At 51.1% G+C, this 57671-nt stretch carries 48 protein-coding genes (2 of these 48 cut by a window edge); 29 read left to right on the top strand and 19 right to left on the bottom strand.

Annotated features, from left to right (window positions below; translation table 11 throughout):
• Window positions 1–2538, top strand: partial view of a bifunctional [glutamate--ammonia ligase]-adenylyl-L-tyrosine phosphorylase/[glutamate--ammonia-ligase] adenylyltransferase gene (glnE, locus tag JIG40_RS21945; protein WP_199466094.1) — the 3' portion only. It extends 309 nt beyond the left edge of the window; the window shows 2538 of its 2847 coding nt (coding positions 310–2847); the start codon falls outside the window, past its left edge; the stop codon is at window positions 2536–2538.
• Between the two features lie 63 nt (window positions 2539–2601).
• Window positions 2602–4032: a bifunctional D-glycero-beta-D-manno-heptose-7-phosphate kinase/D-glycero-beta-D-manno-heptose 1-phosphate adenylyltransferase HldE gene (hldE, locus tag JIG40_RS21950; RefSeq protein WP_038129831.1), complete on the top strand. Its 1431-nt coding sequence runs from the start codon at window positions 2602–2604 to the stop codon at window positions 4030–4032.
• A gap of 104 nt (window positions 4033–4136) precedes the next feature.
• Here the strand turns inward: hldE and tolC are convergent, their stop codons facing one another.
• Window positions 4137–5453: an outer membrane channel protein TolC gene (gene tolC / locus JIG40_RS21955; protein ID WP_020332188.1), complete on the bottom strand. Its 1317-nt coding sequence runs from the start codon at window positions 5451–5453 to the stop codon at window positions 4137–4139.
• 234 nt (window positions 5454–5687) lie between these two features.
• Here tolC and nudF point away from each other — a divergent pair, with 234 nt between their 5' ends.
• The 6 genes from nudF (at window position 5688) to parC (ending at window position 12552) form a co-directional block, all read left to right on the top strand.
• Window positions 5688–6317, top strand: a complete 630-nt coding sequence (nudF, locus tag JIG40_RS21960) for an ADP-ribose diphosphatase (protein WP_024374518.1) — start codon at window positions 5688–5690, stop codon at window positions 6315–6317.
• Window positions 6305–6754 carry a DUF1249 family protein gene (locus JIG40_RS21965; protein ID WP_024374517.1) on the top strand — a complete coding sequence of 150 codons (450 nt, stop codon included), beginning with the start codon at window positions 6305–6307 and terminating at the stop codon, window positions 6752–6754. Before nudF ends, JIG40_RS21965 begins: the two co-directional genes overlap by 13 nt.
• 17 nt (window positions 6755–6771) lie before the next feature.
• Entirely contained in the window at window positions 6772–7593 is an 822-nt protein-coding gene (gene cpdA / locus JIG40_RS21970; protein WP_020432345.1) for a 3',5'-cyclic-AMP phosphodiesterase, read from the top strand.
• Window positions 7594–7595: 2 nt separating this feature from the next.
• Window positions 7596–8183 (top strand): esterase YqiA, encoded by a 588-nt coding sequence (yqiA, locus tag JIG40_RS21975; protein WP_020332192.1) that lies wholly within the window; start codon window positions 7596–7598, stop codon window positions 8181–8183.
• Between the two features lie 211 nt (window positions 8184–8394).
• Window positions 8395–10275, top strand: coding sequence for a DNA topoisomerase IV subunit B (gene parE, locus JIG40_RS21980; RefSeq protein ID WP_020332193.1), 1881 nt, complete (start codon window positions 8395–8397; stop codon window positions 10273–10275).
• 3 nt (window positions 10276–10278) lie between these two features.
• On the top strand, window positions 10279–12552 hold the full coding sequence (parC, locus tag JIG40_RS21985) for a DNA topoisomerase IV subunit A (RefSeq protein ID WP_020332194.1): 2274 nt from the start codon (window positions 10279–10281) through the stop codon (window positions 12550–12552).
• A 50-nt stretch (window positions 12553–12602) separates the two neighbouring features.
• Here parC and yacG read toward each other — a convergent pair whose 3' ends face one another.
• The 8 genes from yacG to nadC all read right to left on the bottom strand — a co-directional run bounded on the left by yacG (window position 12603) and on the right by nadC (window position 19657).
• Window positions 12603–12800, bottom strand: coding sequence for a DNA gyrase inhibitor YacG (gene yacG / locus JIG40_RS21990; RefSeq protein WP_020332195.1), 198 nt, complete (start codon window positions 12798–12800; stop codon window positions 12603–12605).
• A gap of 54 nt (window positions 12801–12854) precedes the next feature.
• Window positions 12855–13595 carry a cell division protein ZapD gene (gene zapD / locus JIG40_RS21995; RefSeq protein ID WP_020332196.1) on the bottom strand — a complete coding sequence of 247 codons (741 nt, stop codon included), beginning with the start codon at window positions 13593–13595 and terminating at the stop codon, window positions 12855–12857.
• A gap of 32 nt (window positions 13596–13627) precedes the next feature.
• A complete protein-coding gene (gene coaE, locus JIG40_RS22000) occupies window positions 13628–14236 on the bottom strand; it encodes a dephospho-CoA kinase (protein ID WP_055452469.1) in 609 nt (202 codons plus the stop codon).
• Window positions 14237–14238: 2 nt separating this feature from the next.
• Window positions 14239–15108, bottom strand: coding sequence for an A24 family peptidase (locus JIG40_RS22005; RefSeq protein ID WP_047459100.1), 870 nt, complete (start codon window positions 15106–15108; stop codon window positions 14239–14241).
• Between the two features lie 51 nt (window positions 15109–15159).
• A complete protein-coding gene (locus JIG40_RS22010) occupies window positions 15160–16386 on the bottom strand; it encodes a type II secretion system F family protein (protein ID WP_199466095.1) in 1227 nt (408 codons plus the stop codon).
• 35 nt (window positions 16387–16421) lie between these two features.
• Window positions 16422–18110, bottom strand: coding sequence for a type IV-A pilus assembly ATPase PilB (pilB, locus tag JIG40_RS22015; RefSeq protein WP_199466096.1), 1689 nt, complete (start codon window positions 18108–18110; stop codon window positions 16422–16424).
• A gap of 6 nt (window positions 18111–18116) precedes the next feature.
• Window positions 18117–18539, bottom strand: coding sequence for a pilin (locus tag JIG40_RS22020; protein WP_158125403.1), 423 nt, complete (start codon window positions 18537–18539; stop codon window positions 18117–18119).
• A gap of 230 nt (window positions 18540–18769) precedes the next feature.
• Window positions 18770–19657 (bottom strand): carboxylating nicotinate-nucleotide diphosphorylase, encoded by an 888-nt coding sequence (gene nadC / locus JIG40_RS22025; protein WP_158129993.1) that lies wholly within the window; start codon window positions 19655–19657, stop codon window positions 18770–18772.
• Window positions 19658–19809: 152 nt separating this feature from the next.
• Between nadC and ampD the strand changes: the two genes are divergently transcribed.
• Complete coding sequence (gene ampD, locus JIG40_RS22030) at window positions 19810–20361, top strand: 1,6-anhydro-N-acetylmuramyl-L-alanine amidase AmpD (RefSeq protein WP_199466097.1); 552 nt, start codon at window positions 19810–19812, stop codon at window positions 20359–20361.
• A gap of 4 nt (window positions 20362–20365) precedes the next feature.
• Here the strand turns inward: ampD and fldB are convergent, their stop codons facing one another.
• Window positions 20366–20887 (bottom strand): flavodoxin FldB, encoded by a 522-nt coding sequence (gene fldB / locus JIG40_RS22035; RefSeq protein ID WP_020430452.1) that lies wholly within the window; start codon window positions 20885–20887, stop codon window positions 20366–20368.
• Between the two features lie 140 nt (window positions 20888–21027).
• On the opposite strand from fldB, the gene xerD reads away from it, so the two are divergent.
• The 7 genes from xerD (at window position 21028) to lpdA (ending at window position 31930) form a co-directional block, all read left to right on the top strand.
• Window positions 21028–21936 (top strand): site-specific tyrosine recombinase XerD, encoded by a 909-nt coding sequence (xerD, locus tag JIG40_RS22040; protein WP_020331983.1) that lies wholly within the window; start codon window positions 21028–21030, stop codon window positions 21934–21936.
• 16 nt (window positions 21937–21952) lie between these two features.
• Window positions 21953–22717: a bifunctional protein-disulfide isomerase/oxidoreductase DsbC gene (gene dsbC, locus JIG40_RS22045; RefSeq protein ID WP_024374397.1), complete on the top strand. Its 765-nt coding sequence runs from the start codon at window positions 21953–21955 to the stop codon at window positions 22715–22717.
• Window positions 22718–22766: 49 nt separating this feature from the next.
• The gene (recJ, locus tag JIG40_RS22050; RefSeq protein WP_020331985.1) at window positions 22767–24506 is read left to right on the top strand and encodes a single-stranded-DNA-specific exonuclease RecJ; all 1740 of its coding nucleotides are present in this window, start codon (window positions 22767–22769) and stop codon (window positions 24504–24506) included.
• Window positions 24507–24848: 342 nt separating this feature from the next.
• Window positions 24849–25619: a pyruvate dehydrogenase complex transcriptional repressor PdhR gene (pdhR, locus tag JIG40_RS22055; protein WP_020331986.1), complete on the top strand. Its 771-nt coding sequence runs from the start codon at window positions 24849–24851 to the stop codon at window positions 25617–25619.
• 51 nt (window positions 25620–25670) lie between these two features.
• Window positions 25671–28331 (top strand): pyruvate dehydrogenase (acetyl-transferring), homodimeric type, encoded by a 2661-nt coding sequence (gene aceE, locus JIG40_RS22060; RefSeq protein WP_020331987.1) that lies wholly within the window; start codon window positions 25671–25673, stop codon window positions 28329–28331.
• A 17-nt stretch (window positions 28332–28348) separates the two neighbouring features.
• Window positions 28349–30244 (top strand): pyruvate dehydrogenase complex dihydrolipoyllysine-residue acetyltransferase, encoded by a 1896-nt coding sequence (gene aceF / locus JIG40_RS22065; protein ID WP_199466098.1) that lies wholly within the window; start codon window positions 28349–28351, stop codon window positions 30242–30244.
• Between the two features lie 258 nt (window positions 30245–30502).
• The gene (lpdA, locus tag JIG40_RS22070) at window positions 30503–31930 is read left to right on the top strand and encodes a dihydrolipoyl dehydrogenase (protein ID WP_020331989.1); all 1428 of its coding nucleotides are present in this window, start codon (window positions 30503–30505) and stop codon (window positions 31928–31930) included.
• A gap of 121 nt (window positions 31931–32051) precedes the next feature.
• On the opposite strand, the gene JIG40_RS22075 is transcribed toward lpdA, so the two are convergent.
• The gene (locus JIG40_RS22075; RefSeq protein ID WP_024374317.1) at window positions 32052–32669 is read right to left on the bottom strand and encodes a LuxR/HapR/OpaR family quorum-sensing transcriptional regulator; all 618 of its coding nucleotides are present in this window, start codon (window positions 32667–32669) and stop codon (window positions 32052–32054) included.
• Window positions 32670–32989: 320 nt separating this feature from the next.
• On the opposite strand from JIG40_RS22075, the gene hpt reads away from it, so the two are divergent.
• Complete coding sequence (gene hpt / locus JIG40_RS22080; RefSeq protein WP_020331991.1) at window positions 32990–33517, top strand: hypoxanthine phosphoribosyltransferase; 528 nt, start codon at window positions 32990–32992, stop codon at window positions 33515–33517.
• 49 nt (window positions 33518–33566) lie between these two features.
• Here hpt and can read toward each other — a convergent pair whose 3' ends face one another.
• A complete protein-coding gene (can, locus tag JIG40_RS22085; RefSeq protein ID WP_020331992.1) occupies window positions 33567–34235 on the bottom strand; it encodes a carbonate dehydratase in 669 nt (222 codons plus the stop codon).
• A gap of 343 nt (window positions 34236–34578) precedes the next feature.
• Between can and JIG40_RS22090 the strand changes: the two genes are divergently transcribed.
• Window positions 34579–35496 carry an ABC transporter ATP-binding protein gene (locus tag JIG40_RS22090; protein ID WP_199466099.1) on the top strand — a complete coding sequence of 306 codons (918 nt, stop codon included), beginning with the start codon at window positions 34579–34581 and terminating at the stop codon, window positions 35494–35496.
• A gap of 4 nt (window positions 35497–35500) precedes the next feature.
• Window positions 35501–36271, top strand: coding sequence for an ABC transporter permease (locus JIG40_RS22095; RefSeq protein ID WP_020331995.1), 771 nt, complete (start codon window positions 35501–35503; stop codon window positions 36269–36271).
• Window positions 36272–36328: 57 nt separating this feature from the next.
• Here the strand turns inward: JIG40_RS22095 and panC are convergent, their stop codons facing one another.
• The 7 genes from panC to sfsA form a co-directional block, all read right to left on the bottom strand.
• Window positions 36329–37210, bottom strand: coding sequence for a pantoate--beta-alanine ligase (panC, locus tag JIG40_RS22100; RefSeq protein ID WP_032082019.1), 882 nt, complete (start codon window positions 37208–37210; stop codon window positions 36329–36331).
• Between the two features lie 11 nt (window positions 37211–37221).
• Complete coding sequence (gene panB, locus JIG40_RS22105) at window positions 37222–38016, bottom strand: 3-methyl-2-oxobutanoate hydroxymethyltransferase (protein ID WP_199466100.1); 795 nt, start codon at window positions 38014–38016, stop codon at window positions 37222–37224.
• Entirely contained in the window at window positions 38013–38522 is a 510-nt protein-coding gene (gene folK / locus JIG40_RS22110) for a 2-amino-4-hydroxy-6-hydroxymethyldihydropteridine diphosphokinase (protein WP_020332000.1), read from the bottom strand. The genes panB and folK overlap by 4 nt, the downstream gene beginning before the upstream one ends.
• A complete protein-coding gene (gene pcnB, locus JIG40_RS22115; protein WP_100268295.1) occupies window positions 38519–39880 on the bottom strand; it encodes a polynucleotide adenylyltransferase PcnB in 1362 nt (453 codons plus the stop codon). Before pcnB ends, folK begins: the two co-directional genes overlap by 4 nt.
• A 90-nt stretch (window positions 39881–39970) precedes the next feature.
• The gene (gluQRS, locus tag JIG40_RS22120) at window positions 39971–40861 is read right to left on the bottom strand and encodes a tRNA glutamyl-Q(34) synthetase GluQRS (protein ID WP_199466101.1); all 891 of its coding nucleotides are present in this window, start codon (window positions 40859–40861) and stop codon (window positions 39971–39973) included.
• 94 nt (window positions 40862–40955) lie between these two features.
• Window positions 40956–41405 carry an RNA polymerase-binding protein DksA gene (gene dksA / locus JIG40_RS22125; RefSeq protein ID WP_020332003.1) on the bottom strand — a complete coding sequence of 150 codons (450 nt, stop codon included), beginning with the start codon at window positions 41403–41405 and terminating at the stop codon, window positions 40956–40958.
• A 125-nt stretch (window positions 41406–41530) separates the two neighbouring features.
• Entirely contained in the window at window positions 41531–42286 is a 756-nt protein-coding gene (gene sfsA, locus JIG40_RS22130) for a DNA/RNA nuclease SfsA (protein WP_020332004.1), read from the bottom strand.
• A 72-nt stretch (window positions 42287–42358) separates the two neighbouring features.
• Between sfsA and hrpB the strand changes: the two genes are divergently transcribed.
• The 10 genes from hrpB to JIG40_RS22180 form a co-directional block, all read left to right on the top strand.
• Window positions 42359–44821: an ATP-dependent helicase HrpB gene (gene hrpB, locus JIG40_RS22135; protein WP_199466102.1), complete on the top strand. Its 2463-nt coding sequence runs from the start codon at window positions 42359–42361 to the stop codon at window positions 44819–44821.
• Window positions 44818–47166, top strand: a complete 2349-nt coding sequence (mrcB, locus tag JIG40_RS22140; protein ID WP_172570513.1) for a penicillin-binding protein 1B — start codon at window positions 44818–44820, stop codon at window positions 47164–47166. The genes hrpB and mrcB overlap by 4 nt, the downstream gene beginning before the upstream one ends.
• Window positions 47167–47228: 62 nt before the next feature.
• On the top strand, window positions 47229–49529 hold the full coding sequence (locus JIG40_RS22145; RefSeq protein WP_199466103.1) for a patatin-like phospholipase family protein: 2301 nt from the start codon (window positions 47229–47231) through the stop codon (window positions 49527–49529).
• A 244-nt stretch (window positions 49530–49773) separates the two neighbouring features.
• Window positions 49774–52371, top strand: a complete 2598-nt coding sequence (gene acnB, locus JIG40_RS22150; protein ID WP_020430475.1) for a bifunctional aconitate hydratase 2/2-methylisocitrate dehydratase — start codon at window positions 49774–49776, stop codon at window positions 52369–52371.
• A 127-nt stretch (window positions 52372–52498) separates the two neighbouring features.
• Window positions 52499–52870 carry a YacL family protein gene (locus JIG40_RS22155; protein WP_024374324.1) on the top strand — a complete coding sequence of 124 codons (372 nt, stop codon included), beginning with the start codon at window positions 52499–52501 and terminating at the stop codon, window positions 52868–52870.
• Window positions 52871–53077: 207 nt separating this feature from the next.
• Window positions 53078–53416, top strand: a complete 339-nt coding sequence (locus JIG40_RS22160) for a P-II family nitrogen regulator (RefSeq protein ID WP_004729026.1) — start codon at window positions 53078–53080, stop codon at window positions 53414–53416.
• A gap of 26 nt (window positions 53417–53442) precedes the next feature.
• Window positions 53443–54672 (top strand): ammonium transporter, encoded by a 1230-nt coding sequence (locus JIG40_RS22165; RefSeq protein WP_020332010.1) that lies wholly within the window; start codon window positions 53443–53445, stop codon window positions 54670–54672.
• 140 nt (window positions 54673–54812) lie between these two features.
• A complete protein-coding gene (locus JIG40_RS22170; RefSeq protein WP_020430476.1) occupies window positions 54813–55826 on the top strand; it encodes a Fe(3+) ABC transporter substrate-binding protein in 1014 nt (337 codons plus the stop codon).
• A gap of 100 nt (window positions 55827–55926) precedes the next feature.
• Entirely contained in the window at window positions 55927–57552 is a 1626-nt protein-coding gene (locus JIG40_RS22175) for an iron ABC transporter permease (protein ID WP_158151737.1), read from the top strand.
• Window positions 57552–57671 carry the beginning of an ABC transporter ATP-binding protein gene (locus tag JIG40_RS22180; protein ID WP_020332013.1) on the top strand. Its footprint extends 912 nt past the window's final position, so the window shows 120 of its 1032 coding nt (coding positions 1–120); the start codon lies at window positions 57552–57554; its stop codon lies beyond the right edge, outside the window. The genes JIG40_RS22175 and JIG40_RS22180 overlap by 1 nt, the downstream gene beginning before the upstream one ends.

Below are 57671 nucleotides of genomic sequence, written 5' to 3' on the forward strand. Positions count from 1 at the left end.
TACATTGCGTGGCGTGATTTTCTTGCCGACTGGAGTCTGGATGAGAGCCTGGAGCATCTCTCGCAACTCGCGGAAGCGCTGATTTTTGAAACCTATCAGTGGCAGTATCAGATTTGCTGTCAGGAGTGGGGCACTCCGTGCAACGCACAGGGCGAAGCGCAGCCGATGCTGATTATCGGTATGGGCAAACTTGGTGGCGGTGAACTCAACTTTTCATCCGATATCGATCTGATTTTTACCTATCCGGAAAACGGAGAGACACAAGGTGCTCGCCGCTCGATTGCTAACGCGCAGTTCTTTACCCGCTTAGGTCAGCGCATCATCAAGATGCTCGATCAGCAAACCTTTGACGGCTTCTGCTACCGGGTTGACATGCGCCTGCGTCCATTTGGTGAAAGCGGCCCGCTGGTAATGAGTTATGCCGCTCTGGAAGATTATTACCAAGAGCAGGGACGGGACTGGGAGCGTTACGCGATGATCAAAGCTCGCGTAATGGGGCGGGAGATGTATTCGCAGTACCAAGAGCTGCGCCAAATGCTGCGCCCATTTGTGTTCCGCCGCTATATCGATTTCAGCGCCATTCAGTCGCTGCGCCGCATGAAGTCGATGATCACCAGCGAAGTACGCCGCCGCGGTCTGAGCAACAACATTAAGCTGGGCGCCGGCGGCATCCGTGAAATTGAATTTATCGCGCAGGTGTTCCAGTTAATTCGTGGGGGGCGTGAGCCATCACTGCGCCATCGTGGGCTGCTGGAAACCTTACAGGCGATTGGTGAGCTGGATCTGCTTAGCGCGCAAGAAGTTGCGGAGTTGACCGAAGCGTACCGTTTCCTGCGCCGTCTGGAAAACTTACTACAGGCACTGGCCGACAAACAAACTCAGACTCTGCCGGATAAAGCGGATGATCAATTGCGTCTGGCTGTTGCGTTCAACTTCTCGTCCTGGCAGGCGTTGTTGGATGAAGTGCAGCTTCAGATGGGGCGCGTGCACGCCGTGTTTGCCAACCTGATTGGTGATGAAGAGGAAGATGAAGAGGACACCATTGCCGCTCATTTCCATGAGCTGTGGGATATGGCCCATAAACGCGATGTGATTGAGCATATTGTCCAGCACGATCTTTCTCAACAGCAGACGGAAGCGATGGCGAATACGATTATCCGCTTTAAGGACGATCTGGCAAAACGCACCATCGGTCCGCGTGGGCGTGAGGTGCTCAATCGCCTGATGCCGAAAGTGTATCAGGCCATTTTCTCGCATCCTGACGCTGAGTTTGGTTTGTCGCGTGTGTTATCGCTGCTGCACAGCATTGCCACTCGTACCACTTACATGGAGCTGCTTGATGAACATCCGGCGGCGCTGACACAACTGGTGCGATTGTGTACCGCCAGCCCGATGATTTCTGAGCAACTGGCCCGCTACCCAATTCTGCTTGATGAACTGATTGATCCGCAGCATCTCTACAACCCGATTGCGCTTGATGCATATAAAACCGAACTGCGCGATTTTCTTGCCCGCATTCCGGAAGATGACATGGAGCAGCAGATGGAAGGGCTGCGTCAGTTCAAACAGATTTGTATTCTGAAAATTGCCGCAGCCGACATTGCGGGCGTGCTGCCAGTGATGAAAGTGAGTGACCACTTAACCTATCTCGCTGAAGCGATTGTTGAAGCAGTGGTGCATCAGGCCTGGCTGCAAGTCAGCGCGAAATATGGCGAACCAACGCACCTCAAAGATCGTGACGGTAAAGGTTTTGCCGTCGTGGGTTACGGTAAAGTCGGTGGCTGGGAGCTGGGCTATAACTCAGATCTCGATATCGTGTTTATTCACGACTGCCCGTTGGACGCCTATACCGATGGGGCAAAAGAAATTGATGGCCGCCAGTTCTATCTGCGTCTCGCACAGCGCGTAATCCATATTTTCTCTACCCGCACCGCGTCCGGCATTTTGTATGAAGTGGACACTCGCTTGCGTCCGTCCGGCGCGTCCGGTTTGTTGGTCAGCCCGATTGATGCGTTTGAAGAGTATCAGCGTCAGGATGCCTGGACGTGGGAACATCAGGCATTGGTGCGCGCTCGCGTTATCTATGGCGATGAGCCGTTGCAACAGGCATTTCTTGCCACGCGCCACGCGATTTTGTCTCTACCGCGTGAAGAGGAAAAACTCAAAAAAGAGGTGGTCGATATGCGCTTGAAAATGCGTGAGCACCTCGGAGGCAAAAAAGCCGGACGTTTTATGCTCAAGCAGGATGTCGGCGGGATTACCGACATTGAATTTTTGGCTCAGTACCTGGTGCTGCGCTACAGTCATGATAAACCTAAGCTGACTCGTTGGTCAGATAACGTGAGAATTTTTGAATCTTTGCTCACCCAAGGTGTCATGGAAGAAGAGCAGGCGATGGCATTGACTCATGCTTACACTGGCATGCGTGATCAAATCCATCATCGTAATCTGCTCAATCAAGAGGCCGATGTCAGCGAGAGTAAATTTGTCGCTGAACGTGAACAGGTAAAACGAGTTTGGCAACAGTGGCTGGGTTGATATCTTTAGCCGCTAAAAGGGCTGTGATACACTCCGCCCAGTCATAAATATTGGAGATCCATAATGAAACCAATCCTACCTGACTACAGCAATGCTGGGGTTTTGATTATTGGCGATGTGATGCTTGATCGTTATTGGTACGGTCCAACGGGTCGCATCTCGCCAGAAGCTCCGGTGCCTGTGGTAAAAGTAGAGCATAACGAAGAGCGTCCGGGCGGTGCAGCGAACGTTGCGATGAACATTGCTTCACTCGGCGGTCAGGCGCATATCATTGGTTTAACAGGGATGGATGAACCCGCTCAGGTACTGGCGGACAAACTGACGTCGCTGAGCGTGAAGTGTGATTTTGTGGCGCTGCCGGATTATCCGACCATTACTAAGCTGCGCGTCCTAAGCCGTGGTCAGCAGCTGATTCGTCTGGATTTTGAAGATAAATTTGAAAACACCGATCCAGCGCAGATCCTGTCTCGCATGGAAAAAGCGTTGCCAGCGGTGAAAGCAGTGATCTTGTCGGATTACGCGAAAGGTGCGCTAGAGCATGTGCAGCAGTTTATTCAGGCTGCGCGCAAGGCTGGCGTTCCGGTATTCATCGACCCTAAAGGTTCCGATTTTGAACGCTATCGTGGCGCAACGCTGCTGACACCAAACATGTCTGAGTTCGAGCAGGTGGTTGGTAAAGTCAAATCGAATGAAGATTTGGTGGAAAAAGGCTTTGGTCTGATTGAACAGTTCGATCTGGACGCCCTGTTGGTGACCCGCAGTGAACACGGTATGACGCTGCTGCGTCGCGGTATGGACCCATTCCATCTGCCAACGCAGGCGAAAGAAGTGTACGACGTAACGGGCGCAGGCGATACCGTGATTTCAGTCTTGGCTGCGTCAGTGTCCGCGGGTAAGCCGTTGGATGAAGCGTGTGCTCTGGCTAACGCGGCAGCCGGTGTTGTGGTCGGTAAACTGGGCACCTCGACCGTGTCGACCATCGAACTGGCGGAAGCGATTCATGGTAGCAGAGACACCGACTTTGGTGTGATTGATGAAGTATCGCTGATTGCAGCGGTGAAAAAAGCGCAGGCTCGCGGCGAGAAAGTGGTGATGACCAACGGTTGTTTCGACATTCTGCATGCTGGCCACGTCTCTTACCTCAATCACGCGGCTGAGCTCGGCGATCGCTTAATCGTCGCGGTGAACACCGATGAGTCCGTTAAACGTCTCAAAGGTCCGGGTCGTCCGGTGAATCCAACCGATCGCCGTATGGCGGTACTGGCGGGATTGGGCGCCGTTGACTGGGTAGTACCATTTGCAGAAGACACGCCTCAGCGACTGATCTCAGAAGTCCTGCCTGACCTGCTGGTCAAAGGTGGAGATTACAAACCGGAAGAGATTGCGGGTGGTAAAGAGGTGATTGCGGCGGGTGGCGAAGTTAAAGTCCTCAACTTTGAAGACGGCTGCTCAACCACTGAAATCATCGAAGCCATTAAAGGCGGCCGCGGCTAATCTCGCTGGCTGATAACAAGCTTCCCGATAGAAAAAGGGCTCACAGTGTGAGCCCTTTTTGTCAGAACTGACCGCCACAGCAACGGTGACGAACAGGCACTTTATTACTTGATCGCTTTGAGACCCGCATTGACATCAATGATGTCCTGCTCGCTCAGTGTACCTACTGCCTGACGCAGTTGCAGTACGTTGATGATGTAGCTGTAACGCGCATCAGACAGGTTTTTCTTCACGCTGTACAGAGTACGGGTCGCATCCAGTACGTCAACGATAGTACGAGTACCCACATCAAAGCCAGCTTCCGTTGCATCCAACGCTGATTGCGCGGAAATCACAGATTGTTCATAAGCACGCACCGAACCGATCGACGCATTGATGTTGTTGTTGTACGCACGCACGTTTTTCACCACGCTGCGGTACGAAGCTTCCAGATCCTGGCTGGCCGCAACGTATGCGTATTCCGCTTGTTTGGTTTGGGAAGACACGTTACCACCACTGTATAGCGGAACAGTCAGGTTCAGACCAATGTTGAAGTCGTTGTTTTCGTGGTAAGTGTCATAACTGCTGTAGTTATCGTTGTACTCACGACCGTAGTTGTAACCACCGTCCAGAGTCAACGAAGGCAGGTGACCAGAGCTTGCCAGCGAAATGTTGTCTTTCGCCACGTCTTGAGAGATACGAGCCGACAACAGTGACAGGTTCTTTTCTTGCGCTTGTTCAATCAGTGCTTCCATCGATTCGGTGGTGCGGCTGGTTGAGAAACGGTTGGTATCCAGAATGCTCAGGTTAGTGTGTTCCTGACCTGTGATTTCACGTAGCGACTCATAGCTGTTGATCAGCGAGTTTTCTGCCAGAACTTCGTCTGCCAGAACAGTATCGTATTGCGCTTGTGCGTCATGGACGTCAGTAATCGCCGACAGGCCCACTTCAAAACGTTGTTTGGTTTGTTCCAACTGACGGCCAACCGCGGCTTTTTCAGCACGAACAAATTCCAGATTGTCCTGCGCGCTCAGTACATCAAAGTACGCTTGTGCTACGCGTAGCATCAGGCTTTGCTGAGAGTTTGCGTATTGGGCATCAGCCTGACGAGCTTGCTTCTCAGCGGTATCCAGAGAAACCCAGCTTGAGCGGTCGTACAGTTCTTGCGAGAAGTTGATGCCTGCGCTCAGTTTGTCACTGTCGCGTAGATCGACGTCACTGCGGTTAATGTTGTAACCCGCAGTCAAATTGATTTGAGGCAAAAGAGAGCTGCGGCTTGAGTTGATCGCTTCAAACGCTGCGTCACGTTGTGCCGCTGCACTCAGCAGTTGAGGATCGTTCTGTTTTGCTTGGTCGTAAATTTGTGCAAGGTCATCCGCGGAAGCTGTTGTGCTAAGGCCGCCCAGAGTTGCACTAATCAATAAAGGAAGCAGTTTTTTCATTAGTCCTATTCCTGCCTGAATATGAAAGGAGTTACGCTCACGAGAGTGTAACGCAAATTGATGGCATTTCACTCGAAACTTTGCACTTTTTTACACTTAGCTATCCAATTGTGCAATAAAAATTGTGTGACGACTTAAATATAAGTACAACTTTTGTATAAAAAGTTGAGCAATGTCCTTGGAAGTCACAAAAATTCATGAGTAAACTATAAGATTCACTGAGAGAGGTTTCTAATGCAACAGTCTGATCAGCCGCCAGGAGTGTTTACTCCAGAAGATGTAGAAATTGTCTCAACCGAGACACTGTTTCAAGGATTTTTCCGAATGGTGAAGTATCGGTTCAAGCATCGATTATTTCAAGGCGGGTGGAGTCAGACTATTGAACGGGAAATGTTTGAGCGCGGTCATGCCGCAGCGTTGCTGCCTTATGATCCGCAACGTGATCAGGTCGTAATGATAGAACAGATACGCGTTGGCGCGCTGGAACATGCCAATCCCTGGCAGTTAGAAATTGTCGCGGGCATCATTGATCGCGCGGAGAGCGCAGAAGAAGTGGTGCGCCGTGAAGCGGAAGAGGAAGCTGGGATCTCCGTCAACAGAACGGAGAAAATTACCTCTTATTATCCCTCTGCTGGGGGATGTTCTGAAAAACTTGATGTCTATGTGGGAGAAGTGGATGCATCCCTGGCTCACGGCGTTCATGGTTTAGACTATGAAGGTGAAGATATCAAAGTTCACGTAATGAGCCGCCGCGACGCGTATCAGTTAGTGAAAGAGGGGCGAATTGAGAATGGAGCCTCAATAATCGCACTACAATGGTTGGAGTTAAACTACGGGCAATTACAATCGCAATGGCAGAAATGACAGCACTAAAAAAGCCGTATCATGTTGATTTACCAGAACTGATGCGGACTTATGAAACGAACTACGCCAAGTTGAACGCTTTGTTGCCTGCGCAACCGAGCGTCGGTGACGTGCGCTGTTATCAAGCGGCACATCTGGCTTATCAGCTGCAAGTGCTGGAAGTCACAAAGTACACAACTTTGGTGGAGATTTGTCAAAGTGACGACATTTCGATATTTCCATTACCAACCATGTCTGTCAGGCTGTACCACGACGCTCGTGTAGCAGAAGTACTGACCACCGATCAGCTTAACCGGGTAAAAGCTCGCTACGACTATCCGAATGAGAAGATGGTGCAAAAGGACGAAAAGGCACAGATCAATCGTTTCTTAGGGGACTGGCTGACATTTTGCCTGAAAAGAGGCATTAGCCGAGCGCCCATTAACATCAATCAATAGCATTAGGTTTATAGATTTTGAACGTGTCGTCCAGTATAGACAATTCCGACAGCATCAAGCTGGTTCAGATTACGGATACGCACCTCTTTGCGCCCGATGACGGTAGCCTGTTGAGTGTTAATACCGCAGACAGCTTTCTCGCGGTGGTGGAGGCTATTCGTGCCCAGCAGTTGGAATTCGATGCCATTTTGGCGACCGGCGATATTTCTCAGGATCATACGGCTGAGTCTTATCACCGTTTTACTCAAGGTATTTTACCGCTCGAGAAAATTTGTTTCTGGCTACCGGGCAATCACGATTACAAACCCAATATGAGCAGTGTGCTGCCATCAAAACAGATTCATGCACCTGAGCATGTACTGCTTGGTGAGCACTGGCAAATGATCCTGCTGGATTCGCAAGTTGTGGGCGTGCCTCACGGCCGTTTGAGCGATCAGCAATTGACGCTGCTTGAGGAGAAACTGTCCGCGCACCCGGAGCGGTTTACCTTGGTGCTGCTGCACCATCATCCGCTGCTGGTCGGCAGTGCCTGGCTTGATCAACACACGCTGAAAGACAGCGAGGCATTCTGGACCATCGTTGAGCGCCATCAGAACGTGAAAGCGGTGTTGTGCGGGCATGTCCATCAGGACATGGACCGTTTACACCATGGTGTGCGTGTCATGGCAACACCATCCACGTGTGTCCAGTTCAAACCCAATTCCGATGACTTCGCGCTGGATAAATGTTCTCCGGGCTGGCGTGAGCTTGAGTTGCATGCTGATGGGCGTGTGACGACGGCGGTCAAGCGCTTGGCGAAGGGGCTGTTTCAACCGGACTTTAACTCCAACGGATACTGAATATGTCGGACAAACCATCGTTACTTTTGTACATTCACGGCTTCAACAGCTCCCCTTTGTCGCATAAAGCACAGGTGATGCAGCAGTATTGCGCGCAGCATCGCCCGGACATCGAGGTTGTCGTGCCAAAGCTGCCTTCATTTCCTCAGCAGGCGGCAGAACATCTGCTGAATGTCGTCAATCAATACAAAAACGATTATCAGATAGGTCTGGTCGGCAGCTCATTGGGTGGCTATTTGTCTACTTGGCTCAATCACCAGTTCGGCTTTCGCGCTGTGCTGATTAATCCTGCCGTGAAACCCTACGAGTTGTTGGCTGATTTTTTGGGTGAGCAGCAAAATCCTTATACCCAAGAACGTTACGTATTAACCGCCGAACACATTGATGAACTGAAGGCGTTGGATACGGAGACGCTGCGTGCGCCGCAGGACTTCTGGCTTCTGCAACAAACCGAAGATGAAGTGCTGGATTACCGTCAGGCGGTGGACAAATACCAACACGCCCGTCAAACCGTTGAAGAGGGCGGTGACCACAGTTTTGTCGATTTTGAACGTTATCCGGCGCAAATCATTCAATTCTTAAATCTCTGATCTTTTCATTGAGGGAAGAGTCATAATTTTACTTGTTACTTACTGATGTCGCTTGACATCAGCGAGCCTCTTCCAGACTATGTTTCTCTTGGACTTTCCTCGTTTAGTTGGCCGATAAAGCGGCAAAGCGCCTGTCATTTCATCAAAAATCAAGCGTTCATAAACGAGTCGTAAAGTTACGAATCATTTATCGATAAAAGCATTCCGTATTATGACTGAACAATATAATGCTGGAGCCATTGAAGTTCTTAATGGCTTAGAACCAGTGCGTCGCAGACCTGGGATGTATACGGATACCACGCGCCCTAACCACCTTGGGCAGGAAGTCATCGACAACAGTGTCGATGAAGCGCTGGCCGGATACGCCACTAAGGTTCAAGTGATCCTACATGCCGATCAATCGCTGGAAGTGATTGATGACGGTCGTGGTATGCCTGTAGACATTCACCCGGAAGAGAAAGTCTCCGGGGTTGAATTGATCTTATGTAAGCTTCACGCGGGCGGTAAGTTCTCCAATAAGAACTACCAGTTCTCCGGTGGTTTGCACGGGGTAGGGATCTCAGTCGTGAACGCGCTCTCCAAGCGCGTCGAAGTTACAGTGCGTCGTGATGGTCAGGTGTACGACATCGCGTTTGAACACGGCGAAAAAGTCTCAGATTTAACCGTTACCGGCACCTGTGGTCGTCGCAACCGCGGCACCAGCGTCCATTTCTGGCCAGACACCAAGTATTTTGATTCGCCGAATTTCTCCGTTACCCGTTTGGTCAACAACCTGCGCGCGAAAGCCGTACTGTGCCCGGGACTGGAAATTACCTTCACCGATAAGGTGAACAATAACGAATACCGTTGGTTCTACGAAGATGGCCTGAAAGACTATCTGGCTGAAGGCGTCAAAGGGTACACCTTATTGCCGGAAGAACCGTTTACCGGCGAATTTTCTGCCGAAACGGAAGCCGCTACCTGGGCCGTGATCTGGCTGCCGGAAGGCGGTGAACTGATCACCGAAAGCTACGTCAACCTGATCCCGACCGCGCAGGGCGGCACGCATGTCAATGGCTTGCGTCAGGGCCTGTTGGATGCGATGCGTGAGTTCTGTGAATTTCGTAATTTGCTGCCGCGCGGCGTCAAACTGACGGGCGAAGATGTGTTTGACCGTTGTGCTTACGTGCTGTCGGTAAAAATGCAGGATCCGCAATTTGCGGGTCAGACCAAAGAACGTCTCTCCTCGCGTCAGACCGCGGCGTTTGTTTCCGGTGTCGTGAAAGATGCGTTCAGTCTGTGGCTGAACGAAAAGCCGCAACTGGCCGAGCAACTGGCGGAAGTGTGTATTGCTAACGCCCACCGCCGTATGCGTGCGGCGAAGAAAGTTGTGCGTAAGAAAGTGGCTTCAGGCCCGGCGCTGCCGGGTAAATTGACCGACTGTTCTCAGCAGGATCTCAGCCGCACCGAGCTGTTTTTGGTGGAAGGTGACTCGGCGGGCGGCAGTGCCAAACAGGCACGCGATCGTGAGTTTCAGGCCATCATGCCGCTGCGCGGTAAGATTCTGAACACGTGGGAAGTTTCGGCAGATCAGGTACTGGCTTCGCAGGAAGTGCACGATATTTCAGTTGCGCTGGGCATTGACCCGGACAACGACAACCTTGAAGCGCTGCGTTACGGCAAAGTCTGTATCCTTGCCGATGCGGACTCGGACGGTCTGCACATTGCGACACTGTTGTGCGCCTTATTTACCCGTCATTTTCCGGCGCTGGTGCGCGCGGGACACGTGTATGTGGCGATGCCGCCGCTCTATCGTATCGACTGCGGTAAAGAAGTGTTCTACGCGCTAGATGACAGCGAGAAAGACGCGATTCTTGAACGCCTGAGTAAGAAGAAAGCCAAAGTGAACGTGCAGCGATTTAAAGGTCTGGGTGAAATGAACCCGCTTCAGCTGCGCGAAACCACCATGGATCCGAATACTCGTCGTCTGGTTCAACTGACCATTGACGATGATAAAGCGACCGAAGAGATGATGGATATGCTGCTGGGGAAAAAGCGTGCGGATGACCGCCGCAACTGGCTGCAAAGCAACGGCGATCTGGCTGAGGTGTAATGAATGTCGACTGAAATCACCTACGATGGCGTTGAACAGCTGCCACTGCGCAAGTTTACTGAAGACGCTTATCTGAATTATTCCATGTACGTCATCATGGACCGCGCGTTGCCATACATTGGCGACGGTCTGAAGCCGGTTCAGCGACGTATCATCTATGCAATGTCTGAGCTGGGTCTTTCTGCCTCAGCTAAATACAAAAAATCGGCGCGTACCGTTGGTGACGTGCTGGGTAAATATCACCCGCACGGCGATTCAGCATGTTACGAAGCGATGGTGCTGATGGCGCAGCCGTTCTCTTACCGTTATCCGCTGGTTGACGGTCAGGGCAACTGGGGTGCGCCGGACGATCCGAAATCGTTCGCTGCGATGCGTTATACCGAAGCAAAACTGTCTAAGTTCGCGGAAGTACTGCTGAGCGAACTCGGCCAGGGCACAGTAGACTGGCAACCGAACTTCGACGGCACAATGAAAGAGCCGAAGATGCTGCCAGCACGTCTGCCGCACATTCTGCTCAACGGCGTGACGGGTATCGCGGTCGGTATGGCGACCGACATTCCACCGCACAACGTGCGTGAAGTGGCGGCCGCAACGATTCACCTGATTGACAATCCCCAGGCCAGCTTGCCGGATCTGATGCAATACGTGAAAGGTCCGGATTATCCGACCGAAGCAGAGATCATCTCGCCGCAGATTGAGCTGGAGAAAGTCTACCGTACCGGCCGTGGCAGCGTGAGAATGCGCGCAGTGTGGCACAAAGAAGGTTCGGACATCGTGATCTCGGCGCTGCCGCATCAGGTATCGGGCGCCAAACTGCTGGAGCAGATTGCCAACCAGATGCGCGCGAAGAAACTGCCGATGGTGGAAGATTTGCGTGATGAATCGGATCACGAAAACCCGACTCGTATTGTGATTGTGCCGCGCTCTAACCGTGTCGATTGCGATCTGCTGATGAATCACTTGTTTGCCTCGACCGATCTGGAACGCAGCTACCGCGTCAACCTCAACATGATTGGCCTCGACAACCGCCCGCAGGTGAAAGGTCTGGTCAGCATTCTGAGCGAGTGGATTCAGTTCCGCCGTGAGACGGTGCGTTCTCGTCTGCAACACCGTCTGGATAAAGTGCTGGCTCGTCTGCACATTTTGGAAGGTTTGTTGATCGCGTATCTGAACATCGATGAAGTGATCGAAATCATTCGTACCGAAGACGATCCTAAAGCGGTGCTGATGGCACGCTTCGGGATTACTGATATTCAGGCGGATGCGATTCTGGATACCAAACTTCGTCACTTAGCCAAACTGGAAGAGATGAAGATCCGCGGTGAACAGAGCGAGCTGGAAAAAGAGCGTCAGAAGCTGGAAGAGCTGCTGGGTTCTGAGCGTCGCCTGAATACATTGCTGAAAAAAGAGATCAAAGCGGACGCCGAGACCTACGGTGATGATCGTCGTTCGCCGCTGGTTGAACGTGAAGAAGCCAAAGCGCTGACGGAACGTGATCTGATGCCAAGTGAAATGATCACGGTCGTGTTGTCTGAGAAAGGCTGGATTCGCCATGCGAAAGGTCATGAGGTTGATTGTGAAGGGTTGAACTACAAAGCGGGCGATAACTATCTGGCGCACGCGTGTGGTAAGAGCAATCAGCAAGCCGTCTTCCTCGGTAGTGATGGCCGCAGTTACTCGTTGGAGTCACACACTCTGCCGTCTGCACGGGGACAGGGTGAACCGATTACCGGTCGTCTCAACGTGGCGGAAGGCACATCGATTCGTCAGGTCGTCATGGGCGAAGAAGATCAGCTGTGGCTGGTGGGATCTGATGCTGGTTATGGCTTCGTGTGTAAAGGCACCGATCTGTTGTCGAAAAACCGCAGCGGTAAGGCGCTGGTCAATCTGCCGGACAATGCGGAAGTGATGACGCCACAGGCGGTGAACGATCTGCAAAGCGATGAGATCCTGGCGATTACCAATCAGGGCCGCATGTTGCTGTTCCCGATCAAAGATCTGCCGCAGTTAGGCAAAGGCAAAGGCAACAAGATCATCAATATCCCGGCGGCGAAAGCCAAGTCCCGGGAAGAAGTGGTGTCCCATCTGTTGGCACTACCAAAAGATGTGTCTGTAACGCTGTATGCCGGCAAACGTAAGCTGGGGCTGAAACCATCGGATCTGGATAATTTCCGTGGTGAGCGTGGTCGTCGTGGTGCTCTGTTGCCACGTGGTTTGCAACGTGTGACCCGCATCGAGCTGGAATCGGATGCGCAAGAAAGTTCTGAAGAAGAATAATGTAGTCTGAACAAGCAAAAGCCCCGCAATGCGGGGCTTTTTTATGCCAGTCAGTAATTATCTTCCGACCAACCGTCACTGTCGGACATGTCTGGTGCACCGGGAATGGATTTCTCTTCATCGGCCCATTCACCGAAGTCGATCATCTGACATTTTTTACTGCAGAACGGGCGATGAGGGCTTTGCTCTCCCCATTCCACATCCTGGCCACATTGTGGGCATTTCACCACAGTTGGTTTTTTTGACATGGTCATATCCTGTGCGTCGAGAAAGCACATTGCTTTATGGTTAATTAAAGTTGGTTAACTGCAAACGGCGAGATCAAATTCAATATCCTGCGTGCTCGCCTGACCAGAACTGAATTCGATAAATTTGATGGCGAAACGGTTCTTGTGCCCCGAAATCATCGGGTAGACGCCGTAATCCAACGGAATGGACAGGCGCAGAATGTTCGCCTCTTCCGCATCGCTCTGATAAAAACCTGACTTGGCTTCACGGGCGCGAAAGTTGCCGGTTTCCCGTGTCAGTTTCAGCCACAGTTTCAGCGCGTCGGCTAATGGTTGCAAGGTATCCATCCACTGGCGGGCATCTTGGATTTTTTGTTCCAAGGCCAGATGCAACCAATAGTGCAGTGCCGGCAAATCAAAACAGCAAGAGCCACCGGGCAGATTGAAGCGCTGGCGAATCGCACTGAGGAAACGGTCTTCTTTGAGAGACTGGCCAAATCGCTCGCCACCCATCAGGTTGCGGTGAATGTCGTCAATTTCTCTTAGCAGGCCCAACAACATCTCTTGATCCACCCCTTCGACGTTGAGCCAGTTGCGGTAAGCCAGACGTTGTTTTTCGATATCTTTGGCGAGTTCGCTTTTGAGTTGGATCTGCTCAAAAATTTCCAGCAGATCGAACAGAGAACGGAAGAATAGCTGATGCTGAATATCGTCACGAAACTGCGACGCTTGCTCCATCTGATTGAGCAGCGCTTCGACACGAAGGTAAATACGCGTTTTTTCGTTGAGCGGATGTTCAAACTTATGTGTGGTCATCAAACTAGCCTTGGGTTATTTGGGACTTATTCTCACAGATTTGTACGGCTCATGGCTAGATACTTTTGGTGCAATTCTGTGATTTGAGGCAAAAGTTTCTGGTTTTCTGCATCATTTTTAATCACATCGTCGGCGATGGCTAATCGTTGTTCACGGCTGGCCTGCGACGCGAGAATCGCCTTCACTTGCTGCTCGGAGACATTGTCGCGCGCCAGAGTGCGTTGGATCTGCGTGGTTTCATCAACATCGACTACCAAAATGCGGTCCGCCATAGACTGTAACTGGTTTTCCACTAACAGTGGCACCACTAGTAACGCATAAGGAGAGCGTACTTGTTGTAAATCTTGTGTCATTTTTTGGCGAATCAATGGATGTAACAAATGATTGAGCCAGGATTTTTCTTCGATATTGGCAAAAATACGCTCGCGCAGCGCTGCACGGTCGAGGCGACCATCGGCCTGTAAGATGTCATTGCCAAAATGCTCGGCAATCGCGTTCAGTCCCGGAGTGCCGACGTCCACCACTTCACGAGCCACTACATCGGCATCGACGATATCAATGGCGAAATGTTGCTGAAACAGATTCGCGACGGTGGTTTTTCCGCTGGCGATGCCACCTGTTAAGCCAATGATGAGTGCCATAATCAGAATCCTAATACCGAATGAAAATACCAACCCGCAATGTCATGACCAAACAGCAGGGACAGCCAGCCTGCAATCGCCAGATAAGGCCCGAAGGGAAATGCTTTATCAATGCCGCGCTTTTGCAGACGCAGTTGAATGAGGCCGAACACCAGTCCAACCAGAGATGACATCAGAATGATGATCGGTAGTTGCTGCCATCCCAGCCAGGCACCGAGAGCCGCTAATAGCTTAAAGTCGCCATAGCCCATGCCTTCTTTGCCTGTCAGTAGCTTAAACAGCCAGTACACCGACCATAACGACAGATAACCCGCTATCGCACCAATCACCGCATCTTGTAGCGAAATCGGGCTGATGCCCGCCAACGCCAGCGCAATACCAGCCCAGAGTAGGGGCAGAGTAAGCTGATCCGGCAGCAGCATCGTATCGAAATCAATGAAGGTTGCCGCAATCAGCGTATAGGTAAAGAACAGCATGGCAACGGCAAACCAGCTAAAACCAAATTGCAGCGCAATCAAGAGGCTGCATGAAGCCGTCAGCAGTTCAATCAGTGGATAACGCGCGCTGATAGGGCCCTGACAATTCGAGCATTTACCACGCAGCAACAGCCAGCTCAGTACCGGAATGTTGTCGATAACCCGGATCGGCGTATCGCAATGCGGGCAGGTGGAACGTGGCGTGCTCAGCGTTAAAATGCCCTGAGGCGGCTCAATATGATACTCGGGAAAGGATTCCGCACACTCCTGACGCCACTCGCGCTCCATGATTTTCGGCAGGCGATAAATCACCACATTGAGGAAACTGCCGATAATTAACCCCAGCACTGTCGCCAGCGTAGGAAACAGCCAGGGGTAAAAATTAAAAATGTCCATTTTATGTGCTCGCGGCGCGTCGCCATCATGTTGGTCTTAATGAGGGTCATACTAACCTAATACACTCATTAAGTTAAAGATTGGCAGGTACATCGCCACCACCAATCCACCGACTACAATGCCCAAAAATACGATAATCAGCGGTTCAAGAATTTTGCCCAGATTGTCGACGGTGTTGTCGACTTCAAACTCATAGATGGTGGCGACTTTATTGAGCATGTCGTCGAGCTTGCCTGACTCCTCGCCGATCATCACCATTTGCAACACCATTTCCGGAAAGGCTTGTGTGTTGCGCATTGCAATATACATCGGCATCCCTGCTGCCGTATGGCGGTGAACATCCTGAATGGCGGTTTCAAAATGCACGTTACCTGCAGTTTTAGCGGTGGTTTTGAGGCTGGCGAGTATCGGAATTCCCGCACTGAAGCTGGTCGCCAGAGTGCGGCTGAATTTGGCAATTGCGGCTTTGGCAAGCACACCGCCAATGATGGGAAAAAGCAGGCTGAGCTGGCTGGTTTTAAGACGGACGACGAAGGATTTTTTCCGCGCCGCTTTGATGCCAAACACCAAGCTCAATGACGCGATGAACGCCCCCGCACTGTAGGCTTGTACCCCATGCGATAACTTGAGGATCTGTTGAGTAAACCAAGGCAGTTCAGCTCCAAAACCCTTGAACATACTTTCGAACTCTGGAATGACCATCGTCAGCATCAAATAGGAGACGCCGAGTGCCACCAGAATGACCATGCTGGGATAGATCAGCGCTTTGATTACTTTCGCGCGCAGTTGCTCACTTTTTTCCCGATAGGTGGCAAGGCGTTCAAAGACTTCGGCAAGATTGCCGGACTGCTCGCCAGTCTGAATTAAGTCGACGTACAACGCGTCAAAGTGAGTGCTGGCAGTACGCATCGCTTTGGAAATCGGCGTACCGGCTTCGACGCCTTTGGTAATTTGCGCCAGAATCGATTTCATCTCGGCTTTACGATGATTATCGCCGACCAATTTAAGTGCCTGCACAATCGGCACTCCGGTGGTCAGCATGGTGGCAAGCTGGCGGGTTAGGATGGTGATGTCTTTAGTTTTGACCCGATTGGTGAGACGAGTCAGAACTGACACGCTGCCTTTTTTGATCTTCTTAACCTGAATGTGCTGTTCTTTCAGTTTGTCGCGGACTTCTATTTCACTGATAGCCAGTGTCTGTCCCGCGACTTTCTTGCCAGTGCTGTTGACGCCTTTCCAGCGATAGTTTTTTAACTCAGGGCCTTTGGTCGGTTTCATGATGGTAGAGTCTCAGAATAAGGTCTTAACCAGAATTAGAAATAGAGAACACGCTGCAACTCACTGAAACTGGTGATCCCGGCGCGAAGTTTTTCGATCCCCGATTGCAACAGCGTTTGCATGCCATGTTGCTGGGCAATGGATTCGATTTGATGGATGCTGGCTCGTTGCATAATCGCTTCAGCCAGCGCGGAGTTAAATGCCATCACTTCATAAATCCCCACCCGCCCGCTGTAACCGTTGGTGCACTCGTTGCAGCCTGATGGGTTGGCGGCATAGATAGGCTGCTGAGAACTAAAGTGAAATTGTTGCTGCAGTGTCGGAGAGGGTGATGTGGCGACTTTGCAGTGAGGGCAAAGGCGTCGGGCAAGTCGTTGAGCGATGATGAGGCTCAGCGATGAAGCGAGGTTAAACGGTTCAATGCCCATGTTCGCCAGCCGAATCACGCTTTCGGCGGCGGAGTTGGTGTGCAGTGTGGATAGCACCAAGTGGCCGGTTTGGGCGGCTTTGACGGCAATCTCTGCCGTTTCCAAATCGCGGATTTCGCCCACCATCACCACATCGGGATCCTGACGCAGAAAGGAGCGCAGAGCCTGCGCAAAGCCAAAACCAATTTTGGGCTGCACCTGAACTTGGTTAATGCCGGGCAGGTTAATTTCCACCGGGTCTTCGGCGGTAGAAATATTCACTTCGTCGGTGTTGAGAATGCGAAGGCCGGTATAGAGTGAGACTGTCTTACCGCTGCCCGTCGGGCCAGTCATCAGAATCATGCCTTGCGGCTTGGTGAGGGCCGCCAGATAAAGCTGCTTTTGCGCATCGTTATAACCCAACTTGTCGATATCGAGGCTGGACGCACTGCTGTCGAGCAGACGCAGGACGATTTTCTCCCCCCACAAGGTTGGCAAAGTGGAGACCCGCATATCAATGGCCGTGTCCGCATTGAGGCGTAATTTGATGCGGCCGTCTTGCGGTAAACGTCGCTCAGCGATATCGAGTTTCGATAAGATCTTAATTCGCGCAGCCAGTCGGCGGCTTAAATGGCTGGCTGGTTGCTGGGTTTCCACCAAAATGCCGTCGCAGCGCAGGCGAATGCGATAAAAGGATTCATAGGGCTCAAAATGGATATCAGAAGCGCCTTTACGCACCGCGTCAAGCAGGATCTGGTTGATGAAACGACTGACCGGGGAGTCATCCTGACTCAGATCTTCGATTGATGTTTTTTCTTCATCGGAAACCTGCACCAGACTGGCCAGTTCGTCCTGGCTGATCTCCTTGCCCTGTGTGCCATGTGACGCGATGGTTCGGCCATACAAGCGGCGAATAGCGGCCTGCAGTGCCTTATGATCAGCCAATACCAGTTCTATTTGTAACCCGGTCGCAAAACGAAACTCGTCTTCAACTTGTAGGTGAGTAGGATCGGATACCGCAAGAGTCAGTACCTGACCGCTGCTGTTGAGGGGCAGAGCCTGATAACGGGTGATGAGCTCGCGCAGCCCCAACTGCTGGCACAGCGGCGCGAAGTCAAAACGGGTCAGATCCGTATTCGGTAAACCAAAGATCTGGCTTAGATGCTCGGTCAGTTCATGGTGATGGAAGATCGCCAAATCGATCAACGCCTCCGGCACATTGGTTCCGGAAGCGTGAATATGATCCATCACGGCCTGTTCCTGCGTAGGGCTAAGCAAATCGGCCTGACGCAGGATGGCGAGTAGGTTGGTGTTCATCAAAACTTATGAACAGCCTTTAGGCTTCAAGTCTGTCGCTACAGTTGTACTACAGCTCCATGCACCAGCACTTGTTCTCTTTAGTTCCACTTTTTTACTGACAACATCTGGGCTTACACCTGAAGATTTGAATGTAAATATGATATCCCCAGCAGCAGATGCTGCATTAGCATAGGTTATTGTTCCCAATGCAGAGGAAGGTACGGGTACCTGGGTTGTTGTAGGAAATACGCCTTCTGTTATTACATAAGACTCAACATTAACTCGCTGTCCTGTTATAGATGCTAGTGCTGCTGAAGCCTCACTTTTTGCAACATACTTTTGATACTGAGGAACAGCGATTGCTGCCAACACCCCAATAATTGCTACCACGATCATCAGTTCGATCAGGGTAAAGCCCTGCTGTTGTTTGCGTTGATTCGCGTTCATGACACTCTCCGTTATGCGTGTGTTTGTATGATTAGCAGAGCATAAGAAGTTGTTGATATTAGGAGAATTGGGGGAATGAGAGGGCGCGAGGCATTCGGGATTTTTATGCTTGGATTTACATCCATCGGGCAAAATATTTCGACTCAGTTAAAAGCGTTGCGGTGATATGAGGTACGGCAGGCATAAAAAAGGAGGCGAGGCCTCCTTTTAATACATTGAAAATTCTATTTTTATTTGAAGCGCATCGATAAATCCATGGCGCGCACATGTTTGGTCAGTGCGCCGACAGAGATGTAATCAACACCCGTTTCGGCGTATTCACGCAGTGTTTCCATCGTGACGTTGCCAGAATTTTCCAGCGCTGCACGACCTGCGTTTATCGCTACCGCTTCGCGCATCATGTCCAGCGTAAAATTGTCGAGCATAATGATGTCGGCACCGGCTTCAATCGCCAGACGCAGTTCGTCCAGATTCTCGGTTTCGACTTCAACGGGTTTGCCCGGGTTGAGTTTCTTCGCGGTGCTGATCGCTTGTGTAATGCCGCCACAAGCGATGATGTGATTCTCTTTGATCAGGTAAGCGTCAAACACACCAATACGATGGTTAAAACCACCGCCGCAGGCAACGGCATATTTCAGCGCGCTGCGCAGACCCGGAATGGTTTTGCGAGTGTCGAGCAGACGACAACCAGTGCCTTCCAGCGCTTTTACGTATTGCGCTGTGGTCGTCGCGCAACCAGACAAGGTTTGAATAAAGTTCATCGCGTTGCGCTCGCCCGTGAGCAGAATGCGCGCCGGACCGTTCAGCGTACACAACGTTTGGTTTGGCTCAACGGTATCACCGTCTTTGACCAACCACTCAATGGTCACTTCGCCGCCCAGTTGCTTGAATACTTCGTCAGCCCAGGCTTGACCACAGAATACACCGTGTTCACGGGTAATGATGGTGGCGCGTCCTTGCACGTCGGCTGGGATCAGACTTGCGGTGATATCGGCTGCGGGATCGAGCGTGCCGCCTAAATCTTCTTTAAGCGTGTCGGTGACCGAGCGGGTGATTTCCAGTGGCAGTTGCTGTTTCAGATATTCGAGGCGTTCTTGACTGTTGTGGGACTCTTTCATCGCAAATCGTTAATATAAGTTGAACTGGGGGAGGGATAATACGCTGAGTGCGGTTGAAATTCAGCCCTTGATCTCGCATTTCATAGCAAGAAAGTTAAAATCAGCCATAGGCTAATGTCGGGGTTTACCCATCAATCAAATGGATAGTGTTTATGATCGATAATCAGGGCTGGTATCAATTTGCCCGTCGCGTACCATCGCCATTCTGCGATCAGCGCAGCGACGAACAGGATATCTCTTTGCTGGTGGTGCACAACATCAGTTTGCCGCCAGGGCAGTTTGGTGGGCCATATATCGAACAGTTTTTTACCGGCCAGCTTGATCCGAATCAGCATCCATTTTTCCGTGTGATACACACCATGGGTGTGTCGGCGCACTGTCTGATTCGCCGGGATGGGGAAGTGGTGCAGTTTGTGCCATTTTCGGCCAGAGCCTGGCATGCCGGGCAATCGTCGTTTGCCGGGCGCGAGCGCTGCAACGATTATTCGATTGGCATTGAGTTGGAAGGAACCGATTTTGTCGCCTATACCGAAGCGCAATATCAGGCATTGGCAACACTCAGCGACGCGTTGATGACGCACTATCTGGCGATTACGTTGCCGCGTATTACCGGGCATCAGTACATTGCCCCGATACGTAAAACTGACCCGGGGCTGGTGTTTGACTGGCAGAAATACCGCGCGTTATTAAAGCGGTCTGATTGATGTGTCAGATGGCGTCGTGGTACTCGACTAAAACTTGTTCAATCCAGGTGGCGATGCGCTCATCACTCAGTTCGTATTGCGAGTCTTCATCCAGAGCAAGGCCGACAAACTGGGTTCCATCTTCGGTCAGCGCTTTCGACGCTTCAAACTGGTAGCTGTCATCTTTTGGCCAGTAGCCGATCAGGTTCGCTCCCGTCTTCTTGATCTCGTCGTGGAGCATCCCCATCGCATCGAGGAACCATTCGCCATAGCCTTCTTGATCGCCTAAGCCGTATAACGCGACGTACTTGCCTTTTAGCGACACGCCACCGATGTGATCCCATATTGCGCTCCAGTCTTCTTGGATTTCGCCGAAATCCCATGTGGAGATTCCCAGTATTAACAGATCATAGTCGCTCATAAAACTGAGCGGCGTTTCTTTCACATTGTGAATGTCGAGCAGATCATCACCGAGGATGGCACGCATTTTTTCCGCCGCCATTTCGGTGTAACAGGTTGTTGAGCCGTAAAAAAGACCGATCTTCATAGTTTCATGTTCGTTTTTTATCTGGAATGGTGAATTCTAACCATAAAATAACCCAGAGTGCAGTGAATATCCTGCTGTCAGAATACTTTTATGGTATTAAGCTTAGGGAATCACGAACGATAAAGAGATGAGAAGTACAGGTGTCAGAGCATTTTTCTCCTGATCACGGGCTGGTGGAACAGTTCCTTGATGCGATGTGGATGGAACGCGGGTTGTCGGAAAACACCCTGATGTCATACCGCAATGATCTGATCAAGCTGCTCGACTGGATGCAGCACAACAATTATCGATTGGATTTCATCAGCCTGTCGGGCCTTCAGCAGTATCAAACCTGGCTGATGGATCAGGATTACAAACAGACGTCGCGGGCGAGAATGCTGTCGGCGATTCGTCGCCTGTTTCAATATCTGCACCGTGAAAAAATGCGTGCAGATGATCCGAGTGCACTGCTGGTAAGCCCCAAACTGCCTAAGCGTTTACCCAAAGATTTAAGCGAGCAGCAGGTGGATGCATTGCTCAGCGCGCCGAACCCGGACGACCCGATTGAGTTGCGCGACAAAGCGATGCTGGAACTCTTGTATGCCACTGGTTTGCGTGTCACCGAACTGGTATCGCTGACGATGGAAAACATCAGTCTGCGTCAGGGCGTGGTGCGCGTGATTGGTAAAGGCGGCAAAGAGCGTCTGGTACCAATGGGGGAGAATGCGATTGAGTGGATTGAAACTTTTCTTTCTCAGGGTCGGTCTCACCTGTTAGGTGAACAGACATCTGATGTGGTGTTTCCGAGTAAGCGTGCGCAGCAGATGACACGCCAAACTTTCTGGCACCGGATCAAACATTACGCGGTGATTGCCGGCATTGACGTCGATAAGCTATCACCACACGTTTTACGCCATGCGTTTGCGACCCACCTGTTGAACTACGGGGCGGATTTACGCGTGGTACAAATGCTGCTCGGTCATAGTGACTTATCGACAACGCAAATTTATACTCATGTCGCGACTGAGAGATTGAAACAATTACACAGCGAGCACCACCCAAGGGCTTGATGGAAAGGACTTTTTTATGAAGATTTTACGCCGATTATCACTTCTGCTGCTGCCGTTTGTTGCGGTGGCGTGTAACGCAGAGACTGTGTCAGCCGACAAACCAGCCGCACAGGTGCAGATCGACAAGAGCGTATTTGAACAACGCTTTGCCAAACTGGGCTTGGATGTCATGGACGTTGTGCCATCGGATATTGACGGGCTGGTCGAAGTGCAAACCGCGGGTGGCGTGCTGTTTGCGTCGCCGGATGGCAAGCATTTTATTGCCGGCACACTGTATGAGATGGACGCCAATGGCGGTTACACCGATGTATTGGCCAAGCGTCAGGCGCCAATCAACGCCAAGAAAATCGCGCAGTTCCAGAAAAGCATGATTGAGTACAAGGCGGACAACGAGAAATATGTGGTGACGGTGTTTACTGACATTACTTGCGGATACTGTGTGCGTCTGCACAGCCAGATGAAAGAGTACAACGACGCGGGTATCACTGTGCGTTATCTGGCGTACCCACGCCAAGGACCCACCGGTCAGGTGGCAGAACAGATGGCGGCTATCTGGTGTTCAGACGATCCAAAAACGGCGATTCACAACGCCAAGATGAATCGTCAGATGCTGGAAACGAAAGGCGACTTGGCGCAGTGCAAGCAAACCATCGCTCAGCATTATCAATTGGGCCGTGAGCTGGGTATCAGCGGTACACCAGCGATTTTCCTGCCAAACGGCGAAATGGTGGGTGGTTACCTGCCGGCAGCACAACTGTTGCAACGCCTACAACAAATGTAATCGAAGCTTAAAGGATACGGGCCTGAGCCAGTCTCAGGCCTGATAACACATGATTGAAATTCAACGACGACCTGAGCCGGATCTGGCTCAACTTCCCGAGACCATTCCTGCTCTGTTAAGACGCATCTACCTCAACCGTGGTGTTGAGAGCGTCGAACAACTGGAGAAGGCCGCGAAAGCGCTGCACTCTTATACCCAACTGCACGGCATCGATGCAGCTGTTGAACTCCTGTTTGAAGCGATTAAGCAGCAGAAGCGCATCATCGTTGTCGGCGATTTTGACGCCGACGGCGCAACCAGTTCGGCGTTGTCAGTTCTGGCACTGCGTATGCTCGGCAGCCACAACGTCGATTATCTGGTGCCCAACCGTTTTGAAGACGGTTATGGCCTGAGCCCGGAAGTTGTGGAACAGGCATTGGCGATGAATGCCGAAATGATCATGACGGTCGATAACGGCGTCTCCTCGATTGAAGGGGTACGCTTTGCCAAGCAACACGGGCTACAGGTGCTGGTGACCGATCACCACTTACCAGGCTCTCAGTTGCCGGATGTCGATGCCATGGTTAACCCCAATCTTCAGCAGTGTGCGTTTCCCTCAAAAGCTTTAGCCGGGGTGGGCGTGGCGTTCTACCTGATGATGGCGCTGTGCGTTCACATGCGCAAGTGCGGCTGGTTTGCTGAACAGGGCATGGCGGAACCCAAGCTGATGGAACTGATTGATTTGGTGGCCTTAGGCACGGTTGCCGATGTGGTGCCGCTGGATGAAAACAACCGCATTCTGGTGCACCAGGGCTTGCAGCGTATTCGCGCTGGTAAAGCTCGCCCGGGGATTCAGGCGCTGATTGAAGTGGCCAAACGCGATGCGCGTAAACTGGTCGCGTCAGATTTTGGCTTTGCGCTGGGGCCGCGGATTAACGCCGCAGGGCGTCTTGACGATATGTCGTTTGGCGTCGAGCTGCTGCTGTGTAACAACATTCACGCTGCGCGCCGTATGGCCAGTGAATTGGATGGTCTCAATCAGACGCGTAAAGAGATTGAAGAGGGCATGAAGCAGGAAGCGATGGCGTTTTGTGAACGTCTGCAGTTTGGTAAAGACACCGAACTGCCGCACGGCCTGGTGATGTTTCAGCGTGACTGGCATCAGGGCGTGATTGGCATTCTCGCTTCGCGTATTAAAGAGCAGTTCCATCGTCCGGTGATTGCGTTTGCTGATGGCGGCGATGGTCTGATTAAAGGTTCCTGCCGTTCGGTTGCTGGTCTGCACATGCGTGATGCGCTGGATAAAATTGATACGCAGAATCCGGGCATTATTCTTAAGTTTGGTGGCCACGCCATGGCGGCCGGATTGACGATTGAAGAGAAGAACTTTGAGCGTTTCAGCCGACTGTTTGATGAAGTGGTGCGTCAGGATCTCGATGAAGCGCTGCTTAAAGGTGTGATTCTGACCGACGGCGAACTGACGCCGGAGGAGTTCTCTATGCACGTGGCGGAAATGCTGCGCGCTGGTGGTCCATGGGGACAGGCGTTTCCTGAACCGGTATTTGATGGTGAGTTTAAAGTGCTGCATCAGAAACTGGTCGGGGAGAAGCATCTCAAATTGATGCTGGAGCCGCTGTATAAAGGCCACCCGACCAACATCATGATCGATGGCATCGCGTTCAACGTTGACCTGCGCCGTTGGCCGGACGCATCGGTGAAAATCGTACGCCTCGCTTATAAACTCGATATCAATGAGTTTCGTGGTAATCAATCCTTGCAGCTGATGGTTGATCACATCGAAGCCAAATAAATCAGACGCTGTGAACATAAAAAGAGCACCTTAGCGCGAGGTGCTCTTTTTTTATGCAAATTTTGTGATTTGGTTCTAAATTCTGCTTGTGATATCGACAATGTGAATAACTGTCATAGCCCGTTAATTCCCCGTCTGTATGATTTTTGTAATTGGTCTGACCAATAATATTGCCGTTTTAGTGCGCTATTGTTAGTAAAGTGTTTTGGTAAGGCCTGTTCTATGATTTGGGTCAATTTTTGACTGGACATTGGCGTTTTAATTATGTTAATTTCTGCACCAACTTGAAATTGGTATTACCAATTGCCTGCAAGAACATAAAGAGTAGAAGAATAATAAATTATGGCTTATCAAAGGATTCGTCAGCCGAAGCTATCCGATGTCATCGAGCAAGAGTTAGAACGGTTGATCGTGGAAGGAACATTAGCCCCAGGGCAACAACTGCCACCGGAGCGAGAGCTGGCCAAACAGTTCGATGTTTCCCGTCCGTCCGTCCGTGAAGCCATCCAGCGATTAGAAGCCAAACGCCTGCTGACTCGTCGTCAGGGCGGCGGCACCTTCGTAAGCGAGCACATGTGGAAGAGTTTCTCTGATCCTCTGCTAAATTTATTGTCTAGCCACTCGGAAACCCAGCTTGATCTATTGGAAGCGCGTCATGCGCTGGAAGGTATTTCGGCTTATTTTGCAGCACTGCGTGGTACCGAAGAAGATTTTGCCCGTATTCAAGCCTGCGTGGCGCGAATTGGTGAGCTTCAGGATGCGAAGGACGTAGAAACAGAATCCGCAACTGTCATGGAGTTTCTGATTGCTATTACGGAAGCTGCCCATAACGTGGTTCTGCTGCACATCGTTCGAAGTCTCGCTCCCCTGCTTGAGCAAAATATTCTGCAGAATTTTAAATTATTACGCCGCCGCCCTGAAGCGGTGGAGAAAGTAAGCAAGCACCGAGCTAATATCGTGGATGCGATCGTATCCGGTCAGCCTGAGAAGGCGCGCGAAATGTCTCATTCTCACTTAGCTTATATCGAAGAAACATTGTTGGATTTGACCCGGGAAGAGTCTCGTCGTGAGCGTTCTCTGCGTCGTATCCAACAGGGTAATGAGCCGCAATAAGCGGTCCATTGCGATTCTAAATAAATCCAACCAACAGAAGGATAGATCGCCATGTCTGACATGAAGCATGACGTAGATGCACTGGAAACTCAGGAGTGGTTAGCCGCGCTTGAGTCAGTTGTACGTGAAGAAGGCGTAGAGCGTGCCCAGTACCTGCTAGAAGAAGTACTGGAAAAAGCACGTCTAGACGGCGTTGATATGCCAACTGGTATTACAACGAACTACATCAACACGATTCCTGCGGCCCAAGAACCAGCATACCCAGGCGACACGACTATCGAACGTCGTATCCGCTCAATCATTCGCTGGAACGCGATCATGATCGTTCTTCGTGCATCGAAGAAAGATCTGGATCTAGGCGGCCACATGGCATCATTCCAGTCTTCAGCTGCGTTCTATGAAACATGTTTCAACCACTTCTTCCGTGCTCCAAACGAGAAGGACGGTGGTGACCTGGTTTACTACCAAGGTCATATTTCTCCAGGGATTTACGCGCGTGCTTTCGTTGAAGGCCGCCTGACAGAAGAACAACTGGACAACTTCCGTCAAGAAGTGGATGGCAAAGGCATTCCTTCGTACCCACACCCTAAACTGATGCCTGAATTCTGGCAATTCCCGACCGTATCTATGGGTCTGGGTCCAATCGCATCTATCTACCAAGCTCGCTTCCTGAAATACCTAGAAGGCCGTGGCATGAAAGATACGTCTGACCAGCGCGTATACGCGTTCCTGGGTGACGGTGAGATGGATGAGCCAGAATCACGTGGTGCTATTTCTTTCGCTGCGCGTGAGAAACTGGACAACCTGTGCTTCCTGATCAACTGTAACCTACAGCGTCTGGACGGCCCGGTAATGGGTAACGGCAAGATCATTCAAGAGCTGGAAGGCCTGTTCAAAGGCGCTGGCTGGAACGTGGTTAAAGTTATCTGGGGTAACAACTGGGATTCTCTGCTGGCGAAAGATACCTCTGGTAAACTTCTGCAACTGATGAACGAAACCATTGACGGCGACTACCAGACTTTCAAAGCGAAAGATGGCGCGTACGTTCGTGAGCATTTCTTCGGTAAATACCCAGAGACTGCAGCCCTGGTTGCTGACATGACTGATGACGAAGTGTTCGCACTGAAACGTGGTGGTCACGAGTCTTCTAAACTGTACGCAGCGTTCAAGAACGCACAAGAAACTAAAGGCCGTCCAACGGTAATCCTGGCTAAGACTGTTAAAGGTTACGGCATGGGTGACGCGGCTCAAGGTAAGAACATTGCGCACCAAGTTAAGAAGATGGACATGACGCACGTGATCGCGATGCGTAACCGTCTGGGTCTGCAAGACATCATTTCTGATGAAGAAGTGAACAACCTGCCTTACCTGAAGCTGGAAGAAGGTTCGAAAGAACACGAATACCTGCACGCTCGTCGTAAAGCGCTGCACGGTTACACGCCACAGCGTCTGCCTAACTTCACTCAGGAATTGGTTATTCCAGAACTGGAAGAGTTCAAACCGCTTCTGGAAGAACAGAAACGTGAAATCTCTTCAACGATGGCTTACGTGCGTGCACTGAACATTCTGTTGAAAGACAAAAACATTGGTAAGAACATCGTTCCTATCATTGCTGACGAAGCGCGTACTTTCGGTATGGAAGGTCTGTTCCGTCAAATCGGTATCTACAACCCACACGGCCAGACTTACACGCCTGAAGACCGTGGTGTTGTGTCTTACTACAAAGAAGACACAGCAGGTCAGGTACTGCAAGAAGGTATCAACGAACTGGGTGCAATGTCATCTTGGGTTGCGGCTGCGACATCTTACAGCACCAACAACCTGCCAATGATCCCGTTCTACATCTACTACTCTATGTTCGGTTTCCAACGTGTTGGCGACATGGCATGGATGGCAGGTGACCAACAAGCTCGTGGTTTCCTTCTGGGCGCAACGGCTGGCCGTACTACACTGAACGGTGAAGGTCTGCAGCACGAAGATGGTCACTCACACATTCAGGCCGGCACTATCCCGAACTGTATCTCTTACGATCCGACTTTCGCATACGAAGTAGCGGTGATCATGCAAGACGGTATCCGTCGCATGTACGGTGAGCAAGAGAACGTGTTCTACTACCTGACGCTGATGAACGAAAACTACGCGCATCCGGCAATGCCAGAAGGTTCTGAAGAAGGTATCCGTAAAGGTATCTACAAACTGGAAACTCTGTCTGGTTCTAAAGGTAAAGTTCAGCTGATGAGCTCTGGTACTATCATGAACGAAGTACGTAAAGCGGCAGTGATCCTGAGCGAAGAATACGGCATCGCCTCTGATGTTTACTCTGTAACCTCGTTCAACGAACTGGCTCGTGATGGCCAGGATGCAGAGCGTTACAACATGCTTCACCCAGAAGCAGAAGCGAAAGTACCTTACATCGCTTCAGTAATGGGTACTGAACCAGCAATCGCTGCAACCGACTACATGAAGAACTACGCTGACCAAGTTCGCGCGTTCATTCCTGCTGAGTCATACAAAGTACTGGGTACTGACGGTTTCGGTCGTTCAGACAGCCGTGAGAACCTACGTCGTCACTTCGAAGTGAACGCAGGCTACGTTGTTGTTGCAGCTCTAAACGAACTAGCGAAACGTGGTGAAGTTGAGAAATCTGTGGTGGCGGAAGCTATCAAGAAATTCAACATCGACACTGAAAAAACAAACCCGCTATACGCTTAATTGAAGGTAGGAAAAGCATGGCTATCGAAATTTACGTACCAGATATCGGTGCAGACGAGGTTGAAGTTACTGAGATTCTTGTAAGCGTAGGCGACAAGGTTGAAGAAGAACAATCTCTGATTACTGTTGAAGGCGACAAAGCTTCTATGGAAGTTCCAGCGTCTCAGGCAGGTATTGTTAAAGAAATCAAAGTAGTGGCTGGCGACAAAGTAACGACTGGCTCACTGATTATGGTTTTTGAAGCGGAAGGTGCAGCAGCGGCTGCACCAGCTCCTGCGGCCGAAGCAGCACCAGTTGCGGCAGCGCCAGCAGCAGCGACTGAACTGAAAGAAGTCAACGTACCGGACATCGGTGGCGACGAAGTTGAAGTGACTGAAATCATGGTTGCTGTGGGTGACACAGTGTCTGAAGAGCAGTCTCTGATCACTGTTGAAGGCGACAAAGCTTCAATGGAAGTTCCAGCGCCATTCGCGGGTACCGTGAAAGAGATCAAGATCGCGTCGGGTGACAAAGTGACCACTGGCTCACTGATCATGGTCTTCGAAGTGGCCGGTTCTGGCGCTCCAGCTCAGGCAGCTCCAGCTCAGGCAGCGGCTCCAGCAGCAGCGCCAGCGGTGGCAGCCGACAAAGAAGTCAACGTTCCAGATATCGGCGGCGACGAAGTTGAAGTGACTGAAATCATGGTCGCGGTTGGCGACATGGTGAGCGAAGAGCAATCTCTGATCACTGTGGAAGGCGACAAAGCGTCGATGGAAGTTCCTGCACCATTCGCGGGTAAAGTGAAAGCGATTAAAGTAGCGGCTGGCGACAAAGTGTCAACTGGCTCACTGATCATGGTGTTTGAAGTGGCTGGCGCAGCGCCGGCAGCAGTCTCAGCACCAGCTCAGGCAGCAGCTCCAGCAGCAGCGGCACCGAAAGTTGAAGCTCCAGCGGCGGCAGCGCCTGCAGCGGCAACGGGTGACTTCCAAGAAAACAACGAGTACGCACACGCGTCTCCAGTGGTTCGTCGCCTAGCGCGTGAATTCGGCGTTAACCTGTCTAAAGTGAAAGGTTCAGGCCGTAAGAGCCGCATTCTGAAAGAAGACGTTCAGAACTACGTGAAAGAAGCTCTGAAACGTCTGGAATCAGGTGCCGCATCAGCAGCATCTGGCAAAGGCGACGGCGCGGCACTGGGTCTGCTACCTTGGCCAAAAGTGGACTTCAGCAAGTTCGGTGAAACTGAAATTCAGCCACTGTCTCGCATTAAGAAGATCTCTGGCGCGAACCTGCACCGTAACTGGGTCATGATTCCACACGTTACACAGTGGGATAACGCAGACATCACTGAGCTGGAAAACTTCCGTAAAGAACAGAACGCGATTGAAGCGAAGAAAGATTCAGGCATGAAGATCACGCCACTGGTGTTCATCATGAAAGCTGCGGCGAAAGCTCTGGAAGCGTTCCCTGCGTTCAACTCTTCTCTGTCTGAAGACGGTGAGAGCCTGATCCTGAAGAAATACGTGAACATCGGTATCGCGGTAGATACACCAAACGGTCTGGTTGTTCCTGTATTCAAAGACGTGAACAAGAAAGGTATCTACGAGCTGTCTGAAGAGCTGGCTGTAGTATCGAAGAAAGCACGTGCAGGTAAGCTGACTGCGGCAGATATGCAAGGCGGCTGTTTCACCATCTCAAGTCTGGGTGGTATCGGCGGTACGGCATTCACGCCAATCGTGAACGCACCAGAAGTTGGTATTCTGGGTGTATCTAAGTCTGAGATTAAGCCAGTGTGGAACGGCAAAGAGTTTGCTCCACGTCTGCAACTTCCTCTGTCTCTGTCATACGACCACCGTGTGATCGATGGCGCAGAAGGTGCACGCTTTATCACTTACTTGAACGGTTGCCTGAGCGACATTCGTCGTCTGGTTCTGTAATCGGTTCAAACAAAATAAGGCGGCTATTTAGCCGCCTTGATTCAAGCATTGTCTTGCAATTTGATGATGAAAAAATTTTTCCGCATTGAATTGTTGTCTAGCTCACAGGCTACATGGATTTACTTTTCACACCATTAACATCTCTGTAAACTGTTGCGGTCTGAAAAATAATCGTTTTAAGTAATTCGTTTTAAACATAAAACAAATAGATAGAACACCCACTCAGCCTGTTAGGGATATTGACTACAAGAGGTCGAAATGAGCAAAGAAATTAAAGCCCAAGTTGTAGTGCTTGGTGCCGGTCCTGCTGGTTACTCCGCTGCATTCCGCTGTGCAGACTTAGGTCTGGAAACAGTACTTATCGAACGTTACAACACCCTAGGTGGCGTGTGTCTGAACGTGGGTTGTATCCCATCGAAAGCACTACTGCACGTAGCTAAAGTTATCGAAGAAGCAAAAGCGCTGGCTGAGCACGGTATCGTGTTTGGTGAGCCACAAACAGACATCGACAAGATCCGTCTGTGGAAAGAAAAAGTAATTAACCAACTGACTGGCGGTCTTGGCGGTATGGCTAAGATGCGTAAAGTGAACGTGGTTAACGGTTTTGGTAAGTTCACTGGCCCGAACACGATTGAAGTGGAAGGCGAAGACGGCAAAACTGTTGTGAACTTCGACAACGCGATCGTTGCTGCGGGTTCTCGTCCAATCAAACTGCCATTCATTCCTCATGAAGACCCACGTATTTGGGATTCAACAGACGCTCTGGAACTGAAAGAAGTTCCTGGAAAACTGCTGATCATGGGCGGTGGTATCATCGGTCTGGAAATGGGTACTGTGTACCACGCACTGGGTTCTCAAATCGACGTGGTTGAGATGTTCGACCAAGTTATCCCAGCTGCGGATAAAGACATCGTTAAAGTCTTCACCAAGCGTATTGCGAAGAAGTTCAACCTGATGCTGGAAACCAAAGTGACTGCGGTTGAAGCAAAAGAAGACGGCATCTACGTATCGATGGAAGGTAAGAAAGCGCCAGCGGAAGCTGAGCGTTACGATGCGGTACTTGTGGCAATCGGTCGTGTACCAAACGGTAAACTACTGGATGCAGAAAAAGCAGGTCTGGAAGTGGATGAGCGTGGCTTCATCAACGTCGACAAGCAACTGCGCACTAACGTACCTCACATCTTCGCTATCGGTGACATCGTTGGCCAACCAATGCTGGCTCACAAAGGTGTTCACGAAGGCCACGTGGCTGCAGAAGTTATCGCTGGTAAGAAACACTACTTCGATCCTAAAGTTATTCCTTCAATCGCTTACACTGAGCCAGAAGTGGCATGGGTTGGTAAGACTGAGAAAGAAGCGAAAGCAGAAGGCATCAACTACGAAGTGGCAACTTTCCCATGGGCAGCTTCAGGCCGTGCAATCGCGTCTGACTGTGCTGACGGTATGACTAAGCTGATTTTCGATAAAGAGACTCACCGCGTTATCGGTGGTGCTATCGTGGGTACAAACGGTGGCGAACTACTGGGCGAAATCGGTCTGGCGATCGAGATGGGTTGTGATGCAGAAGACATCGCTCTGACTATCCACGCTCACCCGACTCTACACGAGTCTGTGGGTCTGGCTGCAGAAGTGTTTGAAGGTACGATCACTGACCTGCCAAACGCAAAAGCGAAAAAGAAAAAATAATTTTCTGAGCGCCAAATGATAAAAACCGCTGATTGTTCAGCGGTTTTTTTATGTCTGTTACTCGGCCTCTGAGGCAAAAAAATAGCGCCTTGCGGCGCTATGATTCGTCAATCTTTGCTTATTAGTGATCGCGTTTATAGATGCACAGCATGTCCAGGTAGCTTTTCACCAGTTTACGCATGTAGCCTTCATCGCGAACGCGGTTGGCTTGCACAAACAGTGAGTAGCAGACACCGTGGAACAGCGTCGCCAAATCTTCAGGGTCGTGCTGTTCACACACTTCACCGCGCTCGATGGCTTTCGAGAACATGTTCTTCACCAGCAACTGGTTGGTACGGTTACTGGATACAAACAGTGGCCATACTTCGTCACGCGTCGAGGCGCTCCATTCAAACCACACTTTCAACCAGTGGCAATCTTCATTGGCCAGCTTAACCATTTCATCGGTGATGTTGGTGAGGTTCTCTTTCGCGTGAATATCGAGATCGATGTTGTCGGTGAGAAAGTTGGAAAACTGGCGAACCACGTAAGTCAGTACGTCGTCGACCAAATCTTCACGAGTAGGGAAGTAGTTGAACACGGTGGCGACAGAAACTTGAGCAATTTCTGCAATATCCGCATGACCACCACGGCCAATGCCTCGTTTTGCAAACACTTCCAGCGCGATTTCCATCAACTGGAGTTTACGTTTTTGAGGAGATAGCCGCGTTCTAGGGCGTTTCTCTATAGATGCGTCCATAGTATTAATCCTTGCCATTTGAGTTGTTATCTGCGTTTTTTAGTAAACGCTAATGATTATTTTATTAATTGCTTTGAAAGCCCTATGAGTGTAATGGTGCATATGATGAAGGTCAATGTTTTGTGCTTATAAAATGTTCACATTTCTGAAATGTTTTGAATTTCAAAGTGTTTTATTGAATCAATTTCTCACTAAAACGTAACATCAGTGAAAGGTTAACACCCACCCTCAGCAGTGGTACTATACGCGCCGAAAGATTTAGCGGCGCTGTCGGTGTGGTTTTGCAGTGCCAAGTGTCGCTCCAACAAAACGAGATTGGTATGAAACATACAGTTGAAGTAATGATTTCTGAGCAAGAAGTTCAGGAACGTGTCCGCGCACTCGGCCAGCAGATCACTGAGCACTACAATGGCAGTGAAGATTTGGTTCTGGTGGGTCTGCTCCGTGGCTCTTTTGTGTTTATGGCAGACTTGGCTCGTGCAATCAGCCTGACGCATCAGGTCGATTTCATGACGGCATCGAGCTACGGCAACACCATGGAAAGTTCGCGTGACGTGCGCATCCTGAAAGATCTGGATGACGACATCAAAGGCAAAGATGTGCTGTTGGTGGAAGACATCATCGACACGGGTAACACCCTGAGCAAAGTGAAAGAGATTCTGTCACTGCGTGAACCGAAATCGATTCAGATCTGTACCTTGCTGGACAAACCTTCTCGTCGTGAAGTGAACGTAGATGTGAAATGGATCGGTTTTGAGATTCCGGACGAATTCGTGGTGGGTGTGGGTATCGACTACGCACAGAAATACCGCCATCTGCCATTCATCGGTAAAGTGGTTCCACTTTAAACTGGATGACGCAGAGATAAAAAACGCCCACATGATGTGGGCGTTTTTGTTATCGACATAACAGGCTGTGCTGTGGATTCAGAATTTTTTCCATCGCTTTCTTGTAACTACCGTCGACCATTTCGCGAGAGTTACAACGCACGCCCAGATACTCCAGACGACCGTCACCGATACCGTAAACCACACCGTGAATCTCAACGTCCTGGCCACGCTCCCAAGCGTTTTGCAGGATAGTGGAGTTACCCAGATTGTACACTTGTTCTGCCACGTTGATTTCCGCAAGTTTGTCCGAGCGGTCCTCTTCTGGCATTTGCTCCAGATAGCCGCGGTGTTTGAAGTACAAATCACGGATGTGCAGAATCCAGTTATTGATCAGACCCAGTTGCGGGTTATCGATAGACGCCGTCACACCACCACAGCCGTAGTGGCCACACACGATAATGTGTTTCACTTTGAGAACGTCGACCGCGTACTGCACCACAGACAGGCAGTTCAGGTCTGTATGAATCACTTGGTTGGCAACGTTTCGGTGTACGAACAGTTCACCGGAATACAGGCCGGTTAGGCGCTCTGCAGGGACTCGGCTGTCAGAACAACCAATCCACAGAAAGTCAGGATTTTGTCCTTCGGCTAACTTGCTAAAGTACTCAGGTCGTTCTGCTTTAATAGACTCTGACCACTTCGAGTTGTTTTCGAATAGTTGTTTAATCTCTGGCATTTTACTTCCCTTAGTTTATAGCCAAGTACCCTCAAGGTGCCCGGTTCTGTCCGATGACAGAATACGGCGTCTTGAAACCACTTGGGTATGCTTGCCAACTATACACAATGTCATAAATTCATTCTCTGACAAATTGCTTAACAGACTACTCATCTGAGCAGTTAATGGAAGTAAAATTTTTGCAAGATTTTGTTTGTAAAAGTGATAACTGAAACATGGACTGGTTATCACCATGTTGAAAATGGGGGGATTTTTCTCCGATCTATTTGCGTTCAAGGGTTGAAAAGTGACCGCTTAAGCAGCACATCTAGTCTGTTCGAACAGAAAGAGTTTTCACACTGCTATGTATGCATTAGAAATTGATCAGCTGCGCAAAACCTACGCCGGTGGTTTTGAAGCACTGAAAGGCGTCAGCCTGACGGTCAATAAGGGCGACTTTTACGCTCTGCTTGGCCCCAACGGTGCCGGTAAATCGACCACGATTGGTATCATTTCCTCACTGGTCAATAAGACCTCCGGTACAGTCAAAGTGTTTGGTCACAACATTGACACTCACTTAGAGCAAGCGAAACAACATTTAGGCTTAGTGCCACAAGAGTTCAACTTTAACCCGTTTGAGACAGTCGAGCAGATCGTGATGCAGCAGGCGGGATATTACGGCGTTTCGCGCACGCTGGCCAAAGAGCGGGCCGAGAAGTATCTCACCCAACTGGATCTGTGGGAAAAACGCAAAGAGCGCGCGCGTAACCTCTCCGGTGGGATGAAACGCCGCCTGATGATTGCCCGCGCTTTGATGCACGAACCACAACTGCTGATCCTCGATGAGCCGACAGCCGGGGTGGATATCGAGCTGCGCCGCTCAATGTGGGAATTTCTCAAGCAGATCAATTCGCAAGGGATCACTATCATCCTTACCACGCATTATCTGGAAGAAGCGGAGATGCTGTGCCGTCACATCGGTATCATCAATCGCGGAGAGCTGATTGAAAACACCACGATGAAAGGTTTGCTCGGTAAGTTGCATGTCGAAACCTTTATTCTTGATATCGATAATGAAGAGAAGCTGCAGCCGCTCACCGATGTGGTCTCGCAACGTGTGGTCGACGGTTCGCTGGAAATTGAGCTGGAAAAAACGCAGGGCATGAACCACGTCTTTACCCAGCTTTCAGAGCAGGGCGTGAACGTGATGTCGATGCGCAACAAAGCCAACCGTTTGGAAGAGCTGTTTGTCAGAATTGTTCGCCAGCAGAGTCAGGGGTAAGAGCATGTATCATATTTATTGGACCGCTTTTCGCAGTCTGCTGCGCAAAGAGATCAAACGCTTCACGCGCATCTGGGTACAGACCTTAGTACCGCCAGCGATTACCATGAGCTTGTATTTCATCATCTTTGGTAATTTGATTGGTTCCCGTATCGGTCAGATGAACGGCTTCAGCTACATGGAGTACATCGTGCCGGGGCTTATCATGATGTCGGTCATCACCAACTCATACTCGAACGTGGCTTCATCGTTTTTCAGTGCCAAATTCCAGAAGAACATTGAAGAGCTGCTTGTGGCGCCAGTGCCGAACTACGTGATCATTGCCGGTTATGTGATGGGCGGTGTGACACGTGGCCTGTTGGTGGGCGCGATGGTGACGTTTGTGTCGCTGTTCTTTGTGGATCTGAGTGTTGATCACTGGGGCATCATCACGGCGACGGTGTTTCTGACCTCGGTTGTGTTCTCATTGGGTGGTTTGATCAACGCGGTGTACGCGCGTACGTTTGATGATATCTCGATTATTCCGACTTTCGTGTTAACGCCGCTGACTTATCTGGGCGGGGTATTTTATTCCATCAGTCTGCTGCCGGAGTTCTGGCAGGGCGTATCGAAAATCAACCCCATCGTCTACATGGTGAACGCGTTCCGTTACGGCTTCCTGGGTGTCTCGGATGTGGGTATCGTGACGTCATTCAGCGTGCTGGGTGTGTTTGTGGTGGTGCTGTACGCCGTGGCCCATTATCTGGTCAGTAAAGGCAAAGGCTTACGCAGCTGAGCGACAGGTAATAAAAAGGTCAACCGAGGTTGACCTTTTTTACATCCATCAGAAAACTTACTCTTCTTCAGAATCGTCTTTGCCGTCGCTGGAGAGATCCAACACCTGATTATCAATCAGGCGGACTTTTCCTAAGAAAGCAGACATCAGAATCACCGCTTGCTTGCTGTCGGTTGAAATAGGCAGCAGGGTACGCGCGTCGCGAATGAAGATCTCATCCGGTTCTAAATCGGCAGCACGCAACTGATCCACCGCATCTTCGATGATCGAGGTGTAGTCATCACGACCACCGCGAATCGCACTGTTGATCCAGCGCATGGTGCGAGCCAGAACTGGCGCACGTTGGCGCTCATCCAGCGTCAGCAGATTGTTGCGTGAGCTCATCGCCAGACCATCCATTTCACGTACAGTCGGTACGCCGATGATCTCGATGTCCATGCACAGATCTTCAACCATCTGACGAATCACCGCCAATTGCTGATAATCTTTTTCACCGAAGCAGGCAACGTTCGGCTGCACAATGTTGAACAGCTTGGTCACGATTGTGGCAACACCACGGAAGTGGCCCGGACGCGAGGCGCCTTCCAGCATGTGAGACAGGCCCGGAACTTCAACAAACGTCTGTTTGTCGAGACCATACGGGTACATGATTTCCGGTGTTGGTGTGAACACCAGATCCACGCCTTCACCGTTCAGTTTGCTCAGGTCTTCATCCAGTGTACGCGGATAGTTGTTGAGGTCATCGGCGCGGTCAAACTGCATCGGGTTCACGAAGATGCTCACCACGACCACATCGGCCTGTTCACGGGCTTTACGCACCAGTGTCAGGTGACCTTCGTGTAAATTGCCCATGGTCGGTACAAAAGCGACACGGCGGCCATCACGCTTGACCTGTTTGATCTGCTCGCGAAGAGCTGAAACGTCAGCAAAAGTCTGCATGAAATACTCCTTTAGGCAATAGTGTGCGCGTCATCAGGGAACGTACCGTTTGCCACATCTTCCATGTATTTAGCTACGGCTGTACGCATATCACCTGTTTCCGCAAGAAAGTTTTTCGAGAATTTTGGCATGTAGTTCGCCGAAATTCCAAACATGTCGTGCATGACCAGAATCTGGCCATCGGTGCCATTACCTGCGCCGATGCCGATAACCGGTACATCCAGCAACTGAGTAATCCGGTTGGCCAGTGATGCAGGTACGCATTCCAGCAGAACGATCTGAGCGCCTGCGTCTTGCAGTGCCAGCGCGTCTTTTACCATACGATCCGCTTTGTCCTGCTCGCGGCCCTGAACTTTGTAACCACCAAAAATATTAACGGACTGAGGCGTTAACCCCAGGTGTGCACACACAGGGATCGCACGTTCAGTCAGCATTTTTACGGTATCTACCAGCCAGTCACCGCCTTCAATCTTAACCATGTTCGCACCCGCGCGCATGATTTTAGCCGCGTTATCACACGCTTGTTCAGGCGTGGCGTAGCTCATGAACGGCATATCTGCCATCAGCAGCGAATTCGGGCTGCCTGCACGCACACAGCGAGTGTGATAAGCAATCTCGTCGACCGTCACTGGCAGTGTATCGGTCTGGCCTTGCAGAACCATACCCAGTGAGTCGCCCACTAACAGCACCGGCATCTCCTGACTTTCAAAAAGCTGGGCAAAGCTGGCATCGTAAGCGGTCACAGTCGGAAATTTACGACCTTCCTGTTTCCATTTCATCAGGTCGTTAATGGTGATTTTTTTCATTCGTTGTCCTTACTAGGAGTTGGCGTCTGCCAAATACTGAGCCCATTAAGCGGAACGCTTTTCAGCAGTGTCTGCAACTCAGTCCCATCAGGGAGTTGTAAATTTGGTGCGATTTCCGCAAGCGGGTAGAGTACGAATTCACGTACTTTCATTCCGTAGTGGGGAATGATCAGTCGCTCGGAATCCATCACCTCATTGCCGTACAGCACGATATCTAAGTCGAGAGTTCTTGGGCCCCAACGTTCGGCTTTACGGACACGCCCATGTTCCTGTTCAATCGCTTGTGTGCAATCGAGCAGTTCCAGTGGCGTTAAATCGGTTTCAATGGCCACGACCGCATTGATGTAATCCGGTTGATCCTGTGGCCCCATGGGTGTGCTGCTATACAGCGACGAAGCCGCGATAAAACGCGACTTCGGTACAGATTTCAGTGCTTCGATGGCGTGTTTCGCCTGAGTCACCGGGTCGCTGAGGTTACTGCCTACGGCGATAAATGCTGTGATCATGACGAGGTTTTGCTCTTTTTCTTACGCGACGATGGCTTGCGACGACGCGGCGTGGTGGTTTTGGCGCCACCATCTAGATCTAACACCATCGCTTGACGCATATTGCGTCCTGCATTCTGGAAAGTTTCCCACCAGTCTGCCAGCAGCTTGGTTTCACCGTCTTCCACTTCGCCACGCATCTCCAGAAAATCGAAGCCGGCGCGGAACTTGTTCAGCTCCATCAGGCGGAATGCTCGTTTTCCGGTGCGACGCGGCAGACGCAGTTGCAATTGCCAGATTTCGCGAATGGTCGCCGTATGACGGCGCGGAATAGCAATGCTTTTCACCACTTCGTCGAGAATGCGGTTGCTGGCTTCCATCACGGCATCGTATTCGTTGAAGTGCTGGTGTTGCGTCAGCTCATCGGCCAGTTCCATCATCGGATACCACAGCATCGCGGCGAACATAAATGCCGGATTGATGCGTTTTCCTTCTTCCATACGCTGATCGGTTGAGTCCAGCGCCAGATCCAGCATCTGCTCCGTTTTTGATGAATAATCGTCGGTGAAGTGACGGGCAATGGTCGGGAACAACTGTTGGAACAGGTTGTACTCACGCATCAGGTGGTACGTTTCCAGGCCGTAGCCGGATTGCAGCATTTTGAGCGATTCTTCGTACAGACGCGCAGCCGGAATGTCGCGTAGCAGCGGTGCTAAGTGTTCGATAGGCGCAGCGGTCTCTTCTTCGATGTCGAAGTCGAGTTTCACAGCAAAACGAATCGCACGCAGCATGCGCACCGGATCTTCGCGGTAGCGTGTCTCCGGATCGCCAATCAGACGGATCAGCTTATCATCCATGTCTTCCATGCCGCCGGCATAATCGTGAATGCTGTAGTCGGCGATGTTGTAGTACATGGCGTTGATGGTGAAATCACGACGTTCGGCATCTTCATCAATGGTGCCGTAGACGTTATCACGCAGTAGCATGCCGGCTTCAGATTGTGACGCAATCTGTTTGTTGTTTTCTTGGTGGTGACCACGGAAGGTCGCCACTTCAATAATATCGCGGCCGAACATGATGTGAGCCAGACGGAACCGGCGCCCGATCAGGCGGCAGTTACGAAACAGCTGGCGAATCTGCTCAGGTGTGGCATTGGTGGCCACATCGAAATCTTTGGGTTTTCCACCCAGCAGTAAATCACGTACACCGCCGCCGACCAGATACGCCTCGAAGCCCGCCCCATTAAGGCGGTACAACACTTTTAGCGCATTCTCGCTGATATGCTGACGAGACACGTTGTGCTCTTGGCGCGTGATGATATTCAAATCTAGATCTGTATATACGCGATGTTTGCTTGGTTCTAAATCGTTGTTATTCATGTGCATCTGACATTGATTGGTGTTGCCTATTCAAGCGTGTTTCTGCACGTATCGTGGCTTAAATGGGCCGAATTTGCGGCTAATAATAGCTTACACAACGCCATTTGAGAATCGTGGTGTGATCTCGGTCTCTACTGGCAGCTGTGCAATCTGCCAGTTCTGGCATCCCCACGCAATGATTTCCTCAATGCGCGCATCCATAAAATCTTCTGGAATATCAAAGCCTAAAAACGTCATGGCGTGAATTAACGTTGGCTTCGGATCGTCCGGATTAATGGCGGTGGCGTGATTCTGTTTTGAGAGTTTATTCCCGTTGCCATCCATCGCCAAAGGCAAATGTAAGTAGCTGACCGGGTTTTGTTTTAAAGTGTGATACAAACTGATTTGTCTTCCGGTTGGCTCAATTAAATCCGCACCTCGTACTACTTCGGTCACGCCTTGGTCGATGTCATCAAGTACCACCGCCAGATTGTAGGCAAACAGGCCATCGCGGCGTTTGATGATGAAGTCTTCTTCCGCCAGTGCTGAAGGTATAGTGATTTCCCCGTGTTTCAAATCAATGAAGGAATACACCGGGTTATCCATGCGCAGACGAATGGCGCAGTCTGGGCTGAAAGGCAACTGTTTATCACGGCATGTGCCGGGATAAAAACCGCCAGCGGCTTTGATTTGTTTACGGGTACATTGGCAATAGTAGGCTTGCCCCGAGCTCAACCAGGCGTTAATCTGCCGTTGATATAAGCCGTGACGCTGGCTTTGATAGACCACCTCACCGTCCCAGTGCAGGCCATAGGCATCGAGTGCCTGTAAAATCCAGTCAGCGGCGCCGGGCATTTCCCGTGGCGGGTCCAAATCTTCGACACGAACCAACCATTGCCCTTTTTGAGACTTAGCCTGAAAGTAGCTGCCGAGTGCGGCAATCAATGAACCGAAGTGAAGGGGACCGGAAGGGGATGGGGCGAAACGACCAATGTAACTCATAGTAATGCGATTTGTGACCAATGACTCTCAAGTGTAACTCGCAGACAAAACAAAAAGGGAGCTTTTTGCTCCCTTTTTCTCATCTGAAGGGTATTTAGCCCATCATCTGTTTTTCTTTGATTTCTGCAAGTGTTTTACAGTCGATACACAGGTCGGCTGTAGGACGAGCTTCCAGACGACGGATGCCGATTTCAACGCCACAAGATTCACAGAATCCAAAATCATCTTCCTTGATTTTGTCTAGTGTCTTTTCAATCTTCTTGATCAAACGGCGCTCGCGGTCGCGGTTACGCAGTTCCAGGCTGAACTCTTCTTCCTGAGAAGCGCGGTCAACAGGATCAGGGAAGTTGGCTGCTTCGTCCTGCATGTGGTGCACGGTACGGTCAACTTCTTCTCTGAGCTGGTTACGCCAGGCTTCTAAAATCTTTGTAAAATGAGCGATCTGATCAGGTGACATGTACTCTTCACCTGGTTTTTCCTGATACGGCTCAACACCTGCAATGGCTAGGATGCCTAGCGTTTTCTTTTTGGATTCTTCTGGCATACAGCATCTCCTACTAACACCTAGTCAACTGCGAGAGCAGTCAATTTAAGGCGGGTATCTATAGCAAAAAGAAGTTGGAGAGGCAAACACTCAATTATAAAGTTATCGTCAATGTGAAGGCTTCATCAATTTTTTGCAGGTTGATGAGCAAATTCTATTGAGGACACTAATCGAATGCTGCAGTCAGAAAGTTCTGCTTTGTAGCACAGTACTTCCACTCCGGCTTCTTGAGCCATCTTTAACAATTGTGAATAGTTCGCGTCTATATGGTGAGCAGGGGCGACTTTTTCAATCCCTGAATGCAAAACAGCAAATAAAAGTACTGCTCTGCTTCCATTTTTTGCCATTTCTGCCAGCTCACGTAAATGCTTCTGTCCCCGAGTTGTGACCGCATCGGGAAAGTAGCCCTGACCAACTATCTGATTTTCCTCGCCCGTGGCTAAGTTCCGTTCATCCAAAAGAGTGACGCTTTTCACTTCTATATAACAGTTTGGACCGGATTCTGAGTTGAGCAAGATATCAATGCGGCTATTTTCATTGCCGTATTTCACTTCAGTGCGCAGTTGGTCATAACCTTGCAACTCGACAATGGTGCCATCTTGGATGGCTTCGACGGCCAACTGGTTCGCCCGCGCGGTATTAATGCAGATACGATGGCCGCGCGCCGTCTCGGTCAGTTCCCAGCTGTGGGCGTATTTGCGCTTCGGGTTGTCTGAGGTGGAATACCACACGGTGCTGCCCGGTTCGGCGCAGCCCGTCATCGCGCCGGTGTTGGCACAGTGCATGGTGATGGTCTCGCCGCTTGGCAGAGTGACATCGGCCAAAAAACGTTTGTAGCGCTGAATCAGCGTCGCGGATTGAAGGGGAGGGGAAAACTGCATAAATGACTCGTTTCGCTTTGATTACTGTTTTTATGTACAATACCGGCGCCATTTAAACACAAGGATATTGTCTTGTCACAATTGCCCATCGAAGCTGTGATTCCCGAGCTGCTTGCCGGTGTTCAGCGTTTCCCTCAGGTGATCCTCAAAGCCGCTCCCGGTGCCGGTAAGTCGACTCACTTTCCGCTGGCTCTGCTCAACGCCAATCTGGTGACGGGTAAAATCGTCATGCTGGAACCGCGTCGTCTGGCGGCGCGTAATATTGCCCGATATCTGGCGCAGCAACTTGGTGAAAGCGTTGGTGAAACGGTCGGTTATCGCGTGCGCGGCGAAACGCGCGTCAGCGCGAGCACTCGGCTGGAGATTGTGACCGAAGGGATCATGACCCGCATGATTCAAAGCGATCCGGAGCTCGACGGTATCGATGTGCTGATTTTTGATGAATTCCATGAGCGCAGCATTCACGCTGATACCGCGCTGGCGTTCAGCCTGGAAGTGCAGTCGGCGCTGCGGGATGACCTCAAAATCATCGTCATGTCGGCGACCTTAGACCATGAGGCGTTGCAGGTTTTACTGCCGATGGCGACTTACGTGGAATCTCACGGCCGCAGCTATCCGGTGGCCACACGTTATCAGGCGCTGAAGCCGGGTGAGCCGCTGGTGGCGAGCATGGAAAAGCAGATTCGTCAGCTACTCGCACAGGAAAATGGTTCACTGCTGGCTTTTTTACCGGGCGCGGCCAGCATTACTCAGTTGACTCAGGCTTTAGGCGATGTAGCGGACGATATCGATGTGTGTCCTCTGTTTGGGCAACTGAGTTTTGCTGAGCAGCAGAAAGCCATTGCGCCAACGCCAAACGGGCGACGCAAAGTCGTGCTGGCGACCAACATTGCTGAAACTTCGTTAACCATTGAAGGCATTCGCATCGTGCTCGACAGTGGGTTAGAGCGCCGTGCGCGGTTTGATTTAAAAACCGGCATTACGCGCTTGGAACAGGTGCGGATTGCCCAATCATCGGCCGAGCAGCGCGCTGGCCGTGCCGGCCGTCTTGAGCCGGGCGTGTGTGTGCGTCTGTACAGCGAAGCGCAGCTCAAGCAGCAACCGATGGTACCGGTCGCTGAAATAATGCAGAGTGATTTGGCACCGCTGGCGCTGGAGCTGGCGCAGTGGGGCGCGCAAGAAGCAACGGATTTACCGTGGCTGGATTTGCCTCCCGCCGCCGCGATGGCTCAGGCACGTAGTTTGTTGTGTACGCTGGGGCTGATGGATGAGCGTCAGCAACTGACCGTGCAAGGTAAAGCGGCACACGAGCTGGGAGTGGAACCACGCATCGCAGCGATGCTGCTGGCAGCGCAGGCGCAAAGCCCTGCACACATGCAGAGTGCGCTGGCGCTGGCTGCTCTTCTGGAAGAGCCTGAACGTCAGGTGCTGGATGTGCAGCACAGTTTGCATCGCTGGCAGCAGGGCAAACACAATAAAGCGCGCACGATGAATCAACGTGCCACGGCGCTGGCACATAAACTGGATGACAGTTTCGACCTGCGCCGTGTCGACACGACTCTGCTTTCGGTCGTTGCGTGTCTGGCATTTCCCGATCGTATTGCTCAGCAACGCGGGCAGCATGGTCAGTTTTTACTGGCCAATGGCCATGGTGCGTTTGTTGCGGATGATCAGCCGCTGGCAGTCAGTGATTATCTGATTGCGCTCGACCTGATGCGGGGTCATCAGCAATCGAGCCAGGTTTTTTCCGCTCTTGAGCTGGATATCGGGCAGCTGGAACAGCAGTGTCCTCAGTTATTTAACGAGCTGGAACGCGTCGACTGGGATGACAAAGCGGGCCGTCTGGTGGCGGAAATGCAGCTTCGTTGCGGGCAACTGGTGATTCGGCGTCAAGCCCTGCCTGCGCCAAATAAACAAAAAATGACGCAAGCTTTGCTCAATTATGTCGAGCGTAAAGGGCTTTCGGTATTAAATTGGACCGAAGCCAGTCTGGACTGGCTGACGCGCGTGCGTTGTGCAGCCGAGTGGCTGCCGGAGGAAAACTGGCCTGACATGGATGACGACGCGCTGCGAAGCCATCTGTCTGAGTGGCTGGAGCCTTATTTAGCCGGCATCAGCTCCGTGAAAGAATTAAATAAAGTACCGTTGATGGACGCCCTTAATACGCGTTTAGGCTGGCCTTTGAGTCAGCAACTGGATGAGTGGCTGCCAACCCATCACGCGTTGCCAACCGGTACTTGCAAGAAAATCCGTTACCAGCTTGGCATGGAACCTGTGCTGTCGGTGCGGATGCAGGAAGTGTTCGGTGAAAAGAGCACACCGTTGATTGCTAAAGGCACCAAGGCAATAGTCATGGAGCTGCTTTCACCGGCCCAGCGTCCGCTGCAGGTCACCCGCGACTTGGCGGGCTTCTGGAGCGGTGCGTATAAAGAAGTACAGAAAGAGATGAAAGGACGTTACCCGAAACATGTGTGGCCGGATGATCCCGCCAATCACAGTGCGACGACCAAAACCAAGCGACAACTGAATTCATGACCAAGAAAAGCGAATCCTCAAAGAAAACCACGCCGGCAAAGAAATCGGTGCCGCGTAAATCTTCCTCCTCCAAACCGAACGGTTCCCGTTCGTGGCTGAAACGTCTGTGGAGTCTGGGCTGGAAAGTCGGTTTGGCGCTGGCTGCCGTGCTGATTTTTACCGGCATTTATCTCGACAGCATGATCAAGCAGCGTTTTGAAGGACAGCTGTTTGAACTGCCGACGGTGGTGTACGCGCGTATTCTGACACTGGAGCCCGGCAGCGACATCAGCATTAAACAGATGCGCAATGAGCTGGACGTGCTCAACTACCGTAAAGTGAGCCAGCCGCGCTATGCGGGTGAGTATTCGGCGTCGTCGACCCGCATTGAACTGATCCGTCGCCCGTTTGAATTTGCCGATGGTCCGGAGCCGGATCGCCATGTCATGCTGATTTTTGATGACAATGGACTGAATCGCATTCAGTCGCTGGAGAAACGTGGCGATCTCGGTTATCTGCGTATTGAGCCGAAAATGCTGGGTATGCTGGAGAAAGATACTCAGGAGCAGCGCCTGTTCCTGCGCCGCGAGCAGTTCCCGGAAGTGATGATTGATGCGCTGTTGACCACTGAAGATCGTAACTTCTACCAGCATGATGGCGTGTCGCCGATGGCGATTGCCCGTGCAATGGTCGCGAACCTCAAAGCAGGCCGTACCGTGCAGGGGGGCAGTACGCTGACTCAGCAGTTGGCGAAAAACATTTTCCTTTCCAGCGATCGGACCTTGTGGCGTAAATTACGTGAAGCCTACATGGCGCTGATCATTGATTACCGTTACAGCAAAGATCGCATTCTGGAAGCGTACCTGAACGAAGTGTATCTGGGCCAGAATGGCAAAGAAGCGGTGCACGGTTTTGGCCTAGCGTCGCGCCTCTATTTTGGTCAGCCGTTGCAGGAGCTGCGCATCGACCAGTTGGCGCTGCTGGTGGGCATGGTGAAAGGGCCGTCTTATTACAATCCGATGCGCTATCCGGAGCGTGCTAAAGAGCGTCGCGACTTAGTGCTCAAGCTGATGATGGATCAGGATATTCTGACAGCCAAGCAGTATGAGCAGGCGGTGACCCGTCCGCTGGATGTGCAGAAACAGGCCCGCATTGCCAGCCGTCAGCCAGCTTATTTCCAGCAGTTATCGATTGAACTGAAACAAAAACTCGGCGATGCGTTTAAGTCCGATACCGGGCTGCGAGTATTTACGTCACTCGATCCGGTGTCGCAGGCCAAGCTGGAAGAAGCGGTGGAAAATCAGGTGCCGATTCTGGCACGTACCGCGGGTAAAGATCTTGAAGCAGCGGCCATAGCCGTTGATCGCCACAGTGGTGAGATTCGCGCCATGGTGGGCGGTAAACGCACGGGCTATGACGGATTTAACCGCGCGCTTAATGCCAGCCGTCCGATTGGTTCACTGGTGAAACCCGCTGTGTATCTGACGGCGCTGGCGCAGCCGGAGAAATACAATCTGGCGACGACCTTGATGGACAAGCCAATCACACTGCAAGGCAGTGAAGGCAATGTGTGGACGCCGCGCAACTTTGACCGTCAGTTCCGCGGTGAAGTGCCGCTCTACCTGGCGCTGGCCAAATCGCTCAACGTACCGACGGTGCAACTGGGCATGCAGTTGGGGATTGAAAACGTCACCAAAACGCTGGAAAAACTGGGTGTGAGCCGCGACGAAATTCGTCCGGTGCCGTCGATGTTCCTTGGTTCGTTTTCGCTGACTCCGTATCAGGTCGCGCAGATGTTCCAGACGGTCACCAACTCGGGCAAAAAAGCGCCGCTTTCCGCGCTGCGTTCGGTACTCGATCTGGATGGTAATGTGCTGTACGAATCGATTCCTAAAGTATCCCAGGCGGTTGATCAGCAAGCGGCCTGGTTGACGACGTATGCGATGAAGCGTGGTGTGCTGGAAGGCACGGGACGTTACCTGAACAGCCAGTTTGGCTGGGCAGCGCTGGCGGGGAAAACCGGCACCAGCAGTGACAGTCGCGACAGCTGGTTTGTTGGTGTCGATGGGCGGGAAGTCACCACTATCTGGCTGGGACGAGATGACAATCAGCCAACTAAACTGACCGGCTCGAGTGGTGCGCTGCGCGTGTACGCCGATTACCTGCGTTATCGCATTCCTGAGAAACTGGTGTTACCGTGGCCGCAAGGGATCAGCACGGTCGGTTTTTCTCAGTCCCGCTCAGGCGGACTTGAACTAGACTGTAACAACGATTTCAAACTGCCCGTCTGGGATGCCTCCGGCAGTTGGAAAAAACAGTGTGAGAATCGTCCCACCGAGTGGTTGAAAAAACTCTTTCAGTGGTGATTAAGCCCGTTTATAGTGGCTTGATTTTCAACTAAATGGATAACAAGGAATTGAGGACGACCGTGACCCGTTGGCTGCTCAGTATAGTGTGTTTACCGGCTTTGATTTGGCCTGCGTTGAGTCTGGCGCAAGCGCCGTCACAAACGGCTGAACTCGGACATTCACGCCCGAAAATTGCGTTGGTACTGGCTGGCGGTGGTGCGAAAGGCGCCGCTCACATGGGCGTCCTTAAGGCCTTAGAAGACATGCATGTGCCGGTGGATATTGTCATCGGTACCAGCATGGGCGCGTACGTCGCAGGTCTCTATTCGACCGGGATGAGTGCGGAAGAGATCGAAAGTTTTATTTACAGCGTCGACTGGAATACCGGTTATCGTGACCGCGTGAACCGCAGCCAGCGCCGAGTGCGTGATAAAGAGTATGAAGACCGCTACCAACTGACCACCGATTTAGGCGTGCGTCTTGATGGGGTGCACGCGCCGCGTGGTGTGGTGCAGGGGCAGAACATGCTGCGCATTCTGCGCGAAACTTCCGGTAACCTGATGCCGTTCAGCTCCTTTGATGATCTGGTCGTGCCGTATCGCGCAGTCGCTACCGACATCATCAAACTGGAACCTGTAGTGATTGATAAAGGCTATCTGGTCGATGCCATGATGGCGAGTATGTCGGTGCCGGGTGCTTTACCTCCGTATGAAATTGATGGTCGCTGGCTGGTGGATGGCGGCGTGACCAACAATATGCCTGTTGACGTGGCTCGTCAGATGGGAGCCGATGTCGTCATCGCGGTTGATATCAGTACCGATTATAAAAGTCAGGAAGCCTTTACGAACTTTCTGACGGTCGCGGATCAACTGTCCAATTATCTGGTCCGTCGCAGTACCGAACTTCAGGCTGAAACGCTGACTGACGATGATGTACTGCTGCGTCCTCAGGTCGGCCTGATGGAAACCACCGAATTCGATAAGATGCCAGATGCCTTTGCCAAAGGGTACGAGGCAGCGATGGATAATCAAGTGAAGCTGGAAAAGCTAGCGGTAAGCAGCGCTGAGTATCAGCAGTATGTCGATCGCAAACAAGATCTGCGCCGCCAGCTCAAGCATGGCGATGACATCACCATCGACAACGTCATCATCCAGAATAACTCCCATTACAGCGATGTGCTGTTGCAAAACCGACTCAATCTCGATGCGGGCGAAAAACTGAGCACGGAAGAGATCGAATCGAGCATTCAGGATTTGTATGCCCTCGATCGTTTCAGACTCGTTCGTTATCAGTATGAAGAGAAAGAGGGTGAGAACAACTTAGTCGTTGATGTGGATGAGAAATCATGGGGACCGAATTATCTTAACTTCCGCTTCTTCCTTGAAGATGATTTTAATACCGATAGCCAGTACTCCATTGGCGCATCATTCAATTTTACCGACATCAACTCCCACGGTGCGGAGCTGGCAACCAACTTCAATATTGGTACCGATAAATTGGCCGAAGTGGAGCTCTATTCGCCGGTAATGTCGGGACAGAAAACCTTCTATACCGCTTCATTGCGTTTTACTGATGATAACCGCAACGTGCCAGTTACCGGATTTGATGACACCTCGCTGGCGGCCAGCCGCAATTACTTGCCGGTCACGTACAAAACCTGGCGGGCTGAGCTTGCGCTTGGTTATCAGGAAACGTTGTGGCGAGAGTTTAAAATTGGCGGGCGCTATTCGGATGGCTCTGCCAACTACTCCACGTTACCTGATTACGCGGACATGAACTTTACCCGTCAGGGCATCTTCTTCAACTATCGTATCGATTCGCTGGATGATTTCAGCATGCCAAGAGAGGGGGTGTACCTCGATCTCGAGTATCTGGTGTCGCATGATGATGTTGACCTGACCGAAAGCGGCGTGGCGGAAAATTCATCGGATACGGTGTATGAGTTGTCAGCGAAATTCATCGCCGCACACAGCTTCAATCGTCATACTTTAGTCGGCAATATTGATTACGGTGTGGTGAAGAGTAAAAATTCAATTCAACCTATCGATCCTAAAACGATTGGCGGATTTCTCAATCTGTCGGGGATTTCCCGCAACAGTCTGATTGGCCAAAACAAAGCGTATGCCAATATGATTTATCGCTATCGTTGGTTCGACAATGATTTCGGCCTGTTCACATCGCCCGTCTATCTTGGGGCATCCATCGAGTATGGTGGAGTATGGTCCGATCCAGACCTATCTATTGATACCGCACCACTGTATGCCGCGGGATCGATATTTGCCGGCGTGGACTCCCCAATTGGTCCCATAATGTTCGGTTACGGACGCACAGAGCAGAATTTTGATTCGATTTATCTGATCATCGGTACCACGTTCAACTAGCGCAAGATTCGAGATTTGAAAAGTTAATTCCTATAACTTTCGTCTTAAGTTGCTATGTTGGTCAAAATGATGAGATTTTAATTTATCGTTAATTTTGCTATCCTGACGCCCACAGTTTGGCCTCTAGGGCGCTGTTTCTCAGTCAAATTTGAATGAAAACATGGGCAACGGAGAGCCAAGTTTCCAAGGATGTTCACTCACATTTTTATAATAATTGGGTGAACCGCAATGAGAGGAAAAAGTCGTGCTTGAAGCCTACCGTAAACACGTCGAAGAGCGTGCTGCTGAAGGAGTTGTACCTAAACCCCTAGACGCTGAGCAAGTCGCTGGACTTGTTGAGCTACTCAAAAATCCCCCTCAAGGAGAAGAAGAATTCATTCTCGATCTGCTTGAGAACCGTATTCCTCCGGGCGTTGATGAAGCTGCCTACGTCAAAGCTGGTTTTCTGACTGCAATCACCAAAGGTGAAGTGACATCTCCACTGGTTAGCCGTGAAAAAGCGGCCACTCTGCTGGGTACCATGCAAGGTGGTTACAACATCGAACCACTAGTTTCTCTGCTGGATGACGCAGATTTGGCACCAATCGCTGCGACCGCTCTGTCTCACACACTGCTGATGTTCGATGCGTTCTACGATGTCGAAGAAAAAGCAAAAGCGGGTAACGCACTGGCGAAACAAGTTCTGGAATCTTGGGCTGAAGCCGAATGGTTCCTGTCAAAACCTGCTCTGGCTGAAAAAATCACTCTGACCGTATTCAAAGTAACTGGTGAAACCAACACGGACGATTTGTCACCAGCTCCGGATGCATGGTCGCGCCCTGATATTCCTGTGCATGCTCTGGCAATGCTGAAAAATGAACGTGATGGCATCGTGCCGGACGCACCAGGAAAAATTGGTCCAATCAACCAAATTGAAGCACTGAAAGAAAAAGGTCACCAACTGGTTTACGTCGGTGACGTTGTCGGTACGGGTTCTTCGCGTAAGTCGGCGACCAACTCAGTACTGTGGTTCATGGGCGATGACATTCCAAACGTACCGAACAAACGCGCTGGCGGTTATGTACTGGGCGGTAAGATTGCACCGATCTTCTTCAACACCATGGAAGATGCGGGCGCACTGCCAATCGAAGTGGACGTTTCAAAACTGAACATGGGGGATGTGATTGACGTTTACCCATACGAAGGCAAAGTGTGCAACCACGAAACGGGCGAAGTACTGGCGACATTCAAGTTGAAAACCGACGTGCTGATCGACGAAGTCCGCGCGGGTGGCCGTATTCCTCTGATCGTTGGCCGTGGTCTGACTGACAAAGCGCGTCAAGCGCTGGGTCTGGAAGCATCAACCGTGTTCCGTCGCCCTGTTCCTGTGGCAGACAGCGGCAAAGGCTTTACTCTGGCACAGAAAATGGTCGGTAAAGCGTGTGGCGTAGAAGGTATTCGCCCAGGGACTTACTGTGAGCCGAAGATGACCACGGTGGGTTCTCAGGACACTACCGGTCCAATGACTCGTGACGAACTGAAAGATTTGGCGTGTCTTGGCTTCTCTGCGGATCTGGTGATGCAGTCTTTCTGCCACACCTCTGCGTATCCAAAACCCGTTGACGTGCAAACGCACCACACGCTACCGGATTTCATCATGAACCGCGGCGGTGTGTCACTGCGCCCGGGCGACGGTGTTATTCACTCATGGTTAAACCGTATGCTGCTGCCGGATACTGTCGGTACCGGTGGTGACTCGCATACGCGTTTCCCTCTGGGGATTTCATTCCCGGCAGGTTCTGGTCTGGTAGCCTTCGCAGCAGCAACTGGCGTCATGCCTCTCGATATGCCTGAGTCAATTCTGGTGCGTTTCAAAGGTGAAATGCAGCCGGGTATCACGCTGCGTGACTTGGTTCATGCGATTCCTTACTACGGCATCAAACAAGGTCTGCTGACGGTTGAGAAAGCCGGTAAGATTAACGAATTCTCTGGCCGCGTGCTGGAAATCGAAGGTGTTGAACACCTGACGGTTGAACAGGCATTCGAACTGTCTGACGCCTCTGCTGAGCGTTCAGCAGCAGGTTGTACCGTCAAACTGTCGCAAGAGTCTATCGCGGAATACCTGAACTCGAACATCACCATGCTGAAGTGGATGATCGCAGAAGGTTACGGTGACCGTCGTACCATCGAACGTCGTATTAAAGCGATGGAAGAGTGGGTGGCTGCTCCAGAACTGATGGAAGCAGACAAAGACGCAGAATACGCGCACGTGATTGAAATCGATCTGGCGGACATCAAAGAACCGATTCTTTGTGCGCCAAACGATCCGGATGACGCGCGTCCGCTGTCTGAAGTACAAGGAACAGCGATTGATGAAGTGTTCATCGGTTCTTGTATGACTAACATCGGCCACTTCCGTGCGGCAGGTAAACTGCTGGATAAATTCAACGGTCAACTGGAAACGCGTCTGTGGGTGGCACCGCCAACCAAGATGGACCGCGATCAGCTGACTGAAGAAGGTTACTACGGCATCTTTGGCCGTGCTGGGGTTCGTATCGAAACTCCGGGATGTTCACTGTGTATGGGTAACCAGGCTCGCGTAGCGGACAAAGCAACCGTGATGTCAACTTCGACGCGTAACTTCCCGAACCGTCTGGGTACGGGGGCGAATGTATACCTGGCTTCAGCGGAGCTGTCGGCGGTAGGCGCTATTCTGGGTCGCATTCCAACTCTGCAAGAGTATCTGGAATACGCGAAACAGATCGACGCAACCGCAGCCGATACTTACCGTTACCTGAACTTCCACCGCATGAGTGACTACACCAAGAAAGCGGATACGGTGATTTTCCAGGAACCGGCATAATCGTTGATTAACCCAAAGATTCAAGGTCGCTGCTTGCAGCGGCCTTTCTTTTTGCGTCTTATTCAGGCTCGTCATTCGGTTTCGCTGGCGCTATACTCGCGCCAACTTAATCAACCGGTCATCGTCGATGGAATTTGAATTCACCAAAAATACCCTGCTGGGGGAGTATTACGTTACCTGCAGCATGGAGCATCAAATTGTGGCCCGCTGGTTACAGGAAGAGGTGGCGCAGGATCGCACAAAAATCGAGCAAGTGTTGGCGCTGCTGGAGAAAGCGCACCAGTTTCCTGCACAAGAGTGGCAATTCGCTGGTCGTGAAATCTCAGTGATGATTTGTGGTGACGAAGTGACGGTGCAAGACAATGCGCTGAACTATGGTCATGATGTTGAGTTTGAAAGTGAATTTGAACTTTATGAAAGCGAGAGTGTGGCGCAGTGTGGTTTGGAGGATTTCGAGTCGTTGTTGATCCAATGGCAGGATTTCCTCGCCGGATACTGAGTTTGTCTCATCAACAGGCTGCACTCATGTGGTGAAGAAAGCCAGAGTCGCATTATTTTTGGGAAAGGGTTGCACAAAAAATGTGCAACCCTTTTGTGTTTTTGAATTGAAATCTCACTATTTTATTGTTTATCAATGAGTTAAAAAGTTGGCACGTACCTTGGATTAATAGAACTGTAAATGGACTACAGCTTCAGAGAGGACGCGATGAAACTCATTAACGCAATCATCAAACCATTCAAACTTGACGATGTTCGTGAAGCTTTGGCCGATGTGGGCATCGAAGGGATGACCGTATCAGAAGTCAAAGGCTTTGGCCGTCAGAAAGGTCATACCGAACTTTACCGTGGCGCGGAATACCAGGTGGATTTTCTGCCGAAGGTAAAAATCGAAATTGCCACACAAGCGGATAACGTTGATCGCGTTCTGGAAGCGATCATCAAAGCCGCACATACCGGCAAAATCGGTGATGGCAAAATTTTTGTTTATGACTTGAGCCACGCTGTTCGAATTCGCACCGGCGAAATGGACGCGGAAGCACTTTAAGATTCAAAGGACTGGAGACGACTATTATGGAACTGTCAGCTACAGTAACGGAGTTACGTTACGCACTGGATACATTCTTCTTCTTAATTTCGGGCGCACTGGTTATGTGGATGGCGGCGGGTTTCGCTATGCTGGAAGCTGGTCTGGTTCGTTCTAAGAACACCACCGAAATTCTGACCAAAAACTTTGTGCTGTACGCGATTGCGTGCACCATGTACCTCATTGTGGGTTACAACATCATGTATGTTGATAACGCAGAAGCAGGCTGGCTACCATCGTTTGGTTCACTGATTGGCTCACAAGCTGACGGTGCTGACCACTCTCTGGAATCCGACTTCTTCTTCCAAGTGGTATTCGTAGCAACGTCAATGTCTGTGGTTTCAGGCGCAGTTGCTGAACGTATGAAACTTTGGGCATTCCTCATTTTCTCAGCCATTTTGACTGCCTTTATCTATCCTATGGAAGGTTACTGGACTTGGGGCGGTGGCTTCCTGTCAGCAGCGGGTTTCAGCGACTTCGCGGGTTCAGGTATCGTTCACATGGCGGGTGCAGCAGCAGCGCTGGCAGGTGTTTTACTGCTGGGTGCTCGTAAAGGCAAATACGGTAAAAACGGCGAAATCTTCCCGATTCCGGGTTCAAATATGCCGCTGGCAACACTGGGTACCTTTATCCTGTGGTTCGGTTGGTTCGGATTCAACGGTGGTTCACAACTGATGCTGTCTGATTTCGAAAACGCGACAGCGGTGGGGCAAATCTTCCTCAACACTAACGCAGCAGCGGCAGCGGGTTCTATTGCAGCGCTACTGGTTTGTAAAACGACCTGGGGTAAAGCTGACCTGACCATGATTCTGAACGGCGCGCTGGCTGGTCTGGTGGCTATCACCGCTGACCCGCTGTCACCATCACCGCTGTACTCGGTTGCAATCGGTGTCGTTGCAGGTGCGATTGTTGTCTTCAGCATCATTGCTCTGGATAAACTGAAAATTGATGATCCAGTGGGTGCAATCTCTGTACACGGTGTGTGTGGTTTCTTCGGCCTGATGGTTGTGCCACTAAGCAACAGCGATGCCACCTTCGGTGCACAGCTTCTGGGTGCAGCAGTCATCTTCGCTTGGGTATTCGGTGCTAGCCTGGTGGTTTGGGGCATTCTGAAAGCAACCATGGGTATCCGTGTTTCTGAAGAAGAAGAGATGGAAGGCATGGACATGCACGATTGTGGTGTCGGCGCTTACCCAGAGTTCGTGACAGTTAAGTAATAATTGGTTACAAAACCTTTGCCTAAAACCTGCCCTTCGGGGCAGGTTTTTCATTTTTACTGATTGTTTTATTAAGGGTGGCCAATATAATTAGCGCAATTGATAAGTGTTATCATTAGCAATAATAAAGGACTTGAACCATGAAAAAACTGCTGGCTCTATCGGCAATCGCATGTAGCGTATTGGCCCCTTCGGTTATGGCGGCTGAAGAAGTAAATGTTTACTCATACCGTCAACCTTTCCTGATTGAACCGATGTTTAAAGAGTTCACTCAAGAGACCGGAATCAAGGTCAACGTGAAGTTTGCCAAAGAGGGCATTGCAGAAAAATTGGCTCAAGAAGGCGAGTACAGCCCGGCCGACGTGATTCTGACTTCAGAGTTCAGCCGTCTGTTTGAACTGTCGGATAAAGGCTTAACGCAACCCGTAAACAGTCGTGTCATTGACGAGAACATTCCGGCGCAGTACCGCGACAGCAGCGAAGAGTGGTTTGCATTGACCGTGCGCACTCGTAGCGTCTACTCATCACGCGATCGCGTGGGCAAACTGGGCGATGATTTCGATTACCTCGATCTGGCCAAGCCAGAATACAAAGGTAAGATCTGTACACGCAGCGGTAAGCACCCGTACAACATTGCGCTGGTTGCCGCGATGATCGCGAACCACGGCGAAGCTCAAACCAAAACCTGGTTGGAAGGTCTGAAAGCTAACCTGGCGCGCAAACCGCAAGGCAACGATCGCGATCAGGTTCGTGCGATCAAAGAAGGTCTGTGCGATCTGTCTCTGGGCAACAGCTACTACCTAGGCAAAATGCTGGAAGACAAAGAGCAAAAGAGCTGGGCGGAATCGGTATATATCAACTTCCCGGGTCAGAATGTTCAGGGTACTCACGTCAACGTCAGTGGTATGGCAATGGCGAAATACGCACCAAACCGTGACAATGCCGTCAAGCTGATGGAGTTCCTGACTGGTGAAACCGCGCAGCACATGTACGCAGAAGTGAACTACGAATACCCGGTGAAACCAGGTGTTGAGCGTTCAAAACTGGTGGCTTCATGGGGTGAATTCAAATCTGATTCTCTACCACTGGAAAAAATTGCCGACAACCATGCGGCGGCCATCAAGCTACTTGATGAAGTCAAATTTGACCTTTAATTGAGTCTGGGGGTATAACTATACCCCTGATTTATTAAAGGGATATGAGATGTATTTGCAGATGCATTTATGCCTCAGTCAGCCTGACAGTTTCTAGGCAATGAAAGAAAAACACCTTATTTGGAAAACCAGTAGTGTGGCTTTGGCGACGCTGCTGGTTTTGCCGATCTTAGCGATCTTTTTTACCGCCATTGGTCAGACGGACGATGTGTTTGCGCATTTGATGTCGACCGTGATGCCCACCTATGCCTTCAATACCGTGGTTCTGACGCTCAGCGTAATGGCGCTGGCGCTGCTCTTTGGTATTCCGAGCGCCTGGTTAATGGCCATGTGCCGCCTGCCGGGGGAGAAAGTCCTGCAGTGGGCTTTGGTGCTGCCGCTGGCGATTCCCGGTTATATTGTCGGCTACATCTTTACGGGCTGGTTTGATTATGCCGGGCCGATTCAGGTTTGGCTGCGAGCACAGACTGGCTGGATGGCCGGGGAGTATTATTTCCCGGATATTCGCTCATTGGCCGGTGCCAGCATCGTGCTGGCCTTGGTGCTCTATCCCTATGTCTATCTGATGTGCCGCGCCGCGTTTATGGAGCAGAACGTTTCGCTGTTGCAGTCGGCCCGTTTGTTGAAATGCTCGCCGTGGGAAAGTTTTCGCCGTATCTCGCTGCCGTTGGTTCGTCCATCAATCGCGGTAGCCTTGTCGCTGGTCGCGATGGAAACCGTCGGTGATTTCGGCACCGTCAGCTACTTTGCGGTCAACACGCTGACCACCGCGGTGTATGACACCTGGATGAACTACTCTAATTTGACCGCCGCAGCCAAAATTTCAGCTGTGATGCTGGTCATCGTATTGCTGCTCCTGAGCGCCGAACGTTACAGTCGCCGTCGGCAAAAGTTATATCAGAGCCAGTTCAACAGCCATGAAGATTTTCGCTACGCTTTGCGTGGCTGGAAAAAATGGCTGGCACTGCTGTGGTGTTGGGGACTGGTGTGCGTGGCCTTTATCTTTCCGCTACTGCAACTGCTCAGCTACGCTTATACCTACTTTGAGCAGAGTTGGACGGCAGAGTTTCGTGAATACGCGTTGAACAGCCTGCAAGTTTCTCTGAGTGCTGCGGTGATTGGCGTGGCAGTCGCGTTGGTCGTGAACTTTTACAGCCGTCTCAAATCCAACCGCGTCAGTGTGGCGCTGATGCGGCTCTCTTCAATGGGGTATGCCGTGCCGGGTACGGTATTAGCGATTGGAGTGATGGTTCCCGTGCTGACGCTCGATCATGCGGTCAACGATGTGGCAAAAGTGATGCAATGGGGCAGGCCGGGGCTGATTTTCTCCGGCACCATGTTTGCGATTATTTTTGCGTTGATCGTGCGCTTTTCCGCAGTGGCAATCGGCAGTATCGAAAGCAGTCTGAATAAGATCTCGCCGTCACTGGATATGGCAGCGCGTACCATGGGGTGTCAGGCCAATGCGATGTTGTGGCGCGTTCATTTGCCACTGGTGCGTCGTGGCGCCCTGATTGCCGGTCTGCTGGTGTTCATTGAATCGATGAAAGAGTTGAATGCGGCATTGTTACTGCGCCCGTTCAATTTCGAGACCTTGGCGACCTACGTGTATAACTACGCCTCGGACGAACATTTGGAACTGGCAGCCTTGCCTGCGGTGCTGTTGGTGTTGGTTGGCTTGATCCCACTTGTTGTTGTAAACCGTTCTCTGGAGCAAAACCACTGATGAGCTGTGCATTATCGATTCAAAATCTGACTTGTCAGTACGACACTCAAACGGTCTTGGAATCGTTGTCGCTGAACGTAGAACACGGCGAAATCGTGTGTCTGCTTGGTGCCAGCGGT

Origin of the sequence: Vibrio sp. bablab_jr001 (assembly GCF_016464285.1) — a bacterium.
In the GTDB taxonomy this organism is placed as follows: Bacteria; Pseudomonadota; Gammaproteobacteria; order Enterobacterales; family Vibrionaceae; genus Vibrio; species Vibrio fluvialis.

Bases quoted from the DNA above. Each gene is read 5' to 3' on its own strand.
- mrcB (WP_172570513.1), top strand. From the start codon at position 44,818: ATGACCAAGAAAAGCGAATCCTCAAAGAAAACCACGCCGGCAAAGAAA.
- nudF (WP_024374518.1), top strand. From the start codon at position 5,688: ATGCAACAGTCTGATCAGCCGCCAGGAGTGTTTACTCCAGAAGATGTA.
- JIG40_RS22175 (WP_158151737.1), top strand. From the start codon at position 55,927: ATGAAAGAAAAACACCTTATTTGGAAAACCAGTAGTGTGGCTTTGGCG.
- sfsA (WP_020332004.1), bottom strand. From the start codon at position 42,286: ATGCAGTTTTCCCCTCCCCTTCAATCCGCGACGCTGATTCAGCGCTAC.
- zapD (WP_020332196.1), bottom strand. From the start codon at position 13,595: ATGACCACACATAAGTTTGAACATCCGCTCAACGAAAAAACGCGTATT.
- JIG40_RS22095 (WP_020331995.1), top strand. From the start codon at position 35,501: ATGTATCATATTTATTGGACCGCTTTTCGCAGTCTGCTGCGCAAAGAG.
- JIG40_RS21965 (WP_024374517.1), top strand. From the start codon at position 6,305: ATGGCAGAAATGACAGCACTAAAAAAGCCGTATCATGTTGATTTACCA.
- panC (WP_032082019.1), bottom strand. From the start codon at position 37,210: ATGCAGACTTTTGCTGACGTTTCAGCTCTTCGCGAGCAGATCAAACAG.
- yacG (WP_020332195.1), bottom strand. From the start codon at position 12,800: ATGTCAAAAAAACCAACTGTGGTGAAATGCCCACAATGTGGCCAGGAT.
- JIG40_RS22020 (WP_158125403.1), bottom strand. From the start codon at position 18,539: ATGAACGCGAATCAACGCAAACAACAGCAGGGCTTTACCCTGATCGAA.
- pilB (WP_199466096.1), bottom strand. From the start codon at position 18,110: ATGAACACCAACCTACTCGCCATCCTGCGTCAGGCCGATTTGCTTAGC.
- lpdA (WP_020331989.1), top strand. From the start codon at position 30,503: ATGAGCAAAGAAATTAAAGCCCAAGTTGTAGTGCTTGGTGCCGGTCCT.
- can (WP_020331992.1), bottom strand. From the start codon at position 34,235: ATGCCAGAGATTAAACAACTATTCGAAAACAACTCGAAGTGGTCAGAG.
- hldE (WP_038129831.1), top strand. From the start codon at position 2,602: ATGAAACCAATCCTACCTGACTACAGCAATGCTGGGGTTTTGATTATT.
- fldB (WP_020430452.1), bottom strand. From the start codon at position 20,887: ATGAAGATCGGTCTTTTTTACGGCTCAACAACCTGTTACACCGAAATG.
- pdhR (WP_020331986.1), top strand. From the start codon at position 24,849: ATGGCTTATCAAAGGATTCGTCAGCCGAAGCTATCCGATGTCATCGAG.
- panB (WP_199466100.1), bottom strand. From the start codon at position 38,016: ATGAAAAAAATCACCATTAACGACCTGATGAAATGGAAACAGGAAGGT.
- coaE (WP_055452469.1), bottom strand. From the start codon at position 14,236: ATGGCACTCATCATTGGCTTAACAGGTGGCATCGCCAGCGGAAAAACC.
- ampD (WP_199466097.1), top strand. From the start codon at position 19,810: ATGATCGATAATCAGGGCTGGTATCAATTTGCCCGTCGCGTACCATCG.
- aceF (WP_199466098.1), top strand. From the start codon at position 28,349: ATGGCTATCGAAATTTACGTACCAGATATCGGTGCAGACGAGGTTGAA.
- dksA (WP_020332003.1), bottom strand. From the start codon at position 41,405: ATGCCAGAAGAATCCAAAAAGAAAACGCTAGGCATCCTAGCCATTGCA.
- JIG40_RS22160 (WP_004729026.1), top strand. From the start codon at position 53,078: ATGAAACTCATTAACGCAATCATCAAACCATTCAAACTTGACGATGTT.
- JIG40_RS22165 (WP_020332010.1), top strand. From the start codon at position 53,443: ATGGAACTGTCAGCTACAGTAACGGAGTTACGTTACGCACTGGATACA.
- parE (WP_020332193.1), top strand. From the start codon at position 8,395: ATGACTGAACAATATAATGCTGGAGCCATTGAAGTTCTTAATGGCTTA.
- recJ (WP_020331985.1), top strand. From the start codon at position 22,767: ATGATTGAAATTCAACGACGACCTGAGCCGGATCTGGCTCAACTTCCC.
- JIG40_RS22155 (WP_024374324.1), top strand. From the start codon at position 52,499: ATGGAATTTGAATTCACCAAAAATACCCTGCTGGGGGAGTATTACGTT.
- gluQRS (WP_199466101.1), bottom strand. From the start codon at position 40,861: ATGAGTTACATTGGTCGTTTCGCCCCATCCCCTTCCGGTCCCCTTCAC.
- JIG40_RS22170 (WP_020430476.1), top strand. From the start codon at position 54,813: ATGAAAAAACTGCTGGCTCTATCGGCAATCGCATGTAGCGTATTGGCC.
- parC (WP_020332194.1), top strand. From the start codon at position 10,279: ATGTCGACTGAAATCACCTACGATGGCGTTGAACAGCTGCCACTGCGC.
- yqiA (WP_020332192.1), top strand. From the start codon at position 7,596: ATGTCGGACAAACCATCGTTACTTTTGTACATTCACGGCTTCAACAGC.
- tolC (WP_020332188.1), bottom strand. From the start codon at position 5,453: ATGAAAAAACTGCTTCCTTTATTGATTAGTGCAACTCTGGGCGGCCTT.
- aceE (WP_020331987.1), top strand. From the start codon at position 25,671: ATGTCTGACATGAAGCATGACGTAGATGCACTGGAAACTCAGGAGTGG.
- hpt (WP_020331991.1), top strand. From the start codon at position 32,990: ATGAAACATACAGTTGAAGTAATGATTTCTGAGCAAGAAGTTCAGGAA.
- folK (WP_020332000.1), bottom strand. From the start codon at position 38,522: ATGATCACAGCATTTATCGCCGTAGGCAGTAACCTCAGCGACCCGGTG.
- JIG40_RS22075 (WP_024374317.1), bottom strand. From the start codon at position 32,669: ATGGACGCATCTATAGAGAAACGCCCTAGAACGCGGCTATCTCCTCAA.
- JIG40_RS22005 (WP_047459100.1), bottom strand. From the start codon at position 15,108: ATGGACATTTTTAATTTTTACCCCTGGCTGTTTCCTACGCTGGCGACA.
- nadC (WP_158129993.1), bottom strand. From the start codon at position 19,657: ATGAAAGAGTCCCACAACAGTCAAGAACGCCTCGAATATCTGAAACAG.
- pcnB (WP_100268295.1), bottom strand. From the start codon at position 39,880: ATGAATAACAACGATTTAGAACCAAGCAAACATCGCGTATATACAGAT.
- JIG40_RS22010 (WP_199466095.1), bottom strand. From the start codon at position 16,386: ATGAAACCGACCAAAGGCCCTGAGTTAAAAAACTATCGCTGGAAAGGC.
- dsbC (WP_024374397.1), top strand. From the start codon at position 21,953: ATGAAGATTTTACGCCGATTATCACTTCTGCTGCTGCCGTTTGTTGCG.
- JIG40_RS22090 (WP_199466099.1), top strand. From the start codon at position 34,579: ATGTATGCATTAGAAATTGATCAGCTGCGCAAAACCTACGCCGGTGGT.